A 57,671-nucleotide genomic window follows, 5' to 3' on the forward strand; every position below is an offset into this window, starting at 1 on the left:
TGTCTTCAAAAATTTAAGGAGACAAAACAGCAAAGTAATCAAGAGAATGGTCTGCCGACATTTGAATGGAAAAAACTACAAAAGGATTGTATGGATAAAACAGAAGAGAATATTATTGTGGTTGCACAGACCGGAATGGGAAAAACAGAAGCGGGGCTACATTGGATAGGTGATAATAAAGGTTTTTTTGTATTACCCGTTCGAACAGCAATCAATTCTATGTATGACCGGATTAATGAGGAAATCATATGTAAAAAGGATACAGTTCATCGATTGGCGTTATTACATTCTGATACAAGGGAATATTATTTGAAAAATGAAAATAATATTTGGGAAAAAAATGAGAATATCAATGAGCACGAGGACAGCGATTTAATCGAATACGCTAAACGAAGCAGAGAGCTTTCAATGCCTCTAACAGTATGCACAATGGATCAGATATTTGACTGTGCTTTTCGATATCCAGGATATGAAATGAAATTGGTTACCTTAGCATATTCTAAAATTGTTATAGATGAGATTCAAATGTATGAGCCAAGAGTATTAGCGTGCCTTATTTATGGACTACAGTTAATACATAAAATGGGAGGAAAATTTGCTATTATAACGGCTACCTTGCCACCTTATATACTAAACATGTTAGATTTCTTGCAAATCGAAGTGAAAGAATATATTGATGATGAGGTAAAAAGACATAAGGTGAAGCTTTTAGAAAAAGAAATAAATGCAGAAGACATATATAATCAGTTTCTTAAAAACAAAAGTGCAGGAAAAAGCAATAAAATTTTAGTGGTATGTAATACCATAATGAAAGCTCAGGAATTGTATAATGAGTTGAAGGATAGGATGGGAAATGATGAAAAAATAAATGTATTGCATTCCCGATTTATTAAGGGGGAAAGAATTGAACTGGAAGAAGCAATCAGGAAATTCGGAAAGAGTGTAGATGAAAAGGGAAATGTGCACGTAGGAGAGGGAATCTGGATCTCTACTTCATTGGTAGAAGCTAGTTTGGATATTGACTTTGACTATTTATTTACTGAATTGCAAGAATTGTCATCTCTGCTTCAAAGATTGGGAAGATGTAATCGCCAAGGGCTAAAACCGATTGAAGAAGTCAATTGCTTTATTTACTGCAAAAAGGGAAGGGGCATTTACGACGAGGATATGTTTGAGATATCTAAGAAGGCTTTACTTGGAATAGAGGATATCATGGAAGGTCGTTATTTGAGTGAAAGCGAAAAAATGGAGTTAATTAACAAGACATATACGGTAGAAACAGTTGATGAGACTGGATTTATAAAAAAATATAATGAGGTTTTTGATGAACTTAAAGTTATTGCAGCAGAAAGTAAAAGCGATGCAAAAATAAGGGATATTTTTTCCGTCGATATTATGCCAAGCCCTATTTACGAAAAGAACAAAGAGAAAATAGACGAAACGCTAACAGAGTTAAAGAACACTAAGTCAGGTAGTGTGGAACATGTGAGACTTATAAGTGAAATAAGAGACATGTGTGTCTCAATACCTTATGGTTACTACGCTGCGTATATAAAAGCAATAAAAGCTGGGAAGGCAGACAAATTAATAGATATTAAGTTAAATAAATATGAAGCCATACCTGTTATGGAATGCCATTATGGAGATGATAAAAAAGGATTTTATCAAAAAAAATTCGACACCCAAAATCTTTCAGCATATATGTTGTAGGAGGTGCTTATGGAGAAACAAATCACAGGTGTCATGGTATATTACTATGCAGTGTGTAAGAGAAAGCTCTGGTATTTTTACCATGAAGTCACAATGGAACACGATAACGAGAATGTGCAGATAGGTAAAATAATTGATGAGGGGACATACTTGCGTGATGATAAACATATCAATATTGACAATGTTATAAATATTGATTTTATTAGAAGCAAGAAAGTACTTCACGAAATAAAAAAGAGCAATAAAATAGAGGAGGCATCTATTTTACAGGTCAAATATTATTTGGATTATTTAAAGCAAAGAGGTGTTGAGGTAACAGCAAAAATTGATTATCCGTTATTGAAAAAAACAATAGAAGTTGTTTTAAACGATGATGATATTGTGGAACTTGAAGCAGTTCTCTTAGAAATTCAAAATGTTGTCAGCCATGAATGTCCGCCGACTATAAACAAAAAAAGTATCTGTAAAAAGTGCGCTTATCATGACTTGTGCTACATATAGAACGGAGGAGAATATGAAGAGAAGTTTATATGTCTTTAATAATGGAGCAATGAAACGAAAAGACAATACATTAAGATTTACAGACGAATCGGATAATAGCAGGGATATTCCGATTGAGAATATAGGCGAAGTGTATATTATGTCGGAAACAAATTTTAATACAAGTCTGATAAATATCTTTTCACAGTATGGAGTAGTAGTGCATTTTTTCAATTATTATAGCTTTTACATTGGAAGCTTCTATCCGCGGGAAAGATTGGTCTCAGGTGATCTTCTGGTAAAGCAGGTAGAGGCTTACTCGAATAATGAAGCAAGAATGATAATTGCAAAGAAGTTTATAGAAGGGGCAGCAGACAATATTTATCGAAATCTGAGATACTATAACGGGAGAGGAAAATCCCTTCAGGGAGTTATGAATGAGATTGATAATTTACGTTCCCAGATCTCTTCATGTACAAGCATACAAGAGTTGATGGGATATGAAGGAAATATTCGTAAAAAATATTATGCTGCATGGAATGAAATTGTCAATCAGGACATCGACTTTAAAAAGCGCGTAAAAAATCCACCTGATAATATGATTAATACATTAATATCTTATGTAAACACACTGATTTATACGAAAGTATTGGCAGAAATTTATCAGACTCAGTTAAATCCAACAATTAGTTATCTGCATGAGCCAGGAACAAGGAGATTTTCACTTTGTCTTGATATTGCGGAAATATTTAAGCCGATTATTGGAGACAGACTGATATTTTCATTGTTGAATAAAAATCAGATTAACGAAAAAAGTTTTACAAAAGAATTGAATTATTTGCACTTAACCAAGGAAGCCTCTAAGTTGATTGCGGCAGAGCTTGATGCAAGGCTTCAAACAACAATCAATCATAAGGATTTGAATAAACAGGTATCCTACCAATATTTAATGAGGCTTGAATGCTATAAAATAGTAAAGCATTTGGTAGGCGAAAAGGAGTATGAACCCTTTAAGATATGGTGGTAGACAGGAGGATTTATGTACGTTATACTTGTATATGATATATGCGGGGAAGGTAATGGGCAGAAGGTATTAAATAAAACTTTTAAGACTTGCAAGAAATATTTGAGTCATATCCAAAATTCCGTTTTTGAAGGGGAACTAACAGAGGCGCAAATTATGAAGTTGCATAAGGAACTAGATGCAATAATACGAAAAGAGATTGACTCGGTTATTTTGTTTCAGAGCAGGAATGAGAGATGGCTAGAAAAAAGTATGTGGGGAATGCAAGAGGATTTGACATCTAATTTTTTGTAATGATTGTCGACCTATAATAGTGTAAAAAGTATGGGGGGATGACAATCTGCATATTATCGGGCAAAAAGGTGATTTGGATTAAATAAAGAGCTTGTTTTTAGGAAAAAATTAAGGGTTAAGTAGAGGTCGACAAAATAGGTGCGTAGAAGTGCTGTGAATACAGGGCGTATGCAGGTACGGATAGAAGTAGAACCATAGTGGAATGTAAATTTATTCGCTTGCTTAAAGATGCCGAATGCAAACGGAAATAGAAGTAGAACCATAGTGGAATGTAAATAAGGATAATATGCCACTTGAGATGATTGCAGCTATTATAGAAGTAGAACCATAGTGGAATGTAAATCAAACATGGTTAACAAAAAGAATTATCAGGTTAAGATAGAAGTAGAACCATAGTGGAATGTAAATCAATAAACATTAGGCTAAGTATATGTCAATGAGGCAATAGAAGTAGAACCATAGTGGAATGTAAATATAGCACAAATGTAATTGAAGTAAATGCAGAATTACATAGAAGTAGAACCATAGTGGAATGTAAATCTCTTTATAGCATCTGATAGGATTTCTTTCAGTTTATAGAAGTAGAACCATAGTGGAATGTAAATTTGTAGCCTTGTATGTGCCTATTCTAGCACTATAACATAGAAGTAGAACCATAGTGGAATGTAAATGATATCCCCCTACATGGGTTACGCCATACATCGGCATATAGAAGTAGAACCATAGTGGAATGTAAATCGAAAAATCTATAAAGGAAGAACATGTATTGATTGATAGAAGTAGAACCATAGTGGAATGTAAATGATGTAGAGCAATATTCTATAGATGAAGCGTACGATAGAAGTAGAACCATAGTGGAATGTAAATGTGATTATTTTTGTCTGGATAACCACTCATTACATTATAGAAGTAGAACCATAGTGGAATGTAAATTTACTTCGGCAATTTTTTCATCGGTGTATGCGTTTGTATAGAAGTAGAACCATAGTGGAATGTAAATGTTAGACAGACTATTTGATGCCGGTATAGGTGCGGCAATAGAAGTAGAACCATAGTGGAATGTAAATAGCGAAAAAGACTTCCAGATTGCTAAGACGTTGGAATAGAAGTAGAACCATAGTGGAATGTAAATTAAAAACAGATGTTGATACCCTTAAGGGAAAATTTATAGAAGTAGAACCATAGTGGAATGTAAATTGTGCAGGAAGCGCATCAGCAGGCAGAGCTTGTATATAGAAGTAGAACCATAGTGGAATGTAAATAGGTGGATTTGCTTCTAACGCTTACAAGGACAAGTCATAGAAGTAGAACCATAGTGGAATGTAAATGACGGTGAAGTCTACGATGCAATCGAACAGAGCTCATAGAAGTAGAACCATAGTGGAATGTAAATATTGAAGATTTTGACTTAACACAAATTGATGAAGTATAGAAGTAGAACCATAGTGGAATGTAAATGTTACAGTTACCGAACAGCAGATTATGCAGTCATTCATAGAAGTAGAACCATAGTGGAATGTAAATATGGGAGCCAAAAACGCAGCTATCATGAGTGATAAATAGAAGTAGAACCATAGTGGAATGTAAATGTAATTGCTAAAAACATTAAAGTTTTAGCAGATGCATAGAAGTAGAACCATAGTGGAATGTAAATTAGCAACTAATATTGTTGCAGGCATAGGGCAATACCATAGAAGTAGAACCATAGTGGAATGTAAATTTATTAGAACAACGGTGGGACATGATAATAGCTTTCCATAGAAGTAGAACCATAGTGGAATGTAAATTACTAACTTTGAGTTAATGTCAGAAGCATTATTTATAGAAGTAGAACCATAGTGGAATGTAAATTTTAATTTTATTCAAATTACAAATGCGAGTGGAACGATAGAAGTAGAACCATAGTGGAATGTAAATCAAACTGAAATAGTAAGAAATAAAGTTATTGAATTAGATAGAAGTAGAACCATAGTGGAATGTAAATGTTTCATTAATTGACGAATTTCAAATTGAGTTTTAAAATAGAAGTAGAACCATAGTGGAATGTAAATAAGGTTATATATGTATTGATTACATAGGTTGTAAGCATAGAAGTAGAACCATAGTGGAATGTAAATCGTATAAGCCTCATACACGCAATTTACATCATATTCGATAGAAGTAGAACCATAGTGGAATGTAAATAAAGGTACGGTTGATAAGATTTTAAGCGGAGTAACAATAGAAGTAGAACCATAGTGGAATGTAAATGAAATATTAAGCAGCAAAAACAAGTCACAGAAAGCGATAGAAGTAGAACCATAGTGGAATGTAAATCCAATCAGCGTGCCCATATCTGCTATGGCATTTGTTAATAGAAGTAGAACCATAGTGGAATGTAAATAACTAATATCTGAAATGATATTCCACTCCTGAATATATAGAAGTAGAACCATAGTGGAATGTAAATTGGATTAGAATATCAGGCTTTAAATTCCATCCGACTATAGAAGTAGAACCATAGTGGAATGTAAATATAACTTCTCTGGTTTAGAAATCCTTGGAAACGACAATAGAAGTAGAACCATAGTGGAATGTAAATAGATAGCCATTGACTTTGCAATAGCAGAGTTGGTAATAGAAGTAGAACCATAGTGGAATGTAAATTTCATTGAATTCTATATTTTCATTTTTTTTATCATATAGAAGTAGAACCATAGTGGAATGTAAATATTTTTGTAGCTCGAGAAATCTTTAAAACTCCGTATAGAAGTAGAACCATAGTGGAATGTAAATGTATCTACTAAGTTTCTAACAAGTGACATATTTCATAGAAGTAGAACCATAGTGGAATGTAAATTCTGTTGTTAATTCAAAGTACAGCGGTTCATCCTGATAGAAGTAGAACCATAGTGGAATGTAAATTCTACTAATGTCAGTTGATTTTCTTCGCAATTTGCATAGAAGTAGAACCATAGTGGAATGTAAATAAATTTAGCTCAAGAACGGTAAACGGTGTCACATTAGATAGAAGTAGAACCATAGTGGAATGTAAATTCTATTGCTTGTTGCTCGTTCATACTCCACCTTCTTATAGAAGTAGAACCATAGTGGAATGTAAATCCAGTCGATACGATTTGTTTACCATTCCACATTCCGCCATAGAAGTAGAACCATAGTGGAATGTAAATCTAAAATTGAAGAGCTGTAATAAAAATATGCTTCCATAGAAGTAGAACCATAGTGGAATGTAAATTTCAAGAATTTTGTCTGGTCAAGAAGCCCTATTGATAGAAGTAGAACCATAGTGGAATGTAAATTTATCCACCTCCTGCGGCTTTCTTTGCCAATTTGAATAGAAGTAGAACCATAGTGGAATGTAAATATAAATATCTCCTCTTTTACACATAATATCTCTCCATAGAAGTAGAACCATAGTGGAATGTAAATTCAATGACTTCTACTATATTATCTTGATTTAACATTATAGAAGTAGAACCATAGTGGAATGTAAATTTTTCAAATGGTATCTTTTTAATCTCTTGTTTCATATAGAAGTAGAACCATAGTGGAATGTAAATTTTTATCAAAGGCCAAAATAATATTTTACTAACTAATAGAAGTAGAACCATAGTGGAATGTAAATAAAGCACTTGCCGTCCCTGTATCCATACCTATCGTTCATAGAAGTAGAACCATAGTGGAATGTAAATCTTATTGATGTTCGTGGATTTTATCAATATTACAAAAATAGAAGTAGAACCATAGTGGAATGTAAATTGATGTTGTGTCAAGGGCAATCACTTCCCTGATACTATAGAAGTAGAACCATAGTGGAATGTAAATAAATTCACTTATATACATGTCATTCCTCCTTCCGGGTATAGAAGTAGAACCATAGTGGAATGTAAATCCTTTCAAAATATCAATAAATTCTTGGTATTCAAACATAGAAGTAGAACCATAGTGGAATGTAAATTTATATGAGTTTTCATAATACCCATAATTCGCTTTTATAGAAGTAGAACCATAGTGGAATGTAAATGTACATTAAGGGGTACTTCAATGAGGTAGGCTTGCGTTATAGAAGTAGAACCATAGTGGAATGTAAATCAAAGTATGGAGTGGACATGTATTTGAAAGGAAAGCATAGAAGTAGAACCATAGTGGAATGTAAATAGATGAAATATCAAGTGATAATTTTGGCTTGTGTTCGATAGAAGTAGAACCATAGTGGAATGTAAATCTGAAAAAGTTTAGCGACTTGGCATACCGAGGATTTCATAGAAGTAGAACCATAGTGGAATGTAAATTGGACTGTACGGATTTTAACTCAAGCTCTGTGAAGCATAGAAGTAGAACCATAGTGGAATGTAAATATAGGTAGAGACAATTGGGTATATAGGCAATTCTTTATAGAAGTAGAACCATAGTGGAATGTAAATCTAACAATTCGGCGTCAACTGTAGAAGCGGAGCCAATAGAAGTAGAACCATAGTGGAATGTAAATGAGTATTCGGAATAGCGCGGCATCTTACAGACTGTATAGAAGTAGAACCATAGTGGAATGTAAATGTAACTTATATCCGCACAATTTGCATGCTTTGATATAATAGAAGTAGAACCATAGTGGAATGTAAATTGTTTTGTTATGTTTTATTTATTACTTATTATGAGTAATAGAAGTAGAACCATAGTGGAATGTAAATCAAGACGGGGTTGTTATAACATTCCTGCCAAGTACACATAGAAGTAGAACCATAGTGGAATGTAAATTCGGTTGAAAATGCTAAAGAGCGAGATAAAATAACAATAGAAGTAGAACCATAGTGGAATGTAAATTCTTGTATTTCGATTTGTTCTTTATTTTTTAGCTCTAATAGAAGTAGAACCATAGTGGAATGTAAATTTGTATTGTATGTCCTTAGACGCATTGGCTGTGGAATAGAAGTAGAACCATAGTGGAATGTAAATACGATTGGTTGGGGGCATACTGGTACAGTTGACGGAATAGAAGTAGAACCATAGTGGAATGTAAATTGACATATACTCACTTTCATTTCTAAATGATTGCATAATAGAAGTAGAACCATAGTGGAATGTAAATGAAGAGCCACCCGAGCCAGATCCAGAGCCAGACCCAGATAGAAGTAGAACCATAGTGGAATGTAAATAAACTTGTTATTGAAAACAACAAGACCGGACGGAAATAGAAGTAGAACCATAGTGGAATGTAAATTTCTTCGATGAAGAGGACTTGGAATACTACCTTAAATATAGAAGTAGAACCATAGTGGAATGTAAATTTTCTCCTCAAGAAATACAACTGAATTAATAATTCAGATAGAAGTAGAACCATAGTGGAATGTAAATTAACGATAGGCGATTACAATCAGACAAACGAACCAAATAGAAGTAGAACCATAGTGGAATGTAAATTGATTAGTAATTAAACTTGTAGCCATAAAAAAGCCATAGAAGTAGAACCATAGTGGAATGTAAATTAGCGTTCAACGCTTTCTCCTCGTTCGTAGTTCCATAGAAGTAGAACCATAGTGGAATGTAAATAGAACACATTTAATATCACTTTTATTTATGAGTGTTATAGAAGTAGAACCATAGTGGAATGTAAATTATGACCTTCCGCCAACTGGTGGTAGTGGTGAGGTATAGAAGTAGAACCATAGTGGAATGTAAATGTTGGATTCAAAAACTAAGTCATTTTGTATATTTTATAGAAGTAGAACCATAGTGGAATGTAAATTTATTTGATACCTAACACCTTTAGTCATTTATCATTATAGAAGTAGAACCATAGTGGAATGTAAATATTGTTATTGTTTTATATCCTCTTACACCAGTCTGTTATAGAAGTAGAACCATAGTGGAATGTAAATTCATATTTCCTACTAAATGAATAATTTCCTTCTGTAATAGAAGTAGAACCATAGTGGAATGTAAATCTGAATTCTATCGGAGCGACACAGAAATGGACTAACCATAGAAGTAGAACCATAGTGGAATGTAAATAAAAGTAGAGAAGAATTTAAATCTGGGATAAATTGTATAGAAGTAGAACCATAGTGGAATGTAAATTTTCTTATTTCAATTTTTTATAACCAATTTAGTGCATAGAAGTAGAACCATAGTGGAATGTAAATTTTATTGAAAAGATTTTAGAATATATGGAAAACCTTATAGAAGTAGAACCATAGTGGAATGTAAATGAAGCAGATAGGCGAGAAATCGAAAACACTTACAATAGAAGTAGAACCATAGTGGAATGTAAATCTTGCTCGTAGTAAGACGATTACTAAAATCGATTGGCATAGAAGTAGAACCATAGTGGAATGTAAATTTTTCAAAAGCGGAGCTAAAAGGCGAAGACATTTCATAGAAGTAGAACCATAGTGGAATGTAAATATATTTATTAAATTATAATCATTAGTTCTTAAAGTATAGAAGTAGAACCATAGTGGAATGTAAATCGTAATACAAGGGGTTTCATCACCGTTCTTTACATCATAGAAGTAGAACCATAGTGGAATGTAAATAACATAAATGCCGTCTTTTACAAACTGAGAAACAGTATAGAAGTAGAACCATAGTGGAATGTAAATTAAATAATAGTCAAGCAATAACGCTACATCAAAATTAATAGAAGTAGAACCATAGTGGAATGTAAATATTATTCTTATCATATTAAAATAATACTTCATAATAATAGAAGTAGAACCATAGTGGAATGTAAATTCATATGAACTAACCATACCACTCCGCAAGCCTCCATAGAAGTAGAACCATAGTGGAATGTAAATTTGAGTGCAAGATTTAACTTTGACATCGGTATTCCAGATAGAAGTAGAACCATAGTGGAATGTAAATCCTTTATGGTTTAACTCATTACTCTTCGTCATCCACATAGAAGTAGAACCATAGTGGAATGTAAATAGATAAGTTAAACTTCTTAGGAAAGAAAAAGGATAAGATAGAAGTAGAACCATAGTGGAATGTAAATGCAAAGGAATGTCAAATAAATATGGTGTACCAGAAGAATAGAAGTAGAACCATAGTGGAATGTAAATTGTACTCCGGTGATGGTTCAAAACCTTCAAGCTCTTATAGAAGTAGAACCATAGTGGAATGTAAATTAACATGTTTAGATAGCCATGTCCACGCATCAGTATTATAGAAGTAGAACCATAGTGGAATGTAAATATGGATTGCACAATTGCGGTTGATATGGCTAATAGAATAGAAGTAGAACCATAGTGGAATGTAAATGTGGATATGCCTTATGTTCGATTTTCAATTAATACTGATAGAAGTAGAACCATAGTGGAATGTAAATACAACAGGTGCCGTGGCAACTGTATCAAGTGACTCACATAGAAGTAGAACCATAGTGGAATGTAAATCTAGAAGGACAATTATTGCGTGCAGAAAGTAACTGATAGAAGTAGAACCATAGTGGAATGTAAATGTTCGAGAAGCTGGTATAAATATTTTTTCTTCCTGATAGAAGTAGAACCATAGTGGAATGTAAATCTTTGACATCTTCCCTTATATTCCTGAGATCGTTTTTATATAGAAGTAGAACCATAGTGGAATGTAAATTCGCTTATATCCGTATTTTTAAAATTTGCCGTAATCGATAGAAGTAGAACCATAGTGGAATGTAAATTATCATATTTTTTCGTCTCTCTATCCGCTCGGATATATAGAAGTAGAACCATAGTGGAATGTAAATGCGGGCACAATTAGAAGCTGGAAAAACCGGTATTCAATAGAAGTAGAACCATAGTGGAATGTAAATATTGAATTGCAGATTTGATTCATTGTGGAAACCCCCAATAGAAGTAGAACCATAGTGGAATGTAAATAAGTGTTAAAGGCTTCCCTGAGTGGTCAGACAATCGTATAGAAGTAGAACCATAGTGGAATGTAAATTCTCTTCCTTAATTCTTCTGTTAAGTCTTCAAATGTATAGAAGTAGAACCATAGTGGAATGTAAATACAGGAGATGACCAGTTCATCAAGTATTATAACAACATAGAAGTAGAACCATAGTGGAATGTAAATTTTTTAAACTCAATTCCTAATTTGTCGCACATTTCATAGAAGTAGAACCATAGTGGAATGTAAATGAAACGAAGAGGTGTATAGAAGAGAAGCACTTTTGGAGATAGAAGTAGAACCATAGTGGAATGTAAATAATATTACGGAGTAGGCTCTTCTTCGATTTTCTCAATAGAAGTAGAACCATAGTGGAATGTAAATCTTACAGAGACACTTATTGAAGCGTTAGAAGAATCATAGAAGTAGAACCATAGTGGAATGTAAATTAAATAGCGGCTCATACCATTCAACTGTGTCTCCATAGAAGTAGAACCATAGTGGAATGTAAATATATATTAAAGGTTATTTTAACGAAGTCGGCTTGCATAGAAGTAGAACCATAGTGGAATGTAAATCTTGATTTTGAAAAAGGTTTTAAAGTTGAAATTTCATAGAAGTAGAACCATAGTGGAATGTAAATATCGTCTTGGTCGGGTAATACTTCGTTCCATTCCAATAGAAGTAGAACCATAGTGGAATGTAAATAATTAATTGACACAGACAAAGAGAAAACAATATACTATAGAAGTAGAACCATAGTGGAATGTAAATCGGAATGATATCCTTTGCCCCGTTGGCTTGTAAACACATAGAAGTAGAACCATAGTGGAATGTAAATAAACAAAGATACGATGATTGGCTTTATAATGATGCTGATAGAAGTAGAACCATAGTGGAATGTAAATAAGTAAAATCCGTCCATATAATTTTCCTCCTTCAAACATAGAAGTAGAACCATAGTGGAATGTAAATTAAAGAGTTAGTATTTTCATTAAGCGTTTCACAAGCATAGAAGTAGAACCATAGTGGAATGTAAATGAAGAATATGAACCTGTGATATATAACGAACAGCAAATAGAAGTAGAACCATAGTGGAATGTAAATTATTTATGTCTAGATCCGAAATTGCTGATTATAAAAATAGAAGTAGAACCATAGTGGAATGTAAATGGATATGGAATAGGGTATGGAAAAAGCGCTGTCAATAGAAGTAGAACCATAGTGGAATGTAAATACGATTGTTGTTGTTGCTATGAAACCACCCGATAAGATAGAAGTAGAACCATAGTGGAATGTAAATAAGGATGATTGGCAAGTATGGTTTTATCGCTTATAACATAGAAGTAGAACCATAGTGGAATGTAAATAAGGTAAAAGGTCCNACAGTTTTGAAGGTATAAACCTTTATAATCCTTGATAGCTCAATGGTAGAGCACACGGCTGTTAACCGTGGTGTTGTAGGTTCGAGCCCTACTCAGGGAGTTAAAATGGCTCCATGGTCAAGCGGTTAAGACACCGCCCTTTCACGGCGGTAACAGGGGTTCAAATCCCCTTGGAGTCACTTTGTTCGTGTGCCGACGTGGCTCAATTGGCAGAGCAGCTGATTTGTAATCAGCAGGTTATCGGTTCGAGTCCGATCGTCGGCTTTGGAAGTGAATATTGTTATTAGAGAAATTTGGACCTTTAGCTCAGTTGGTTAGAGCAATCGGCTCATAACCGATCGGTCCTGGGTTCGAGTCCCCGAAGGTCCATTTATTAAAATTTTTCTGAATTATGTAAGGCCCGATGGCTCAGTTGGTTAGAGCGCCGCCCTGTCACGGCGGAGGTCGTGGGTTCGAGTCCCATTCGGGTCGTTTTTTAACTAAATATTGTTTTTTACCCATGGGATCTTAGCTCAGCTGGGAGAGCATCTGCCTTACAAGCAGAGGGTCACAGGTTCGAGCCCTGTAGGTCCCATTACTTATTAAATATACATTGTGTGTTTAATTAGTAGATAACCATATGCTTGATTGATATTGAGCGACGAATGGTTTTGCCGGCGTGGCGGAACTGGCAGACGCACAGGACTTAAAATCCTGCGGGACTTATACTCCCGTACCGGTTCGATTCCGGTTGCCGGCAGTAAGCAATAGAAATTCTATTGCTCTTATAATTATTGATATGCAAAAAGCAATATTGATAAACATTATATCATGTGCGATTAGCTCAGCTGGATAGAGCGTCTGGCTACGGACCAGAAGGTCGGGAGTTCGAATCTTCTATCGCACGCTATTTACCCTATACAAACTGTATAGGGTATTTTTGAATCATAGGTTTCTATTAGAAATGCAGGAGGAGATCACATGAATATATTAGTCAGTGCATGTCTGCTGGGAGTGGAATGCAGATACGACGGCACAGGAAAACTGGTGAAAGAGATAGAATGCCTGAAGGAAAAACATAATTTAATTCCAGTTTGTCCCGAGATATACGGAGGATTGTCGACACCCAGGGAACCGGCGGAGAAGTGTGGAAATGCTGTTTTGACAAGAACAGGCAAAGACGTCACGTATCATTATGAAAAAGGGGCAGAAGAGGTCTTGAAGCTTGCGAAAATGTTTGACTGCTCTGTGGCTATATTGAAGAAAAGGAGTCCTTCCTGCGGAAGCGGTGAAGTTTATGACGGTACTTTTGCAGGAAGGCTTGTAAAAGGCGATGGTATTTTGACGAAACGATTGAAGGAAAATAAAATTCAAGTGTTTGGTGAAGGAGATATTGAAATTCAAAATTTATAAATATTAAAAGCTTACAAAACAGATGTTTTGGGGCTATATAATGGCTAAATAGTTTAAAAAAACAGTTTTAAATTTGTTTTTAGAGGATAGCCGAGTGAGGTTAAAGTTTCGGAAAGTGCTTCCAGAGTAAGGGCAACGTCCTCTACATTGCAGTTTTCTCCCATATGTCCTATGCGGATCACTTTATCCTTCAAGGAGTCAAAGCTTCCCGCAAGCAGTATATGATAGCTTTCTTTTAAAGTGGAAAGAATATCCTGGCAATTTATAATGTCGGGGACCCGGATTACTGTAACGGTGTTAGAGTAGCCGTTTTCCAGATTAAGTTGTAGCCCGGAAAGCTCTACAGCGTAGCGCACGGCAGTTCCGATCTGACTGTGCCTTTTATAAATATCCGAGTCGTCTGCGATATTGTCAAGAGCAGCTTTTAAGCCATAGATATCGCTGATTGGCATCGTGTATGGGAACCATTTATTTTTATAATAATCTCTAAAATTCAAAATATTAGCATAATAAGAAGCGATAGGTGTCCGCCGGTTTTGCATAATGGAAAGTGCAGCCTCGCTTACGGCGAGTAAAGTAAGCCCCGGAGGAGCAGATATTACCTTCTGAGAACCACCGCATATGATATCGATATTGCTATCATCTACATATACGGGCTCACCGAACATTGCAGAGACAGAGTCGACAACGGTTAGGATGTTATATTGGTGGAGCAGAGGACATATTTTGCTGATATCGTTTAGCACACCGCTTGGCGTGTCGCAATGGACAAGTGTTGCATATTTAAAATTATGATTTTTTTCTAAAAAGTTTGCGAGTCTTTCTACATCAAGGGCAGTTTTATAATCGGCTGTGTAGTAGGTAGGAATACCGCCATACATCGTGACAAAATCCCCGAACCCTTTTCCGTAAACACCGTTGTCAATGACAAGCACCTTATCGCCTGGTTCCGTCAAAGAAGCACATGCAGCTTCCAGACCGAGGATTCCTTCCCCACCCATAATATATACAGGATTTTTGGTGTGAAGAAGTGTGCCGATAAGCTGGCATACCTCTTTATAATAGTCATAAAATTCCAAGTCAAAATCGGGACTTGAAGTTTCAAAGCTTCTGGCAAGGCGGACATTTTCTCTTACCTGAGTTGGACCGGGAGTCATTAATTTAATCATTTTTGTAACCCCTTTCTAAGTGGATTGATGAGTGGAAATACAACGACAGCAGCGATTGCCACTTGAAGGATATTGCCCGGAATAGAGGCGATGGGGGTAACTACGTTTTGGTATAAAATAACTTCTGCAATGTAGTAGCCTGCTACTTTAATTACACATGCGGCTCCCATTGCAATTGCCTGATAGAATGATTCGTTTTTCTTTTCTGTAATTGCACCGACGGTATAACCCATAAGTCCCACGATGACAAAGGTAAAAGGGGCCCATAAGGTCCAGCCTGAAAGTAAATCGAATAATCCCATACCAAAAGCTCCGGCTATGACACCGGTACGTTTTCCAAACAGTATTGCTGCTATAAATAACGGAACATTTCCAAGGTGTATAAGACCTCCATTGGCTGCGATAGGTAATTTAACATTAATGAACGAGGTGGCAACAAGTGTTAAGGCAATAAACATACCATTTAAAGCCAGTGAGTATAGGTTTACTTGTGGTTTTGCAGTTGTGTTAGTCTGATTCATAATAAATTCCTTTCTTTTCAGTTTAAAAGTTAAGCGTTTTTTGTGTTACAGATTAATTATGTAGTATCATACAAGAAAGATGGTATATTTAAAATAACCAGATTTGATAAAATTAACCATACCAGTTTTGTGTTAATGAATTAATTGTGAAAATGTAGTATTTTCCGAAACAATAGTATATAATAAAACGAAATAGGTAATAAAAGAATTTGGCTTCTGGTATTTAGGAGGAAAGATGGACAAGTACGATTTTTTAAATAAATTGAGGGAAGCTTTGGAGGGAGAAGTAAGCCAAAGCATAATAGAGGAAAACATTTCATACTACAGCACCTATATCGACAGTGAAATCCGAAAAGGAAAGAGTGAAGCGGAGGTGTTGCAGCTTTTGGGCGAGCCGAGACTGATTGCGAAGACAATTATTGACACGAATGGCAGCGCAAGCACAGGAAGAACATATACTTACAGCAATGAAGCGGCGGGGGAAAGTCAGGAAAATAATGCACAGGGCGGCTTTCATGCGTCGTATAATGAACAGGGCGGCGTAGACTTTAAATATGGGAAATTTAAGATTAATACATGGTATGTCAAGATGGCACTCATTATTTTAGTGATTGCGATTTTGTGCATAGTTGGTAGGATTGCTCTTGCTATTCTTCCGATTATATTTCCGATTGTTGTAATCTTTGCGTTAGTTTCTTATTTTACAGGGAATAGAAGATAGAAATATAGATGTGCATTCACGAAAAAGGACTAGGTCGGCTATGACCTAGTCCTTTTTTCATATCATGAAAATTCCTACAAAGTTTTTACTTTTCTTATCTGGAAATCCATTCACGTATTTCATCAATTTTCATAAGAATTGGAAGCAAGGCAAGGGCAATTACGATGCCGGCAACGCCCTGTGCTAAATTAAAAGGGATTCCCGCAGCGGAAGCAGTAACGGCAGCCGCTAACGACGAGGAAGAACTGCTTTGTGCTGCAATCATAGTAAGAAATATTTCATAAGCAAAATATCCAAAGACCATAAAAAGTTCAGCTGGTATGCCTGCAACCAAAGTTTTAGCAGAGAATTTCAGTTTGGAACGATGGAACAAAAATCCTGCGATCATCGCAGTAACTGCTTTAATTATCAGGGTTGCAGGGGCAAAGGAGGCGTACCCGGAAAAGATATCGGCAAACATCGAGCCGATACCGGCAGATAAGGCGCCGCCCAAAGGACCTAAAATAATTCCGCACAGGAGGACGAGACCATCACCCAGATGAATGTAGCCAAAGGTGGGGGTAGGAAATTTGATTGCCATGGTTGCTACAGTAGTAAAAGCGGCAAGCAAAGCGCCGATTACCAGTTTTTTTGTCTTATTATTCATAACATTCCTCCATATATATCATAATTCACTTATAAGCTTCCATCATTATACATAAGGAGTGGTATATGTAAAATAGCCAGTTTTATAAAATATAACAATGCCAGTTAGGGGTAAAGGAAGATACCATAGACTAAAAATACAAAGATCAAAGGCTTGGTAGGGGAGCTACCAAGCCTTCAATGAGGGGAGTATAAATAATTAATAAGGGGTTATATAATGTAAAAAAAATTCTTTGAAGGGTAAATTCTTTTTACATTTATGATTATAATATATCATGTCAAAAAAAGCAATATAAAATATAAAAAAAGTGAATTATGTAAGGAATGATAATTAATCTACATTTTGAGACATATGTTTTGTGCATAATAAATAGAAAAGAAGAGATAATAGAACATGTAAATAAAACATTCATTTATAGGAGGAATCAAAATGACAAAGTCAAATAGCAACAATTCCAGTAATTCAAACAGCACAAACGCTTCAAAATCATCCAATTCATCCAAGAATGCAAGTGACTATACTTCAAAAAGCACCAATAAGGGAAGTAGCAGCAAAACTTCATCCACGGATACAACACAGTCATCCTATTCAAGCAACAGAGAGTCTTCAAAAAACTCCAGCAATAAGATGAATTAATCAGAGCGGCTTTTGTCAAAGTAAAAACAGATAGGAGTGATGGAGAGACCATCGCTCCTATCTGTTTTTACATAAAAGGAAGGGTTGTATATAAGGTTGTAAGGATAATTTAATTAACATTTAAGAAACAAATGTAAGAAAATAGAATATAATAGGGTTAAGAAAATAAGGTAGTTTGAAAATGAAATTTGAAACCATATCAGCCAGAGAGCTTGATTATTTTGTAAATAAAAGTGAGTTTTTGATTGTAGATTTGCGTGAGCCTGAAGATTATAAAAAAGGACATATAGCCGGAGCTGTGTACATGGACTATGATGATATAGAAAACAACTGTGTTTCCCTGCCTCGTGATAAAATTATAGTGATGTATTGTGACAGAGGAGGATTGAGTTTGATGGCAGTGAGGAAATTAAGTGCAATGGGCTACCGGACAATCAGTGTTATCGGAGGATTAAGAGCGTACAAGGGAAAATATTTTATGTAAAGCAGAAAATGATTGACAGTGTATTTGCTGGGGGATAGTATAGAAGGAAAGAACGATTTTTAGATTATAATGAAGTACATCGGAGGATTTTAAAGTGAAATTAATGTTTGCGTCAGATATACATGGCTCTGCCTATTATTGTGAAAAGATGCTTCAGGCATACAAGGAGGAGGGAGCAGATAAGCTTATTCTTCTAGGGGATCTGCTCTATCACGGTCCAAGGAATGACCTGCCAAGAGAATATGAGCCCAAAAAAGTGCTTGCTCTCCTAAACTCCATCAAGGAAGAAATCTGTGCAGTGCGGGGAAACTGCGATGCGGAGGTTGACCAGATGGTATTGGAGTTCCCAATTATGGCAGATTATGCGATTATTTATTATGAGGGAAGAATGATTTATGCTTCCCATGGTCATATACACGGTTATGATAATTTACCGCCCCTAAAGGACGGCGATATTTTTATTCAGGGACACACCCATGTCTTTATGGCAAAGGAGGAAAACAATAAAATATTGTTGAATCCGGGATCTATTTCTTTGCCAAAGGAAAATAACGAGCCGACTTATGGTATAATAGAGCAAAGTGAATTTTTGATAAAAAATTTTGAAAAAAATGTCATAAAGAAGATTACACTCAAAGAACGAAATGGAGAAATATAGAAAATATGAAGAGATATCAACTTGTTGTACCTTGCCACTTTGGTTTGGAGGCAGTTTTAAAAAGAGAAATTATTGACTTAGGCTATGAGATAAGTCTGGTAGAAGACGGAAGAGTAACCTTTGAGGGAGATGCCGAGGCAATTTGCCGTGCAAATGTTTTCCTTCGAAGCGCGGAGCGTGTATTATTACAGGTTGCTAAATTCAAAGCAGTTACCTTTGAAGAACTGTTTCAAAATGTAAAAGCGATTGAGTGGGAGGAGTATATTCCGGCAGACGGAAAGTTCTGGGTAACCAAAGCTTCCAGTGTAAAGAGTAAACTTTTTAGTAGCTCGGATATACAGTCCATTGTAAAAAAAGCGATGGTTGAGCGGTTAAAACAAAAATATAATGTCACATGGTTTGAGGAGGACGGTGCATCCTACCCGCTTCGTGTGTTTATTATAAAGGATGAGGTGACAATCGCAATTGATACGACCGGTGACTCCTTACATAAAAGAGGATATCGGCAGCATTCAGCGATTGCACCGATATCGGAGACACTGGCGGCGGCTCTTATCATGCTGACACCGTGGAATAAGGATAGAATTTTGGTAGATCCATTCTGCGGCAGCGGTACATTTCCGATTGAGGCTGCTATGATTGGGGCGAATATTGCGCCGGGTATGAACCGTTCTTTCCTTGCGGAAAGCTGGACAAACCTGATTGACAAAAAAGAGTGGTATGAGGTGGTCAATGAAGCAAATGATTTAATCTGCCATGATGTGGAGATGGATATTCAGGGCTATGACATTGACGATGCCGTTGTCAAGAACGCGAGAGAGAATGCAAAGCTGGCAGGGGTTGACCAGCACATTCATTTCCAGAGAAGATCCGTCAGTGATTTGAACCATCCGAAAAAATACGGCTTCATCATCTCAAACCCGCCTTATGGTGAGAGACTGGAGGATAAAAAGGATTTACCCCTTCTCTATCAGGAAATCGGAGAGGGAATGAGACGATTGGATTCATGGTCGACCTATCTGATTACGAGCTATGAAGAGGCAGAAAAATACATCGGAAGAAAAGCGGACAAAAACCGCAAGCTGTACAATGGAATGATAAAAACATATTACTATCAGTTTATGGGACCAAAGCCTAAGAAAAAGTAGGGGATAATATTGAGATATTCGATTAAATATGTTGTTTTTGCCATGATAATCATGGTAATCGGCAATGTAAAAATAAATATGTTTACTTCGGATAATAGCCTTGTAAAAGGTGAACGCGAAGTCTATGGGCAAAGTTTGTGGAATTCTTATATTTCAGACAGCGTGAACGACAAAAAGATTACGCTGTTAATAGACGGAACGGAGGCAGATATCAGCCAAAGAGAAATATTCATGGATGAAAACCTGAATATTATGATTTCCTATAAAAAGCTGGGGCAAAATTTTAACTGCTCGGTGAATCTGTATGACAGTGACAGATTAGTACTGGAAAAATACAATACAACGATAGAGATGGTATTAAATTCGGGTACGGCATATGTAAATGACAGCGAAGTGGAGATGAGTTCCCCTGTATATACAGGGGAGGGCGATGTATATGTGCCGCTTGAACTGGTTGCAAAGGAACTGAATTATGATTACCAGTGGGATATTGTCAATAATCAGATTTTAACGATAAATAATGCCTCGAATATTCAGATTGTGCCCTATGCCTACGATATGAGAAATGTCTATCGAAACAGTACAGTCAAGAATCAGGGCAGATTTGGAACCTGTTGGGCATTTGCCTCTCTGACAGCAATTGAGAGTGCTCTTTTGCCGGAGGAAAGTCTGGAGCTTTCGCCTGACCATATGACGCTGAAGAACAGCTTCAGTGCTTCACAAAATGACGGCGGAGAATATACGATGGCAACCGCCTATCTGACAAGTTGGCAAGGACCCGTCTATGAAGCAGACGATCCCTACGGGGACGGAGTATCACCGGACAATCTGACTGCGGTAAAGCATGTGCAGGAAGTTCAGATTATTCCGGAAAAAAATTATGAGAAAATCAAGGAAGCCGTATATAAATATGGCGGAGTTCAATCCTCGTTGTATCTATCCCTGGCAAGCCCTACAAGCAGCTCAGTGTATTATAATCGTGACGATTATGCATATTGCTATAAGGGAGAGGCTAAGCCAAACCATGATGTTGTAATCATTGGCTGGGATGACAATTACCCGAAAGAAAATTTTAATATGGATCTGGAGGAGGACGGAGCCTTCATCTGCCAGAATAGCTGGGGTGAAAGTTTTGGTGACAACGGAGTTTTTTATATTTCGTATTATGATGTTAACATTGGAATACATAATGTAGTATATTCTTTGGTAGAGGATACAGATAATTATGATAATATTTACCAGTCAGACTTGTGCGGCTGGGTTGGCCAGCTTGGCTACGGCAGAGAAAGCGTGTACTTTGCGAATGTGTACACGGCAGGCGGAAAGGAAAGCATTGATGCGGCAGGTTTTTATGCGACGGGAGGAAATACCGAATATGAAATCTACTATATTAAGGATTTTACTGATACCACCTCGTTTGATGTGCCAAACCGGAAGTTTATAAAAAAGGGAAAGTTTGAAAATGCCGGCTTTTACACCGTAGAATTTCCTGAGCCGGAAGAGGTAGAAGAGGGAGAACGATTTGCAGTTATGATATACATTACAACGCCTAATTCCGTGCATCCTGCGGCAATTGAATACAATGCGGACGAGTCCACGAAAAATGTTGATTTAAGCGATGGAGAGGGCTACATTAGTAACCGGGGAAATGGTTGGGACAGCGTTGAGGAGACGCAGAGCTGCAATTTATGCTTAAAGGTTTACACAAAGGATATTGAATAGAACACAGCGGTAACGAGAGGAGTACTTTTACTGAATGACTTTAGAAGAAAAACTAATCAGAAAAACGGCTATCGGGAGTATATTATTTGCCATCGGGGTTTCTGTTATATTGTTTAAGCTGCCCGGACAGGCGGTAATTGAGACAATATTCGAACAAGAGCCTGTCTCAGAGGAAGAAACGTTGACGGAAACGGATTTGAATTCCTTTGGTGAGACCAAGATAACCGATGTAGAAAATAAGCGGGTAAGCTATTTAAAAATTCCTCTTCCAAGTGAGGTAAATGAAGCAGATATTAAAATTGAAAACAGTTATATTAATCAGACAATTATAATTTCAATCAGCAATATTGATAAAAATTTTTTTAGTGATAATCCTTTAAATGGGAGCAGCGATCACATCAGTGATATTGTTTATGATCAGGGTGAGGGAGTGGCGCAGGTGGAGCTGGTTATGGACGGCGTATATGAATACGACGCTGATTTTTCCGATGGCAGCCTGAATATGAGTTTTATAGAGCCAAAGAGCATATATGATAAAATAGTTGTGATAGATGCCGGTCATGGCAGTTATGACAATGGAGCGGAGTATTTTAACACAAAGGAGAAGGACATTAATCTGGCAGTTGTGTTAAAATTAAAGGAACTACTGGATGCATCGGATATCAAAGCATATTATACAAGATTGGACGACACCAAACCGACCAATCTGACACGTGTAAATTTTGCAAACGGCATGGAAGCGGATTTTTTTATCAGTGTACATAACAATGGAGACACAAAGGCATCAAGCTCGGCGGGCACGGAAGTGCTTTACAATGAAAAGGAAGCAGAGTCGGATTTTGGAAGCAAGCAGCTGGCACAGCTTTGTCAGGATGAGTTGGTGAGCCTGCTAGGTTCAAGGGACAGAGGAATTGTGGCAGGTACTGAGAGAGCAGCGGTAATCAATCATGCCGAAATAGCGGCAGCATTGGTGGAAATTGGATTTATTAGCAATCAGGCAGAGGTGGCAAAGCTGAACACGGAGAGCTATCAGGAAAAAGCGGCGCAAGCAATTTACAATGCGCTTGTGAAGGCTTTTGAAGAGAGAGACGGCGTGAGTGCAAGTGGCACAGAAGCAAGCGAGGAACAGGAGAATTAGTATGAAGCAGAAAATTATATTTGCGACGGGAAACGAGGGGAAAATGAAGGAGGTCAGGGAGATACTGGCGGACCTTGGAATGGAAGTGCTTTCTTTGAAGGAAGCCGGTATTGACATTGATATTGAGGAAAACGGGGCAACCTTTGAGGAAAATGCGTTAATCAAAGCAAATGAAATTAAAAAGCTTGTAGACTGCATTGTATTGGCGGATGATTCAGGACTTGAGGTAGATTATCTGAATAAGGAGCCGGGAATTTATTCTGCGCGTTATATGGGGGAAGATACTTCTTACACAGTAAAAAATAATAACATTTTGGAGCGGCTTGCCGGAGTGCCAGAGGAAATGCGGACGGCACGCTTTGTTTGTGCTATTGCGGCGGCTTTTCCGGATGGGGCGACGCATACGACAAGGGCAACGATAGAAGGCATTATCGGTGATAAAATAGAGGGAGAAAATGGTTTTGGATACGATCCTATCTTTTATTTGCCGGAGTACCATTGTACGACTGCACAGCTTAGTATGGAGCAAAAAAATGAATTGAGCCACAGAGGGAAGGCACTGCGTGCAATGAAAGAGTTTCTTGGAAAAGGGGAAAACAGATGAAGGTATTAATTGTGAGCGATACCCACCGGCAGAACAAAAATCTGTTTGAGGTAATGAAAAAGGTTGGACCCATTGATTTACTGATACATTTAGGCGACAGTGAAGGCAGCGAGCTGGAGATTGAGCTGGAGGCAGACTGCCCGGTTGAGATGGTCGCAGGAAACAATGACTTTTTTTGTGATTTGGAGAAGGAAAAAGCAATTCAAATTGGAAAATACAGGGTCCTTTTAACACACGGACATTTTTATTATGTGAGCGTGGGGACTGAAAATATCAAAACGGAAGCACGTGCAAGGCAGTATGATATCGTTATGTTTGGACATACGCACAGACCTCTTTTAGAGATAGAGGATGATATTATCGTGCTCAATCCGGGAAGTCTCTCCTATCCAAGGCAGGAAAGAAGAGTGCCGACCTATGCGATTATGGAGCTTGACAGCAAGGGCGAGGCACATTTTACAATCAATGAGTATAAGAGTAGTTGAAGAGCAGGCCCAACATATGGGTTAATGATAAAAGAGAAACTAAAAAATTGGAAAAAACGATTACTACCGAATGGTAGGTGGAGGTAGGCTTGAGTAATAAAATGGAGAAGGAAGTTCAAAATATTGTGGACTTAATCATAAAGGATTACACAAAGGAGAGCGCAATTAATAAAGGTGATCTCTGCAATCAGCCATATAAAGAGGAGATTATTTCTATCATTCAGAATTTACAGTATATTATTTTCCCGGGATACTTCGGCCATAAAGTGTTAAAATGCTACCATGTGGAGTATCAGCTTGGCGCTACGATTGAAGATGTAACCTACAAGCTGAATAGGCAGATAAGCTTTGCGCTGCGTTACAGCCCGGATTATATCGGCAAAGCGAAGGAGATTGTGGATGAGGCAGCAGAGGAGATTACGATTTCCTTTATGAAAAAAATTCCGGAGATAAGAGACTGTCTTGAAACTGATGTACAGGCGGCGTATGAGGGAGATCCCGCGGCATATAGCAAGGATGAGATTATATTTTCTTATCCGGGCATCTATGCGGTTATGATTAACCGTATCGCACATGAGCTTTATAAGCTTCAGGTGCCTCTTATTCCGCGAATTATGACGGAGCATGCTCACAGCGTTACCGGAATTGATATTCATCCGGGTGCGACAATCGGAAAATACTTTTTTATTGACCACGGAACGGGCATTGTAATTGGTGAGACAACCCAAATCGGTGAGCATGTGAAAATTTATCAGGGCGTTACGCTTGGTGCTGTTTCGACAAAGGGCGGTCAGACCTTAAAGGGACAAAAACGACATCCGACAATCGAGGACGGCGTTACAATCTATTCAGGAGCTTCCATTCTCGGCGGAAATACAATTATCGGGGAAGAGGTTGTAATCGGCAGTAATGCCTTTGTAACAGGCTCTGTGCCGAGTAAAACGAAGGTCAGCACAAAGAACCCTGAGCTGCAGTTTAAAACAAGCTCAAAGGCAGAATTTGAAGTGAAAGAACTGATACAAAATGGGTTCTTGGATTATATTATTTAAAGGTGAGTCATGAATGAGTGAAATTGAGAAAAATAAAGGTTGTATGTAACATAAAGTGAAACTTAATTCAGGTGTGGTTTTATCACAGCTGAATTTTAGTTGAACTTATCTGGGAACGTACCGTTATTGTTTAAATTGATTGAATTTTCTGAAATATAAAAATTTTTTAAATTAAACATGTAATTGTGGAGAACAAGGTAAAAATGGTACAGAAAAATAGCTGAAACAGGCATAAACACTAGAAAGTGGTGAAAATGAAAAAAGTTTTAAAAATGTGTTGACATTATTGGAACTGTAAGATATAATATATCTTGCGTCACCGGTGAGCGGTGAGAAATGCAGTAAATAGCGGGGTGTGGCTCAGCTTGGCTAGAGCACCTGGTTTGGGACCAGGGGGTCGCAGGTTCGAATCCTGTCACCCCGATTTACAACTTAATATTGATATGCGGGTGTAGTTCAATGGTAGAACACTAGCCTTCCAAGCTAGATACGTGGGTTCGATTCCCATCACCCGCTTAGTGATATGAATTTTCTTCGGACAAGTTTTATCACACAATAAAAATCTTGACATGTGTTTGTAGCTCAGCTGGATAGAGCAACGCCCTTCTAAGGCGTGGGTCGGGGGTTCGAATCCCTTCAAGCACATTTTTTTTCGTCATTTTGCATATGGTGGGTATAGCGCAGTTGGTTAGCGCGCCAGATTGTGGCTCTGGAGGCCGAGGGTTCGAATCCCTCTATCCACCTTGTTTTTTATTATAGGAAAACGAATAATGGGCTATCGCCAAGCGGTAAGGCACAGGATTTTGATTCCTGCATTCGCTGGTTCAAATCCAGCTAGCCCAGCTAGTTTAACAACGTAAAGGTTGTTTTTCTATTTACGGGATATTAGCTCAGTTGGTAGAGCACTTGACTTTTAATCAAGTTGTCCGGGGTTCGAATCCCCGATGTCTCATTTGTTGTCGAAGATAACATAAGCGGATGTGGCGGAACTGGCAGACGCGCTAGACTTAGGATCTAGTGGGAGACCGTGCAGGTTCGATTCCTGTCATCCGCAGGAAATAAGGAGTTTCAAGACTTTGAAAAAGGTTTTGGGGCTCTTTTTTTAGTGGTTAGTACTGCAACTACTACTGCAACGGGAAAAATAAAAGAAAAAGCTTGGAGAAACAAATAAATTTAGTAACAGTTTTTCTGTAAGTTATATATGGGGAGAGATAGACAAAACTATGTAGGATACCGTATAGAAAAAACATAGCATGATAAATATACATGTTAATTAACATGTATATTTATTGATTATCTATAAAATAGAGGGTATAATAGTAAAAAAGGAGTGATTCGATATGCCAAATATAAAGCCAGTATCCGATTTAAGAAATTATACGGAAGTATTAAAAGAGGTAAGTATAGACAATCCAGTATATCTTACAAGGAATGGAAGAGGAGAATATGCTATTGTAAAGATAGAAGAGCTGGATCGATTAAAAGCAGTTCAGAAGCTGTTTGGAGCGTTAGAGAAAGGAGAAGCATCTGCAAGAGAGGAAGGCTGGATTACGGCTGACCAAGTGGAAGCTGAACTGGGGTTGTAGAGAATGAGACAAATTCAATATTCTCCGGAAGCAAGACAAAAGTTAGTGAAAATAAAGAATGAGGTTAGCATTAAGTACGGAGAAGAAAAAGCAAAGAGTATTTTAAACCGAATTACAAAGAACATTAGAAATTTAGAGAGGTTAGTAAATAGAAAGTGGGCAGCCCACCTTTCACCAGCGAATTAAACAAACCAGAAACCGAAATTTATATTCGTTGTTTGTTAAGCATTGCATTATTACTATGGGTTATTCAATATGAACAATAGAGTTTTAGGAGGTAATAAAAATGATAGATGTTAAATATAAAAGAGATGAAAGTAGTAAAAACGAGATAGAAAGAGTAATAATAAATGGAATTTATGATAAAGAATCCTATCATTCAAAATTCTTAAATAATAGTGTTAGCATATATAATCAAGAAATTATTAATATTTTATTAGCCGAAAAAACAAAAGAACTTGTTAAATATTTTGGACAATTATCAATACCTATGGATGTAAAATATTATCCGACATCTATATCCGAGCATGATTGGAGCGACATTATTTTAGTCAAGGAAAGTGATGGAATAAAATTACAATTTAGCTTTCAATATGATACTGATGAATGGAAAAATACATATTCTCTTAATGATTTCGGCGAACATATGGAACTATTTTGTAATGATGATATATTAATAGAATATGAGCAAGAAGATGAAGAAATGATTGGTAATGGATTTAGGTTATTTAAAACTATAGAAAGTATAGATAATACTTATGGAGATGTTATTGATAAATTTAGCTTTGAAGTTAATGTTTTATTTGAAAAGGTTATAGATAGTCTAGTAAAAATCCATTTACAAAATTCCATTAATTTTGAGTTTTCAGTAAGTAATGATATCAAAATAGCCTGTGAACAATATTTAACATATTTTATTCAATTTTTGGAAGATCTCGGCGTGCAAGCGAATTCTAAAATATCCAGTGAATCACAAAAAATTTTATTTTCAGTATTACCAAATGACCCTGATATAGCCTTAGAAAATATTAAAGAAGCTCTTGATGTTTATTTACAATTGCCAATGTACATAGATGAAAGTAACACACTAAATAAAAATGATGTAGCAGTTCTTCAATTACAGTCAAACATTAGCCATTTGAATTCGCAATTAGCATTAGCCAAGGCTACAATGATTGCGCAAGAGAAAACAATAGCTGCTTTAGAATTAATAAGTACCGAAAAAATTAAAAATGCGGAAAATAAAAATGAAGAGAAAATACTTAATGGATTATTAACTATTACTGAATATGAAAAAAAATGTATTAAAATAAATATTCCTGAAATTCTAAGAACATTGAAAAGAAAATTTAAATAGTCATATAATTCTAATGTAATATATAGACCTAAGCCTATTTGCTTTTATAAGAGGGCATTGCTCTGTGGTTTTATGTATTTATCTATCCTTACTCATATCGATGGATATGAATAAAAATATGTTGATTGTACTAAAACGAGTGAATGAATATAGGAAACAAATAGTAATATTAGTATTGATAGTATTTAAAAATACTGTAAACACAATTATAGTATTAATTGAGTAACAAAGATATTAAGTAATTGATATATGCATATGTGATGTTTATACCACAATATTTTTGAGAACACTTTTGAGAACATTTGTTAGATGAAGTGCTGAATTCCCTTTCTTTATAGTGTTTTTGGACACATAGTAAGGTTCAATTCCTGTCATCCGCAGTACCAAGGGTTTAAACGATTTTTATGTGTAGTAAAAAAATGCGTGTAGCCCAAAATGTAGCCAGCTAAACAGCTGGCTATTTTTTTTCTTCATCATCATTTTTCTTGGGTTCAAATATTTTATTTATGTTATCTGCAGCCGTTCGGTTCATATCTTCGAGCACGCGTTGATATACATTTTTTAACGTTCCAACTTGACTGTGACCCAAACCCTCCGAATATGATTGAGGCATCCATCGCGTAATTACTTTTTGATTAATCGGCGGCAAATTAATGTTGTAATATTCCTCCAAGGTTTTTGTAACATAAGCAGGCGTAACAATTGTTCTTTTGCTTGTAATAGTCTTGGGTTTCTTTTCAATATTTTTATCGAAACGCACCGCTGTTGTTTCGATTGATATAGTATTGTTCTCAAAATCTATATTTTTCCATTTCAACCCAAACATTTCACCCCTTCTAAGTCCACATCCAGCACCTAGCACAATGGGGATTTCGTCATCAGTTCCCTTGACAGCATTTAATAGTTTTAAAAATTGCGCCTCGTTGTATACGTTTGGTTTATATATTTTTTTTCTAGCCCAAACAACGCTATTAGCTGGTTTTTTTCTTATATAATCGTTCTTAACTGCGTAAGTAAATACCGACTTAAGAAAACCGTTTAATTTTCTTACAGTATTAATGCTAACAGTATTTTTATCGTTACCCTCATTGTTCAGCTTGTATTTATAAAACCTGTCAAGGTCGATGGGTTTTATGTCTATTAGTTTTTTCATTAAAGTAAGGCTTAAAATGTTTATCTATATACATTTTGTATAAGGCTTGTGTGGTTTCCTTCCATTTTACGCTGCATACATCGCAATAGGTATTTAAAAAGCCAATCAAAGTATCTTTGCTTGGCTATATATTCGCTCAAGTCCATCTGACGAATAAATTCGTTTGATTTGTATTTAACTTCTTGTCATGCTTTTCCATAAAAACTTTTTTTTCTGAATGTTTGAAGTATATAAAGTCTTTTGGTAGATTTATGTAATATAATGTTTTATAATGTAATAAAAACATTGAAGGGGATGTATATATGGAATTAGGTATTAAAGATTTTAATGAAGAAACTATTCGTCAATTGTTTGGAAATGAAGCTGCAGAAGATGAAAATATTGATAGATTACTTCAATACTATGTTAAAGGCGACATTTATGAAAAAATGAGTAGTAGCATACCACTATATATTTTGGTGGGTCACAAAGGCGTAGGTAAATCGGCGTTATTAAAAATTTTACAAAAAGAAGATGTGGAAAAAGAAAACATATCTATTTCAATTCAGCCTGATGATATTATTGAACTAGATATACACACAGATAATTTTAATAAAAGAATTAGAGATTGGAAAGATGGACTTTCAAAAATAATTTTTCAAAAAATAATTGAATCAATTTCTACTTCCGATTATTTAAATAGAAATCCATGGGTAGAAAAATTTTCTACACTTTTATTTAGTATTGTAGGTAAAAAAGTTAATGAATTGCAAAAAGAAACAATAACAATGTCAAGTAAAGATTTTACTACTTTGTTTAAAAATATTATATTTACAGAGAAAATTATAACTGTATATATAGATGATTTGGATAGGGGATGGGAAAATACACAAAATGATATTAAAAATATATCAGCTTTGCTAAACTCAATAAGAGATTTAAGTCGAGAAATTCCAAATCTGAGATTTAGAGTAGCGTTGAGAAGTGATGTATACTATTCGGTAAGAACTTCTGATGAATCTACAGATAAGATTGAAGGTTGTGTTTTGTGGCAATACTGGAGTAACCATGAGATTATGGTTATGCTTATTAAAAGAATTGAAACATATTTTGGAAGGGATATTAACGAGAAAGAATTATTAGAAAAGAAGCAAAAAGATATAAAGCATTATCTCGATAGCGTTTTTGAAGAGCGCTTTAAAGGAAAAGGACATTGGGATAATGCGCCAATATATCAAGTTTTAATGTCGTTGATTAGAAAGAGACCTAGAGATTTAATCAAATTGTGTACTTTGGCAGCGAGAAATGCAAAAAAATTTTCACATAGCAAAATACAAACATCAGATTTGGAAGAATCATTTAATGAATATTCAGCTGGTAGATTGCAAGATACCATAAACGAGTATGCATCGGAATTAACTAAAATTGAGGATTTGTTATTAAAAATGCGTCCTACAAAAAAAGAATTAGAAAGCGGTTCTCCTTGTTTGTTCAGTAGAGATAAATTAATAAATAAATTAAATAATATATTATCTATGAGTAATTATACCTTTAACGGAAATAAAGTAGTTACTGCACAAAATTTAGCTGCTTTTCTTTACAAAATAAATTTTTTAACAGCTAGAAAAGATAAGGATGAAGAGATACAACGTAGTTACTATGATGAAAATAGATATTTAGCAAATGAATTTTCGGATTTTGGATATTCCTATGAAATACACCCAGCATATAGATGGGCACTACAACCATCAAACATAGAAGATTTATTTTATCAAATATCTTTGGAAGAATAATAATGCGCTTAACATATATATTTTTATGTTAGGTAGAACAGTCGCAATAAAAAACATATTACATAAGTGGCTTGGTAAAACGTATCAAAATTATTGAGAACACTTTTGAGAACATTTCATAGATGAAGTGCTGAATGCCCTCTCTTTATAGTGTTTTCAGACGCATGATAAGGTTCAATTCCTGTCATCCGCAGGAAATAAGGAGTTTCAAGACTTTGTAGAAGGTTTTGGGGCTCTTTTTTGTATCTATTACTTCAATAGAAAAAGTCTGAGTTCCATCTTTCAAACAAATCTTATTTTTTCCTCTGAAGATTATCCCCTACCCTCACTGTTGGGGAGCCATTTGAATGCGTTCCAACAGTACCCAGAATTGTTCCACCATATCCTCGGCGGGATAAGGCATGGAGTGGGTAATCCACCATTCCAGTACACCGACAGCCGCTGAAGCCAGAAACTGAACAAGAACCTCCTTATTCATATTCGGATTGATGTCGCTTACATCCATTTGTTCATTCGAGCTCTGCAAAGCCATTGTCAGCAAACGGTTTCTAAAAGCAGGGATACCCTTATTTGTCAGCATAGTGGAATAGAAAAAAGCATGCTGCTCCAAATATTCAAAGGTTCGGAGAATAGAATCTTTTGAAGAAAAATTGACAGTGTTTTCAGTGGAAGAACAGTATTGGAATAATTGGTTTAAATGAGTCTCGATGCATTGATCCAAAAGAGCATACTTATCGGTGTAATGCAAATAAATAGTGCCCCGATTTACATTGGCTCTGTTGGCAATTTCATTGATGGTTAATTGTTCAAAATCCTTTTCTGCCATTAATCCGACAAATGCCTCCATAATAGCGTCTTTGGTTTTTGTATGCGTTGATCCATGGGTTCCTCCTTCGCCTTATAAAGTTGTTATAAAACTAACGCCCGTGAGCTCTGTTAAAAATTGACTTTAAAGTAAATAAACAGGCAGCCTCATTTTGCTCAATAATCAACAAATTCAAACATTTTAGTTATTGAAGTCATGGAATGCCTTTGATAATATGATCATATAATACAAATGTTCATAAATCAACATTTGTTGATAAAATAAAAAGAGGTAGTTTTATAAGTAAAAAATGTAATAGAATTTTAATTTTCGGTGCAGGAGTAATAGGAAGCACATACGCGGTCAAACTTATAAAAGCAGGTGTTAAAGTGACACCATCAAATATGAAAGTGTTTTTAAAGTTACCTTTGTGGCTGATTGATTTTGCCATACGACATTTTTTAAGGACAAAAATTGCTTCTAATTTCTTGCTACAGAACAATGTTCCGCTTAGGACCTTGATGTAAGATTGCTATTTGATGGAGGAAATTATAATGATATTTTTTTTCTGGTTCCGGAAATTCATATGCTGCTGCAAAGCAAATTGCAGATCAGATTGAGGGTGAATATCTGATGCCGTTAACCCTGTTTAAGGATTTTGAGCAATGCATTCATGCTGAAAGAATTGGCTTTGTATTTCCCTGCCATTTTGGAAATGCACTTGATATTGTATTGGATTTTAAGAAACAAATTTTGAGCCTTATTGATAAAAAAGGCATATATGTATTTGTTGTTATAACCTATGCCAATTCTACAGGGGGATCATATCATGACTTCAAGGAAGATATAGATGCCTAGTTTGAAGTGAAAATGCCCGAAAATGATATATATAATTCAAAGGCTTCTGAAGAAGAAAAAGAGAGAAAACTGCTTTCTCAAGCTAAAACTAAAATTGATGGCTTTACAAAAGACATATTGAATAAAAAGACAATAATAATGTATCGTCCTATACCAGGAATACGTTTTGTTTCCAAACAAGCGTATAAGGTGCTTAAGCATATGTATAAAGATTTTGATAAAAAGTTGTATGCAGATGATAAATGTATAAAATGCAAGCAATGTACAAAATATTGAATTTGAAGATAAACCGGTCTGGGGCAGCAACTGTGTCCATTGTATTGGATGTGTAAACAGATGCCCTCAAAATGCCATCCAGGTGGAGGAAAAGACGCAGAATAAAAGAAGATATGTACACCCGAGTTTTAAAAATATTTACTATTAACTTATAAAATAAAATTATAACAGAAAAAAGATAGCAAGAGAATTAAAGTGCGTTTTGTATTTTGATTCTCTTGCCTTTTTGTTTTTATAAATTGCAACGAAGGTAAAAATGATATAATTTGTAAAATAATAGTGTCTGATTAAGTTGAAAATAAAAATAGTAAGGTGTACAATTTTAATAATAACGTTGTTTGGGAATAAAAGGTTAAATGTTAATAAATATAAAATGCGGAGGTAAATAAGTTGGAGAAAATAAAAGTTACTTGTGAAATGGAAATTACTTTGAAAGTAATCGGTGGGAAATGGAAGCCTCTTATTTTGCATTATTTACAGGAGGAAGGACCAAAACGTTACAATCAGATTTTGCATTTTCTGGAAAGGGCGCCTAAAAAAACGTTAACCAATCAGCTACGTGAACTGGAAAAAGAAGGGCTTCTAAAAAGAAAAGTATTTCCGACAGTTCCAATACAGGTAGAGTATTCTGTCACAAAGCATGGGGAGACACTATATCCCCTTTTGGAAATGATGTGTGACTGGGGAAGTCAAAACGCTGGCGATAAATATGAAATAACAAATAAACAATGCTGTGAGGAATAATAGGTATCTATTGGTGCATAGGGGAAAAAAAGGTGCCTCCTTGAATATGTTTCGATTTAGAAATAGAATATATTTATATTAAAAGAAAGAAGGTAATTTTATGGAGAATTTCACATTTTATGCGCCAACGTATTTTGCATTTGGAAAATATATGGAAAATGAGGCGGGAGAATATGTAAAACGATTTGGTGGTACTAAAGTTTTAATTCATTATGGCGGTGGATCAATTGCTCGTGTAGGTTTGCTGGATCGTGTAAAAGAATCTTTGAAAAAGGCAAATTTATCGTACGTAGAACTAGGTGGTGTAAAACCAAATCCGAGAAGCGGATTAGTATATGAAGGGATTGAGATTTGTAAGAAAGAAAAAATTGATTTTATTCTAGCAGTAGGAGGAGGAAGCACAATTGATTCTGCGAAAGCAATTGCCGCAGGAGCAGTTTATGATGGAGATTTTTGGGATTATTATCAAGGAAAAACGGTAGAGAGAGCATTGCCAATCGGAACAATCCTGACAATTTCTGCTGCTGGAAGTGAGGGGTCAGCAGATTCGGTTATTACACATGAAAACGGAATGCTGAAACGTGCAACAACAGGAGAAGGGTTGAGACCGAAATTCTCTATTCTCAATCCGGAATTGACTCAAACTTTATCAGAATATCAGACTGCGTGCGGAATTACAGATATATTGGCACATTTATATGAAAGATATTTTACCAATACGGAAGAAGTTGAAGTGACAGACCGTATGATAGAAGGATTGATGCTGACTATGATTCATGAAGGACCTAGAGTGATTGCGGAACCGGATAATTACCATGCACGTGCCAATATTATGTGGGCAGGAATGATGGCTCACAATAATTCGTGTGGGGTAGGAAGGACACAAGACTGGGCAAGTCATGACATAGAGCATGAGTTATCTGCTTTATACGATTGCGCACATGGTGCTGGTTTAGCAGTAACGATGCCGGCAGTTATGAGATATAACATGAAACATAATATCATGCGTTTTGCTCAGGTTGCATGCAGAGTATGGGGATGCAGCATGGACTTTAATCATCCGGAAGAGACGGCAAAAGCTGGTATCCAAGCATTTCAGCAATTTTTGATTTCTATTGGTATGCCAAAGAATTTTGAGGAATTGGGAGCGAAAGAAGAGGATATTTCAAAGTTAGCTCATACTGCATGCTATGGAGATGTAAAAACAGGTACATTGGGAGGATTTGTAACTTTAAGTGAAGAAGATGTTATCAATATATATCGTTTGATGTTATAGGGAGGTTATGTGATATGACCAGAGAAGATTATATTAAATTGAACGAGATTATATTGGAACAAGAAGAGATACTTAGATTTCTAAGGTTTTCGAATAGGGATGCTTGGGAGTTGGGAAATTATTTAGTAAATAAAGTTTATGAAACGAAACAGGAGTTAGCTATTGCTATTCGAAAATTAAATGGAAATATTCTCTTTCAACATTGTACAGAAGGAACGAATCTAAATAATCAAAACTGGATGAAAAGAAAATTTAATACGGTATCTTTAATGGAGAGAAGTTCATTAGGTGCATGGGCGGTTTCGTTTATTACGGATCAAGAGATTAAAACCCATGGATTGTCTGAGAAAGATTATATCCTTTGTGGAGGAGGATTTCCGATTAGATTGAAAACAGGAGAAATGGTTGCAGTTTTGACTGTATCTAATTTGCCACACGAGAGGGATCATGATTTTATTATAAAGGCTTTAACCGAGTGGTTAGGTGTTGATAAAGTACCTGAAATAGATTTAAAGATGTCATACTAACATTGAAAGAATTGAATAAAATAGACTTTAGAGGTAGCTCTGAGTCAGCGCATGGGAAAATCTCTATTTCTTTGATTAACGAAGGAATTAGGGATTTTCTTTCTTCATCGCCGATTTTGTCATACACCTTTTCAAAGTTTGCCAATAGGGTGTAGATGTTCTCTAAGGTAATGGCATCCTGCTCGACAGCCTTGAGCGGAGCTTTACATTCTCAATTTTTTCTTCCGCTTCAACAATAACATCATATAGTCCATCAAAGCGGAGGGTTATATCATGGAGCTTGCATCCTTAAAGCGGGTATCCTCCGGCAAACTATCAATCTCATTTTCAAGGCGAGTTTTATTTAGGTCTACTTCCCGAAGTTTGGCTTCATAGTTTTTCAGCTCCCGGTTTAAGGTAGTAGTGTCAATTTCTTTGCCTATTCTGGACTTGAGTTCTGCTGCACACATAATAGTAATCAACTGTTGGATTCAGTCGAAAACATTCGACGTGCAACAAAAGCGATAACAAGCATCAGCAAACTAACAGCCAAAATCGGAAAATATAGCACATCGCTAAACGATTCAAATACAACTCCATATATAACTTGACCTATCGGTGCGGCACATCCTGCGACAGCCATGATGATTGCCATAACTTTACCTAAATTATCATTTGAAGTTACTCGTTGCACTCTCGCAATAACATAGATTGAAATTATAGATGCAACCATAGCTATGGGAATCGCACCGAGCATAAACAATGTGAAAGCCGGATAGTATCCAAGTTCAAGGATAAACGGAAACACCGATACGGCAATAGGCACAGCCAATAAGGCAATGGCGGCAATAAATCGGTGCAGCGTTTTCACTTTAATTCTTTTGGCAAAAACACCAATAGTCAGTGTTCCTAAAATACTTGCAAAGCTGATAAGTCCGACACCTATGCCCTGCATTGTATCGCTGCTTTGCATAGTGACTCGTAAAATAATTGGACTGCCTACAATCAAAAGCGGCGATAAAACTAAATTGATTGCAGCGGCTACAATCATTGATTTTAGAATGAACGGTTGTTTTACCACATAGACAAAGCCTGCTTTCATGTCTTTTACAATAGTAACAATAATATGCCCATCCCATTCGCGTCTGGCAAACGGTATCTTAATGAATAGTTCCATTACAGCAGATAGGAAAAACGTAATACAGGTTATGATAACGAGAAAACGAATCTCTAACGTGCTGTATAGCATGCCGCCTAAAATTGGCGCGGCAACACCCGATAAAGCCTGTACTGCCTGTGCAATACCATTTGCACTCTCTAATTTTTCAGTTTTCACCAATAGAGGAATACTGGCAGTGACGGTGGGAGTTTCCATCGCACTGATAATGGACAGCAACACCATAATTACACCAATCGGCGTAACCGTAGCCAATCCCGCAGAAATAAGCAAAAACAGGAACATAACAACCAAGCTGCTTGTAAAATCGAAAAGCACCATAAGATTACGTCTGTTGAATCTGTCTGCGATTGCCCCACCTAAAGGTGAAAGCAGAATCGGAATGTTTGATACTGCGTACAATGCAGCGAACATATCAGCTCGCCCTGTAATGTCCAAAATATAAAGTGAAAGGGCAAAGCGTAAGAGTGCTGCACCAAATACGGAAATGATTTGCCCTACTATCATTAATTTAAAATCTTTTGAGTATGAATTAGCCTTTTCTCGCATAATATCACCTTTTCTTTGATCAATTGAAAAGCTGATAATTAATAACTGCGCTTATCAAGGCCATAATTCCAACAATGAGTGCCCACATTGCCCATTTACTTTTTTTTTGATTCTTTTTTGCATGAATAGCTGCTACGCAGCCACAAATAATAATGCAAACTGCAACAATTATACCAACTATATATCCAATAGGCATTACTCCACCTCCATTTTATTTACCTTATTTGATAGTTCGGTCATTACGATAATGGCAGCGATAAGACCAATACCACTAATTAACACACTCGATAGAATGTCATTTGTATTAATTGCGGCATTTCCGTAGATAGAACTTAGTAAAATGGCACTTATTAGCGTTGTTGGAACGGATTTCTGTATAAAACCAATTCGCAGGGACACTATTCCAATTCCCCCAAGTGCTATAACGGCAATACCTGATGTTTTCAATGCGTCTACAACCAAATCCATTGTCATAACATCTTGAACGACAATTGGTGAAACTGATTCGGTTATGCTGAAAATGATATAGGGTATCGCTGTACAAATCAGCATGGAAACTGACGTGAACACAAAAACCAATAATAATTTAGCCAAAAGTATTTTGCTTCTGCTGACAGGATAAGAAAACAATAGTGCAGCCCGCTTCCCTGTATATTCGCCGATAATCAGCCGTGAATACATGATAGCAGACATGGTGCTGAAAACAACTAAACTAATTATCCCAATTAAGCGGAATATGTTCGTGTAGCTTCTAAATACAATCTCACGGGAGCTACTGTCTTCAAGCTGTGCTGCATTGGCTATAAGATAAATAAATCCAAGAAGGACAAGACATAAAATGGCACTTGCAACCAAATAAGTACGGATGTTATTCCTTTTCAATTCCAGTCTGATTAACTTTATCATGATATAGTTCCTCCGCTCATAACATTAAAAAAGTATTCTTCTAACCGTATGTCACTTTGCTGTTTTATTTGGTCAAGCGAAATTTCCTGCACGACAGTGCCGTTTACAATCACGCCCACCAGATCAGCGATATGCTCAATTTCGCTTAGAATGTGGCTTGACAAAAGGATAGTCATGTCATGCTTTTGTGTCAGTGTGAGAAACAAATTCCGTATATCTCGTATTCCCATAGGATCGAGTCCGTTTATCGGTTCATCCAAAATTAGTATTTTCGGCTTGTGGATAAAAGCTCTCGCAATTCCCAACCGTTGTCGCATACCAAGCGAAAATTTGCTGACAGGCTTAGAACCTGTGTCGTTAAGCCCCACCATATCAAGAGCGGCTTCCGCTCCAAAGCCTTCCGTACCCATATATGCAAGATGAAGCGTTAGGTTTTCGGCCGCTGACAAATGCTCATAGAATATGGGAGCCTCAATCAGACTGCCAATACTCCGTAAGACTTTTTCCCTGTCCTTTGTCACATCATCTCCCAAAACTTCAACCGTTCCGCTTGTTGGGGATATTAGGCCCGTAAGCATTTTGAAAATAGTGGTTTTTCCTGCACCGTTCGCACCCAAAAAACCATAAACACAACCCTTTGGAACAGTCATATTGCTGTCTTTGACAACAAAAGTGTTATCAAATTTTTTGGAAAGGTTTTGAATTACTATCATTGCTTCGTTTTCCATTTTGGCCTCCAATTTATTTATAAATTTTTAATCATATATTTCATCAATGACGCTGTCTAGCAATGTACAGAACACATCAAAATGGTCATTGTAGTAAAGTACATCTTTGCTCGTTAAGATAGCGAGTAATGCGTTGATTATTCCGATTGATTTTTCCTTACTCATTTTCAATTTAAGATTAGAGTTGAAAATATTATCTTCAATAAAAGTTTCACTAATTTTCTGGCTTTTTTCTATCCAATCTTTGGGTGCTCTGTTTAGAAAACTAATAAAATCGGGGCTATTGCGTTGCGATAGTATATGGGTTTTGTCGTACTCAAGATATAATTGTTTTAGCAAACGGCATATATCTTCTTTGGTTGGAGCTGGGGGAAGTGTTTCTTCAAGAGCTTTGTGCCGTTCTTGGAAAATATCAAATACCCTGCAAAACAAATGCTCCTTTGAATCAAAGAATACATAGAAAGCCCCCTTTGATATTCCAACTTTTGAGCAGAGTTCATCAATTTTCGTTTTTTTATAACCAATTGTCGTCCAACTTATCTCGCATTCCTTAATTAGTTTTTCACGAATATTGACTTTTTCTGCTTCTGAAAAACTTCTTGCCATTTTTATTTCCTCCTTATTATAAACCTATGACTAAAAATAAAATTAAGTCATAGGTTTATAATAGAGGAACACTTCTGTTTTGTCAATAGTTATTGTGGCACAATGCCCTTTGCAGGGAGCTATTGAGTTTGCACCGGGGTAATTACGCTGTCTGGAGCTTTGTGGATATTTAGTAATACCGTGGAAAGTGTGGTATTGATGACGAGGAAGGATGGCTGAAAGGCTTAGATACTGGGGAATTTTAGAAGATTAATAAAACGGCAAGGTTGGTTAAACCACCCAATTCTTTCATGTTATGCATCAGATGCATTCCAGTATTGCCGTCTGTGCTGTGCTGATTATACTGCGTTCTTTTAATGGCTTGTTAAAAAAAGTAGGTTTGTAAGGCTAAACGGGGAGTGTAAGCTAGAAAGTGTGGTTTTTTTGGTTCACATACTCCAGCTTATACTCCCTTGGTAGAATCAAGAATATGGTATTACTGACCGATCATTCCATACAAAATCAAGTGATACAATTCTCCCGCATTTGCTTTATACTCCTCTTGTGTTTTCCATGCAGCCTGCACTTCAGAAGCCGCAAGCAAAAAATGAAGAATGGTATCCGTTGCAATAGAAGGATTAATGACACCCTCTGATTTGCCAGATTCAATAAATGCAGAAATAACATCCATCCGTATTTTACTCATTTCTCTACCCAGCAATTCAACAAAAACTTTATCATCTAATGCTTCTTTTGAAAAATACTCAGCTAAAAGTTCGTGGGGTTTCTCGGCACAAAGGGTTACTGCACGCAACAGTCTATCCTTAAAACTCATTTTTGCATACAACAAGGAGAATACCATTTCTTGCGCTTCTCCTAGAAGTACAGCAGCACATTCTTTGACCAGATTTTCTTTATTCTGAAAGTAATTATAAATGGAAACAGCAGATACCTCGGCACATGCCGCTATTTCATTGATGCTGGTATTGGTATATCCTTTTGTGCGGAACAGCTCTAAAGACGCTTTTATAATAGCATCTTTTTTCTTTTGTGTACGAATCTCATATTTATTCATCCTGTCACCTCTATCAAATAAGATATTTTTAGTATATCACATTTTTGATAGTTTTGAAATATGTTATAAGTAATTTCAAAACTTATTGACAAGGTGAAGTTATTGCCATATAATAAGTTTTGTAATATGGAATGAAATATTTCAAAACTATGCAAGGAAAGGATGTAAGAAAAATGAAAATATTGGTATATGGTGCCGGAGTTTTGGGAAGTTATCTCGCTCATACATTAATGCAGGCGGGAAATGAGGTTTTTATGTTAGCACGTGGTGAACGCTATAAGCAATTGGCTCAAGACGGACTGGTGATTCAACATTTCTTTCAGAGGAAAAAAACTGTTGATAAAATAAATCTTGTCCGTTCCTTAGAGGCATTTGACTATTATGACATCATATTTGTTGTGATGCAGTATCATCAGTTTCAATCTGTTCTTCCCGTGTTAGCCGCTAATGTCAGCGAAAACATTGCCCTTGTCGGGAACAATGCGGACGCAGAAACAATGCGCGACTTTTTAATCAAAAACAGCACAACAAAGAAGAAGGTTGCATTTGGCTTTCAAACAAGTGCCGGTATGCGAACAGACACAGGGACTGTCATTTCTATCCATGGGGGAGGTAATGTTATGGCCGGTGAGTTAGGAGACACGATGAAGGTCTTTCCTGCCATTAAAAAAGCATTTGGTGAAAAATATAAGGTTACTTATCAAAGGAATATAGATGCTTGGTTAAAATCCCATTATGTAATGATTTTACCTATGAATTCAACCTACTATTTATTTAATAATGATTTTAAAAAAGTGTCAAAAGACAAATATGCTTTGAAGCGTATGATAGAGGCCACAGATGAAGGTTTCTCTGCCCTGGAGAGATTGGGTTATACAATCACTCCGGCTACCCAAGCCAAGCTGTTTCGGCAATACAAGGGTGTCTATTATTTGGCAATGAAAATTTATCACAAATTGCCAATGAGCAGGGTTGTGCAGGGAACATTTGACGAAATGAACGGTCTATATGAAGCGTTTGATAAAATGAAAACACAGACCAATTATGTGGGACCGGTTTGGGATGCATTGCAGAAAGAAGCAATGGATAAGTATCATTCGCAAAGCCTACTGCCACGCGATTCGAAAAAAAGTGCTGGGTTATTATGAAAAGGTTTTAAGCTATTTTGACTATAGTATGTGCTTTCTTTGCAATATACGACGCTGTGATTTGGTCTGTTAATGATTCAAATGCAGTGTGGATTACAGTATTAATTTTTTTAGGTAGCATACTTTTGCTTTTAAATAATGCAAGAAAAATCAAAAACAGAACAATGTTAACAATCCTTGCATTATTATTAATATGCGCTTCATTCTTTTTAAAGAGTTTCAAGACTTTGTAAAAGGTTTTGGGCTCTTTTTTATTATGCCCAACATAGTACGCCAACGAAAAGAATTAGTTATTCCCACCCAAATACCATCATAAGCAGCTATTTCTACCATATATTTTAGGGGAGGGATTTATGTTGCACCTGATTCATATCAATAAAAAGAATACTGAAATATTGTTTCTGCTATGTTTGGCTATCCTATCTTTAACCTATTACCTTTTCATTAAAGATAATTCGATTAAGGCGCAGATGACAACAACCATGCACAGCTATGAGACAGAATCTGAATATGATAAATTGCTGATTAATACCTATCTAAATGCCATACAACAAGCCACGAATGTATTTTACAGCCAATATTATACGATAAATCCTACTGTTGCTTATTATGTAGTAACGGTAAAAGAAATCAAGTCGGAAAGTAAACCGGGAACAGAAAATACAATCAGTATGATTACCTTTGTCTCAGAGCCTTATATTGGACCGCATGATACCATAGGAAGGGATGAAATCACTTTTTCGGCAAGTTACACAGGAGATGTCGAAATAGAGAAATTTGAGCATATTTTAAGCTATCATTTACCGGAGAACTTAAAAGATTTAGAAAGAAAAACAGTACCGGGTGAATATGCAGATTGATAAAAAGGACAGAATATTTTTAAAAATCGGAAAATCATAAAAATTTACAGCTAAATCTATAAAATTTACATTCCAATGCCATAGCGGATGCCGATATAATAAAACTAGAAATCTTTGCCCAAAGGGCAAAAGATAATTTGAAAGAATTGAGGTTGATAAGCTTATGGCAACATTATGTTTAAAGGTTTTGGACAAGGGCGGTAATACACTCTCTGTCAACCGCGGAGAAAATGAAGTGAATCTGGTTCACATGAGAGAGTATGAGGAGGGCGATTATATCGTATTGGAATCCTCTGAAAAAAATATAAATCTATGGCTTCAATTTGATGATGCGATGGGAAAATCAATGGTTTACATAACAGATAACGTGGAATACAAAATTCCCTTTGGTGAGAGACGAATCAACTTATCTCCGAAAGTATTCTGGGGCGATAAGCATTTATTAGGTGCTAAGGTGGCAAAGAGCTATGAGGTAAAGGCATACCGAAACCTCTGTGTAAACGTCAACGACCAGCATGGCGAGGTAAAATGCTATCCGCATGCCTCAGCTAACGTAGAGACGAGAAATGAGGCGGTTTTTGCAGCTAAAAATGCGATAGACGGTATTAACGTTAACAACAGCCACGGCGAATGGCCATATCAGTCGTGGGGCATTAACAGGCGCGATGATGCGGCGATTAAGGTAGAATTTGGAAGAAAAGTGGCAGCGGACCGCATTGTGCTTTACACAAGGGCAGACTTCCCCCATGATAACTGGTGGAAACAGGCGACGATTACCTTTTCTGATGGCAGCAGCATGGAAGTGGAGATGGAGAAGAGCAGTCTGCCCCATGAATTTAGCTTTGAGGAGAAGGAGATTGAATGGGTGGAATTGAGCCATCTGATTAAATCACCGGAGGAATCTCCGTTTCCTGCACTTACGCAGATTGAAGTATATGGTTATGATAAGTGATAGTTTACTGAGTTTATGATGTTGGAATACAAAGAGACAGCCGTTATCTTGTTATTACAAGAACGGCTGTCTCTTTGTATCATAGAAAATATTATGCGCACCTCGCCGAGTGGAAGTATTGGCTGCGCAGCCCGCTCGAGCAAGGAGAATGTGCCTTGCACATTCTTTGTTTTTTATATAGAAGTAATGTAAAGGATTTTATTGAGTGGATTTCTATAAAAACTGCAAACTAAGCTGCAAGGAAATATCTTCCTCATCAAGCCTATATTGCTCTAACAAAGCAGGTCCGCAGGCATTGGAGCCGACACCGCTCATTTTGTAATCCAAGCATAAAACAGTGCTGTCTGATTTTTCAAGCTCATAGTTATGTGCTTTTTGCTCCAATTCCTCCTGTGTATAACGTCCTGCATTGAAAGAAATCGGTTTATTTGCGCTGGCACGAAGTGTCTTTCCGTAGTCGGAGCTTAAGAGTACCTCGCTGCAATGGTAATGGCTGGAGTTTTCCTGCGGCATAATATAGTCCACATACATATCGTCAACCTTTGATTGGAATCTGCCAAGCCATGAGGAGCGGTGCTTGTCAATATAGCTCTCATTTGGACCGTAGCCGAAGTATTCTGTCTTGCTGTAATCCTTTGGCAGGAAGAGACGAATACCAAGCCTTGGAAGGAAAGGAAGCTCGGTGTTTCTCTTGCCGTTCAGCTCAAGTGTAATGGTGCCGTCGCCTCCGACATACCAAACCACGTCACAATCGACAATATGCTGAATCTGAATTGCGCTGATGGCAAGGCGGCATCGGATGGTCGCTACATTGTTCTCGACGGAAACGTTTGTCTCATAAACTCGCACAAGCGCTCTATCGTAGCCAGCGGCTTTCCAGTCTCTGCTGATATTGATATCATTGTCAGCCGGGGCACGCCAGATATTGTATTCTAGCGGCTTATCCAAAATACTGCAATTGTCAATGATAAGGCTGTCGAAGCTTCCTCTTAGCTTGTTGAATACATAGGTAAAGTTTTTACCGGTCAGTAAAACCTTGACAGCGTCTTCTTCTGCGTTTATGTGGGAGGAACTGTCAGCGCTTGCATGTACAAACGGCAATGCTCCTTCTCTTAGGATAAGCTGGTCAAAGCCAAGTGAATGTCCGGCTTTGGTCAGGTGGCTGTCCGTTGCCTGTGTGTAGAGAAGTCTTACACTTAACGGTCTTGTATCGCTTTCTGTAAGATAGTCTGAACTAACTGACAAATCTACGATGATTTTTGCATGAGGTGCAAGGTCAACAGAGCCTAAATCATAGCTTTCCACTGCAATTCCGTCACAGAGAAGCTCTGCCGTTATCGTCAGATAATCCTTTAAATTTGTGAAATCCAGCTTGTTTTCAAGCTCAATTTTGCACGATTTACTGTCTAAAAGGGTAGCGCGGACCGGGCGAATTGCATTTTTGTACTCTGCCAGAGCAGGATGCGGAATGCGATCAGGGCTTACCATTCCGTCAACACAGAAGTTGCCATCATGCGGATATTCAAAAGAATCACCGCCGTAATGAAACACTTTTCTGCCGTCCGTTGTCACACCGCGGTCAATGGCATGATCACACCATTCCCATACAAAGCCGCCGACAAAGCGGTCATGCTTGTAAATACATTCCATATAGTCCTCGATGTCTCCGGGGCCATTTCCCATTGCGTGGATGAATTCACAGAGCATATATGGTTTTGGATTGGATGCCAGATAGTCTTCAATGCCCGCAGGGGATGTGTACATGTTACTGTAAACGTCTAGCATGGAGGTATCGTTTTTGTGTTCGCCGGTCTCGTAGATGCTGCTCTCATAGTGAAGAAGTCGGGTCGGGTCGTAGGACTTGATAAAACGGCCGGTATCCTCGAATGCCTTGCTGTAGCCTGCCTCATTTCCCATTGACCACATGATGATGCAAGGGTTGTTTTTATCGCGTATCACATTTCGCTCGTTGCGGTCTAAGATGGCAGCGGCAAATATTTCCCTCTGAACCAAATCACCATAGGTTACGTCTTGACTGCCACCGTAAAATTTGGAAGCGCCGTGTGCTTCTAAATCACTCTCACCTACCACATAAAAGCCGTATTCATTGCAAAGCTGGGTAAACCAAGGTGCATTCGGATAATGGCTTGTACGGATGGCGTTGATGTTTGCTTCCTTCATCATCCTCAAATCCTTTAAAGCCTGCTCTTTGCTGATGGTATAGCCGGTAACCGGATCGCTGTCGTGGCGGTTTACGCCTTTGAATTTTATCTTGACGCCGTTTATATAGATAATATCATACTTTATTTCGATGCAGCGGATTCCGACCTGCTGATAAATAACCTCTCCACTTACCTCAATTTTTAAAGTATAGAGATAAGGAGCTTCCGCATTCCACAGAATAGGGTTATCCAGCTTTATGGAAAGGATATTGCCTTCTACGGTCTGGGTTACAAATGTATTTCCGTCCGCATCAAGCAGGGTGCAGGTGGTTGGGAGAGAGGCGTCGCGGTAAGAAAAATCAACGGTAATCTCTGCCTTTGTATATGCATCGGTCAGTAAGGTTTTGACAAAGAAGTCGCGAAGATGGTTTTCAGGACGGCTTAACAGATAGACATCTCTGAAAATTCCGGTCATTCGAAACTTATCCTGATCCTCCAAATAGCTTCCGTCGCACCATTTTAACACGACAACAGTAAGATCGTTTGAGCCTTCTTTTATATATGGAGTAATGTCAAATTCGCTCGTAGAGTGAGAAACCTGGCTATATCCGACAAAGGTCTTGTTCACATAGACATAAAAGCAAGAATCCACACCCTCAAAGTTCAGATACTGCTTAAAACCAAGTGCGTTACTGCTTAATTCAAATGTTCTGTGATACACACTGGTCGGGTTTTCAAGCGGTACATAAGGTGGATCATAGGCAAACGGAAAGGTCACGTTTGTATACATATGTCTGTCATAGCCGTGCATCTGGATACAGCTTGGAACAGGAATTGTGTCGTAGTTTTCATAGGAATAATCGTTTGCTGTAAAGTCATCAACCTCAAACGGATTCTCATAATAGCGAAAATCCCATTCTCCGTTTAACAGAGTCTTTCGGGAACTCTCATCCTTATCCTCCAAGGCGCGAGGGATGTAATAGCTTCGGTTTTCCTCGCAGCCGACATGGAGCGTGGAAGGGTCCTCATAAAATTTTGGTAACTGCAATTTTTGAAGCAGCATGGCAATCTCCTTTCATAATAAGCATAAAGTTTATAAAAGCTGCTTTGCACGTATTCAAAGGACAGCTTTGGTAAAATATAAATTAAAATGTTAATTCTAAGTAGAATATACCAAAAAATAAATCATTATTCCATACATAAAATTGATTTGTATATGCACAAAGTTTTCAAAATCTTTGACAAGAGAGAAAAAATATTTTAAGATGTTTTTATAGAACGAAACGATTACGGATAAGGAAAGGCAGGGAATGGTATGCAGACGGTAGTTGGTTATTATGATTGGCAATCGGGAGAACAATCCGTTTCGGATAAGGACTTTTTTGTGCATTGCAGCGGCAGATATAAGCTGCTTCACAAGGAGAGTTTTAAGACGGAACGTCCCGGCGGGGCAAATAATTATCAGCTTTTATATATTGCAAACGGAAAGGCGAGATTTCGAATTCAGGGAGAGATGCATCTGTTAGAGAAGGGGCACTGCGTCTTGTACCGTCCGTTGGAGGATCAGTACTATTATTATTTTTTGGAGGAGACACCGGATATTTACTGGGTACATTTTTCCTGCAAGGAGGGAAATGAGTTCTTTGAGAAAAGTGGATTTGGGAAGGAAAACATTTTTTATGTGGGAACGCATAACAGCTATGTGCAGCTTTTTGACACGATGATTTGGGAATTACAGATGCAGCAGCCATTTTTCGAGGAGCAGCTCCAGCTCCAGATGCAGGAGCTTTTGCTCAAGATGGGGAGAAACCGGCTGAGGGAAACAACTATTTTTGAAAATTATAACAAGGAAGTGGAGGAGGCAATCCGCCTGTTCCATTCTGCGCCGGAGCGAGATTTTACAATCAAGGAATACACGAAGGAAAGAGGGCTTAACTACTATCGTTTTATTGATAATTTTACTCATTACACCGGAACGTCCCCGCGGCAGTATATCATCAACATTCGCATGACAATTGCAAAGGACTTGCTTGTAAATTCGCTGTTTCAGATAGCGGAGATTGCGCTGCTTACCGGATATGAGAATCCCCTTTATTTCAGCAGGCTGTTTAAAAAAACATGGGGGCTGTCGCCGACTGAGTTTCGAAAACAGGCAAAGGTTTCTAATTTTGTTGTATAATTTTCTGAAAAAGGTTATGATATTAAGGGTGGTTTTAACACCGAAACGGAACGAAAAAAGAAAGCTATGGAGCAATTACATAGATAGAGGATACAATGAAAAAACAGAAAGAAACAAGATGGCATAAGTTGGACAATACAGCTAAGATTTTTCCGGTGATTGCAAGTGAAAATCTGAGTAATGTATATCGGATATCGATTGAACTGAAAGAAGAGATAAAGCCGGAGCTTTTGCAGGAGGCGCTGAATACAGTAATTGAGTGGTTTGAGGTGTTTCATGTGAGGCTTCGAAGAGGCATGTTCTGGTATTATTTTGAAACAAACCGGAATAAGCCCGTTGTGGAGCCGGAAAATAATTATCCGTGCAGATATATCAGCCCGAATGAAAACCACAAATTTTTATTCCGGGTATCCTACTACCAAAACCGAATTAATTTGGAAGTTTTTCATGTACTGACAGATGGTATGGGTGCGCTCACCTTTTTGAAGGAGCTGACCTACCAATACCTGCGTCTTTATGATGAAAAGCTTGGAGAGCGTGTGGAGGCGAAACCGAGCAGAGAATGTTCGCTGAATATCGAGGACAGCTATTTAAAATATTATAAAAAGAGCGATGCAAAGGGCTACAAGACGCGAAAGGCATATCAGTTGACCGGAAAATTTTTGCCGCCGACCGTGATGTCTGTTATACATGGACATATTGACATAGCTGATTTAAAAAGGGCATGCAAGGAAAAGAATGTGAGCATCAACCAGTATTTGGTCGCTAACCTGGTTTGGAGCATTTATACGGAATATTTAAACAGACAGCCAAGCAAGGAGCCAATTTGTGTCAACGTACCTGTGAATCTACGAAATTATTTTGAGTCGACGACGACAAAGAATTTTTTTGCCGTGCTGCTGGCGGAGTTTGAGGCGGATAAGGAAAATCTTACGTTTGACGATGTGTTGGAAAAGATTTCGGATAACTTAAAGAAACAGATGACAAAGGAACATATGGAGGAATTGATTTCCTACAATGTATCAAATGAAAAAAATCGATATATAAGGGCAATCCCTCTTTTTCTGAAAAACATTGCGATAAAGTTTATCTACCACAATTCCTCAAAAGCGTTTACAACGACAGTGACAAACATTGGAAGCCTCACCGTGCTTGAGGAATTTGAAGACTATATTGAACGGTTTTACCTTGTCCTTTCTGTGGCAAAAAAGCAGAATGTAAAGTGCAGTGTCTGTTCTTATAAGAACGAGTTGGTGTTTACCTTTGCGTCGGTGCTGGCGGACAGCAATCTGGAAAGGGCGTTTTTCAGGAATCTGGCGAGGGCAGGAATCAGAACGGTGATAGAAAGTAATGGTGTTTACAATGAAGAGATGTAATGAATGCAAAGTTGAAATTATAGAAGATACAAGTGTCTGCCCTCTCTGCCAGCATGGATTGGAGACAATATCGGAGGAAAAACAGAGAAAAATTTATCCGGCGGTAGAATTTGACAATCAAAAATTTAAGCTGCTTATAAGGATTTTTGTTTTTATTTCCATCATACTTGGAGCGGGTCTGCTTACGGTTAATATTGTGACTTATCACGGTGTGTGGTGGTCGCTTATCTGCCATGGTGCGATTATATATTTCTGGATTACAGTCCGCTACTCCATTCAAAACAATACAAACTATGCAGCAAAAATACTTGTGCAGACTATAGGCGGAATGGCGCTTTGTTTTTTGATTGACATGGTAGTCGGCTATCAGGGATGGTCCATTAATTATGCAATACCGACTATCATTTTAGCCGCTTATCTTGGGATTGTCATGTTGATGATTGTGAATTTTATGAGCTGGCAAAGCTATATTTTATTTCAGATTACACTTGTTATTTTCAGCATGATTTTGCTGGGACTGAATTTCTTGAACATTATAACGCATCCGGTTTTATCCTATGTGACAGCAGGTATCACGCTTGTCATTTTTATCGGGACAATCGTGTTCGGGGATAAAAAGGCAAAAACGGAACTGATCAGAAGATTTCATATTTAGGTGCAAGATGGGAAGAACAGACAAAACGAAGCAGAAATAAAAGTAGGCGCGGTATACCTTTACCGCTCCTACTTTTTTAGGTGCTATAACAAATTAGCTGATACTAATCGCGCTTTTATCCTTGGACCTGCAATGACAGCAATTGCAATTTTGGCTCCGTCGCCAATCAAATAAGGAATGACCCCTGCCATAAGTGCCTGATAAAGACTCAAATCCATTTGATGGGCGAGCCATAATGTTCCGGGTAAATAGGCAGCAGCGGTGGCAAGAATAAGTCCTGCTACGTACATAGGAATATTTCGATAAAATTTTTCAACAAAATAGCCGCCGATAAATGCCATTAAAATAAATCCCAACAGATATCCGCCCGTTGGTCCGAACAGTTTTCCGGGACCGCCCGAAAAGCCTGAAAAAACAGGTAAGCCTACAAGACCAAGCAACAGATAGATGAGGCAGCTTAATGTCCCGCGTTTTGAGCCTAACAAAAAAGCGCCAAGATAAATAACAAGGTTTGTAAACGAGAAAGGCACCGGACTAAAGGGAAGCGGAATGGACATGGGGCCTAGAATGCAGGCGATACCGGCCATAATGCCTATCAGGGTAAGCTGGTAGGCAGAGCCTTTTGTGATTGTGTGCCGGTTATCAGATGAAGTGAATTTTTCCATAATAATCTCCTTTGGGAATGTGTTGTCATGATATGTACCAATGAGATGATTATAAAAAAAGAAAACCTAATTGTCAACCTTTAAAAATAAAAAGTTAACAATTAGGTTTATTCTTCCGAGATATTTTTCTTCTTTTTCTTTTCCATATTTTTATATTTACAGGATACGAAGAGGCGAATATCTTCCTGGTCGGAAGGGCTTAAATTTTTATAATTGCTTAGAAAATTAATATCATTTTGAGTGATTGAATCAGGACTTAGGAACGGTGTGCTGTTTAGCAATAAAATACCTAAATCTTTTAGCATCTTCACATCAATCTTGTTGGTGGAAGGATACTCTCCCGATGAATCTGCAAGGAGGCTGTCGGATACGGAAATAATTTGAGGATTAATCAACTGATTAACGCTGATGTTGTAAAGTTCTGCCAGCTTCAGAAGAGCTTCCGTGCTGGGAACCCGTTTTCCAGTCTCATATTGTGAATAACCGCCACGAGATATATGTATGTAGGAACTTACATATTCTTGCGTGTAGTCATGTTGTTTGCGTAGTTCGATTAGTTTAAGCGGTAATAATGATATAGACATACATGTAATCCTCTCTTATCCTTTCTGAAATTTGAACAAAATCATTATAGCAATTTTTGACTTTAATTACTGAAAAGGAAACAAATCGATTCAAATACTGAAAAACGATAAAAGCAACGAAACGTTGCAAAGGTTTCGTTGCTTTCATATATAAGATGATTATATGTAGTTATATTTGCTTTTATGCGAAATTAAGCGGATTGCTCTAGTAGCTTATCTATACTGACTAATTTTACACAAAGTGTAAAGAGAAGAGCCGCTTTCTTGATTTCCTCATAGCTTGGAAGGGATGGTGCAATACGGATAGTAGAATCGTGAGGATCTTTTCCGTAAGGATAGGTAGCACCTGCATCCGTCATGATAACACCGGCTTCCTTGCATTTGGCAATAATATTTTTAGCACAGCCATCCAAGGCTTCAAAGGATATAAAATAACCGCCCTTTGGCTTTAACCAGCTTCCGATTTCAAGCCCGCCAAGCTCGTGCTCCAGTATTTCAAGCACCGCCTCAAATCTAGGTCTTAGAATAGCAGCATGCTTTTTCATATGCTCCTCAATACCCTTGCCATCTTTAAAAAATCTTGCGTGTCTTAGTTGATTTATTTTATCATATCCGATTGTCTGGACTATCATATGCTTTTTGATAAAGTCAAGGTTTGCGGTAGAGGAAGCAATCGCTGAAATACCACTGCCGGCAAAGCTTATTTTGGAGGTTGAGGAAAATTCATACACCATATCCGGGTTACCCGCTTTCTCGCATTCGCCTAATATTTCAAGCAAAGAGGCATGGGAATCATCATATAAATGATGGACGGCATAAGCGTTATCCCAAAAGATACGAAAATCCTTTGCAGCAGGCTTTAATCCGGCAAAACGTCTCACAGTTTCATCCGAATAGCAAATTCCCTGCGGGTTTGAGTATTTCGGCGTACACCAGATACCTTTTATGGAGGCATCGGCAGAAACCAGTTTTTCCACGATATCCATGTCAGGACCTTCCTCTGTCATAGGAACCGTAATCATTTCAATTCCAAAGGATTCTGTGATAGTAAAGTGGCGGTCATAGCCGGGAGACGGGCATAAGAATTTAACTTTGTCCAATTTGGCCCAAGGAGTACTGCCCATAACACCGTGAAGCATAGAACGGGAAATTGTATCATACATAATATTGATGCTGGCATTGCCGCACACAATAATATTTTCAGAAGGCACGTCCATGATGAAGGACATTAGCCTTTTTGCTTCCGGGATTCCGTCCAAAACGCCGTAATTTCTGCAATCAACACCATTTTCCGCAATGAGATTGGAAGAACTGTTTAAGACATCCATCATATCCATGACGATATCAAGCTGTTCAGCAGATGGCTTTCCCCTTGACATGTCAAGCATCAGCCCTTGGTTCTTAACATCTTGAAAGCTTTTTTCCAGCTCTGCCTTTAGCTGCAATAATTCATTCCGATTCAATTGTTTCAATGGTTTCATAATAGCCTCCTACTTTATCTACGTTCTAAACATTCTAATTCTATTTGATTCAGGGTAGTGTGTCAAGCGTAAAATATCAATTTTTGTAACTATTCGGTACCCATGGAATTCGAGGTGTTTTGCGCACTGAGATAGCTGTTGTGGTATTCGGGGGAGTAGGTTACATCTTCGCCAAACCAATCCGGCGGTATAAAGTGGTTTGCCTGTTCAACAGACAGAAACTCAACCTCGGCAAGCACGAGTGTTTCAAAGGGTGGATTGAAAATATCAAGTTCGATTGTAAGGTTATCTGCAAGCGGAAGCAGATAACGTGTTTTACTGATGATATTGCCGTCTGCCTTTTCTCGCAAATGATAGTAGGCTTCCTTGGTAAGCGGCATATTGTACTCTTCCCGCGCTAAAAACCCTTTTGATTTATAGGTTAAAATGTAATCTTCATCACTTTTTCTGATTCGGACAACCGGTTCGGTGGATAAATATGCCTGCTCAATCACTTTATGGGGATAATGCTCTAAATCATTCGGAAGGCTTTTAATTAAAAACTTTTTTTCTATTTCCATAAGAACTCCTTTCGTGTTAAAGCGCCTCGCAAAATGGAAGCAGTTGCTATGCAACCCGCTCGGGCGCAGCGAATGGCTTTGCACATTCTTTTTATATATTTGGTTATAATTTATTTAGTGGAATGAATACATCATAGTATAGTGGTTAGATTTTGTAAAGAAGAGAGAGAAAAAAACAAGATCAGATAAGGAAGGTGTTATATGAAAAAAGAGGTACTGCAAGTAGGCGAGGAGGGCGGCAATATAAGGGGCATTTCCAGAGAGGAAATAAAAGAAAAAATGCAGGAAGAGATTGAACCTCTGCTAAAGAGTGTTAGAAAACACGGTTTTTTTTCGAGAGAAGGGGATAACCATCTCTACTATGAAAAATATGTGTCATCGGCGGCGGTGAGAACTGTAGTAATTTGCCACGGTTTCAATGAGCATTCAGAAAAATATAAAGAGATGATTTATTATTTTTATAGAGAATATTCTAATGTGTATGTTTTGGATCATCAGGGGCACGGAAAATCGTATCGGAAGGTGGAGGACCATCTGGTGACCCATGTGGAAAATTTTAATGACTACGTTGAGGATTTGAGAATGTTTATGAAAATAATGGTGGAGAGAGAAAGCGGTAAGCTGCCGATTATTTTGTTCGGACATTCAATGGGGGCAACAATCGGAGCGACCTATCTGGAAAAATACCCTGGTGATTTTCGGCGTGCTGTTTTTTCTTCCCCCATGTTTGAGATGAATATGACGCAGACACCTAAGTGGCTTGGGAGAATGATTGTAGATTTTAAAGTTATGACAGGGCGCAAAAAGAATAAAAAATATCTGGATTATGATGTATCCTACTCGTGGTTTAAGCAGTCGGTTCTGGCGACACGAAGACTCCTGCGGCCGGAAAATATGGCGAGAATCCAAGTGCCTGTTATCGTGTTTGAGGCGGAGAAGGACACAATTGTAAAGACTGAGGGGCATATTAGATTTGTAAAGGGTGTAAGAAATGCCAAACTGGTTGTTGTGCCCGGAGGCAGGCATGAATTGTTCCGGGAGAAAGATGAGATTTTAACACCCTATTTAAATAAAATATTTGAATTTATCGGTTAAACAGCCTCGTGCATTTTCCGATACTGAAGGGGGGAGACTCCCTTCAATTTTTTGAATACGTCACCAAAATAATTGCTGTCGGTAAAGCCGCAGGCAAAAGCAATTTCTGTAATAGAATCGTTTGTCTCCAAAAGGCGGGAGCAAGCTTCGGTAAGGCGGATTTTGCACAGATATTCCTTAAAGCCGAAGCCTGTCACCAATTTAAACTTTTTCGAAAAATAGGTTGAACTCATATTGGCAAAACTTGCCGCCATCTCCAGTGTAATTGGCTGATTGTAGTTGCTGCGTATATATCTGGCAGTATTTTGAATCACCTCATCGGTAAGGTTGGCAGGAATTTGGGATTGCGCCTCGTTTTTCTGGCAACGGATTAAAAATATGACAAGCTCTTGCAGATAGCCGTGAATCAAATGTTCCGAAAAATGGTCGAGATGTCCGGATTCGAAGGTAAGCTTTTGAAACAGCTCGTCTACATATTCCCTGCGGTTTAATGGCACCGTAAAAAAAGGCTTCTGAAAACAGCTTAAAATAAGCTCCTTCGAGTATGTTTCGAATAGTGGAGCAAGATATTTGTCCGTAAAATTGAGGACAAAACGCTCATGTGTCTCATCTGAAACATAGGTGGTGCGGTGAAGCACATTTTTTTGAATCAGAATCATATCTCCTCGTCTTAAATCATAGATTGTGTCGTCCACAAATATTCTGCGTTTCCCGGAGTACAGATAATAAATTTCATAGTAAGGATGAAAGTGCGAATGTTTCATCTTAAAATATTGTTCGCGTTTTCTTTTTTCTGCAATAAAATCCAATTTCCTGTCTTTTAGCATAGGTGCATCCTTTCACGTTCTTTGTTTCATCAAGTTTAACACAAAAATAACAAAAAAACAGTAGTTTTTGAAAAAGTAAAGGAAAAACTAGTGGAAAATACATAAAAATTGTTATACTATGATTTTTACATAAGTTATAGAAAGAGGAATTTGTCATGGCAAAAGCGGTACTATCAAAAAAAGATGAGGAATTTCGGGATTTTTCTCTGAACGGAAATATGTGGAAGGTCGTTGTGCAGGTAGGATTCCCACTGGCACTCTATCAGGAATTACTTCAGTTGTTTAAAATATTGGATTCCATGATGGCATCACACATCAGTGCGACCTCGGTATCAGCTGTGGCATATCTGTCTCAGATTAATATGATGCTTGCGGCAGTCGGAGGCGGACTTGCGGTCGGCGGCAGTTTGAAAATCAGCCAGGCATACGGCGAGGGCGACTATGAGATGGTGAAGCGCCGCGTGAACAGCTTGTTTGCACTCTGCGCACTGCTCGGCTTTGGAGTGCTTGCTATTTTACCTTTTACAGGGCAGCTTTTAAGACTTGCGAATACACCCAAGGAGCTGATTGAGATTGGAAGCCGTTATTTCGCGGTTGAGTTGATTGGACTGGTTATCACGTTTTTTAATATGGTATACATTTGTGTGGAGCGAGCGAGAGGGAATTCCAAGCGGATTCTGGTATTAAATATGGTTGTAATCGGTATCAAGCTGTCGCTGACGGCAATTTTTGTTTATGTGCTGCAATGGGGAATCACGATGATAGCAGTGGCGACGATTATTTCCCAGTCAGTTCTTCTTGTAGCAGGTATGAAGAATTTAAACCAAAAGGGAAATGCTTTTGGACTTTCCATAAAATATATGACGTTGAAAAGCGAGATAACAAAACCGATGATATCCCTGTCCTTTCCGGTTATTGTGGAGAAGGTGGCGTTTGCCTTCGGAAAGGTGATTATCAATTCAATGAGCGGTGTCTATGGTGCATTGACCGTAGGAGCGCTTGGGATTTCAAACAGCATCGGAGGGCTGACCACCAATCCGCAAAATGGGTTTGAGGAGGGGGCAGCGGCAATCATAAGCCAGAACTTGGGAGCAGGAAAGCCGGAGCGTGCCTTGGATGCATTTAAGAAGGTTCTCGTTGTAAACGTCATTGTCGGTGTGATCGGATTTGTTCTGACAAGGATTTTCCTAAACCAGATTTCCATTCTGTTTTCCAGTTCTGCCAGCGGTGTGGACTATCAGTTTCGGGAAATGATTTACAGCATTTACCGCCTTGAGTCTTTGGGAGGATGTATTCCGCTTGGCATCAATGCTTCGGTTATTGCTCTGATGCTTGGGTTTGGATATACGAAATGTACACTGCTGATTAACTTCTGCCGTATCTTTGTTTTCCGCATACCGGTGCTCTGGGGATTACAGCTTTTTACCTCACTTGGAAGTGAGAGCGTAGGTATCGTTATGTTGGTAAGCAATGTTTTGGTTACAATATTTTCCTGTCTCGTTGCAGTTGTTGTGATTAGAAAGATTTGCAGGGAGCACCAGATAAGCTTTTGGAATAAAAAAGGGGAAGCCACAGCAGAAAATGCAGGAGTCAGTCAGTAGACTGATTCCTTTTTGCTTGTTCCACTAATCTCTGGAACAGTGGAAGCATAACATCGGAAATCTCAATAAAATTTTCAGGGTGCCACTGAACGCCTATCTGAAATGGATTTTCCGTATGCTCAATACTTTCAATAATGCCGTCATCAGAAAAACCGGTCGCAATTAAATTGCGTCCTAAGGAATTGACAGACTGATGATGGTAGCTGTTTGTAAAAAGTGAGGAACCAAATAAATCCTGCATAACTGAGTTATCCGTAAATTTAACTTCATGGGTGACAAAGTAACGTTTTGCTTCCGACTGCATATGCTTCATAGGAGTACCCTCCATAAGAGAGAGGTCTTGATAAACGGTGCCGCCGCAGGCGACATTTAGAACCTGAATTCCGCGGCATATACCGAGTACGGGTTTTTGGACGGTCAGTATTTTTTTCATAAGAGAAAGGTGAAAGCGGTCAAGATCTAAATTACCGGAGCCCAGCGAGGGATGGGGATTTTCACCAAAGAGCAGAGGGTTGATATCAGCACCTCCGCAGAACAAAAAGCCGTCGCAGAGCCGGACATAGGCGGCAAGGTCTGCCTGGCTTCTTGTAAAGGGTATAAGAAGGGGAAGTCCGCCCCCCCGGACAACAGATTCGACATAATGAGAACCGACAACATTTTGGTCCAGATGAAAGCTTTGCTCCACAATCATGTTGGCGGCGATACCAATCAGTGTTTTCATAAAAGAAACCTTTCTATATTATTTATAATCAGATTGTTATATTTATATGAAAAGGGACAAAGAGATATTGAAAAATAATTGAAATTTTGGTAACATTTGTGAGAAGACATTAGAAGAATGGGAGGATAAGAATGGTTAAGGTTGGTATATTTTTAGCAGATGGCTTTGAAGAGATAGAAGGTCTTACAGTTGTGGATTTACTTAGACGTGCAGGAATTGACACAGACACTGTTTCCATTTCGAAGACGAAAGAGGTGACAGGTGCACATAATATCGTTGTTATGGCGGATAAACTGTATGAAGAGACGGCG

General features: G+C 37.5%; 52 protein-coding genes, 15 tRNA genes and 1 CRISPR repeat array (2 of these 68 only partly in view). Of the genes, 47 read left to right on the forward strand and 20 right to left on the reverse strand.

Annotated elements, in window-relative coordinates:
* From CTY48_RS18670 to CTY48_RS18730, 13 genes are all read left to right on the forward strand, one after another.
* Positions 1 to 1,710, forward strand: the 3' portion of a protein-coding gene (locus CTY48_RS18670; RefSeq protein WP_099469954.1) for a CRISPR-associated helicase/endonuclease Cas3. Its footprint begins 570 nt before the window's first position; only the last 1,710 of its 2,280 coding nucleotides appear in the window; its start codon lies off the left edge, out of view; it ends in the stop codon at positions 1,708 to 1,710.
* 9 nt (positions 1,711 to 1,719) lie between these two features.
* Positions 1,720 to 2,211, forward strand: a complete 492-nt coding sequence (gene cas4, locus CTY48_RS18675; RefSeq protein ID WP_099469955.1) for a CRISPR-associated protein Cas4 — start codon at positions 1,720 to 1,722, stop codon at positions 2,209 to 2,211.
* 13 nt (positions 2,212 to 2,224) lie between these two features.
* Positions 2,225 to 3,217 carry a type I-B CRISPR-associated endonuclease Cas1b gene (cas1b, locus tag CTY48_RS18680; RefSeq protein WP_099469956.1) on the forward strand — a complete coding sequence of 331 codons (993 nt, stop codon included), beginning with the start codon at positions 2,225 to 2,227 and terminating at the stop codon, positions 3,215 to 3,217.
* 12 nt (positions 3,218 to 3,229) lie between these two features.
* Positions 3,230 to 3,508 carry a CRISPR-associated endonuclease Cas2 gene (gene cas2 / locus CTY48_RS18685; protein ID WP_099469957.1) on the forward strand — a complete coding sequence of 93 codons (279 nt, stop codon included), beginning with the start codon at positions 3,230 to 3,232 and terminating at the stop codon, positions 3,506 to 3,508.
* Between the two features lie 180 nt (positions 3,509 to 3,688).
* A CRISPR array of direct repeats spans positions 3,689 to 12,753; the repeat unit is 30 nt; unit sequence ATAGAAGTAGAACCATAGTGGAATGTAAAT.
* Between the two features lie 43 nt (positions 12,754 to 12,796).
* Positions 12,797 to 12,868, forward strand: a tRNA-Asn gene (locus CTY48_RS18690).
* A 7-nt stretch (positions 12,869 to 12,875) separates the two neighbouring features.
* A tRNA-Glu gene (locus CTY48_RS18695) sits at positions 12,876 to 12,947 on the forward strand.
* Positions 12,948 to 12,959: 12 nt separating this feature from the next.
* Positions 12,960 to 13,032 (forward strand) — tRNA-Thr (locus CTY48_RS18700).
* A 31-nt stretch (positions 13,033 to 13,063) separates the two neighbouring features.
* Positions 13,064 to 13,137: transfer RNA gene (locus CTY48_RS18705), tRNA-Ile, on the forward strand.
* A 28-nt stretch (positions 13,138 to 13,165) separates the two neighbouring features.
* Positions 13,166 to 13,239, forward strand: a tRNA-Asp gene (locus CTY48_RS18710).
* Positions 13,240 to 13,269: 30 nt separating this feature from the next.
* Positions 13,270 to 13,342: transfer RNA gene (locus tag CTY48_RS18715), tRNA-Val, on the forward strand.
* 78 nt (positions 13,343 to 13,420) lie between these two features.
* Positions 13,421 to 13,507: transfer RNA gene (locus CTY48_RS18720), tRNA-Leu, on the forward strand.
* Positions 13,508 to 13,580: 73 nt separating this feature from the next.
* Positions 13,581 to 13,654, forward strand: a tRNA-Arg gene (locus CTY48_RS18725).
* A gap of 74 nt (positions 13,655 to 13,728) precedes the next feature.
* Positions 13,729 to 14,160 (forward strand): DUF523 domain-containing protein, encoded by a 432-nt coding sequence (locus CTY48_RS18730; protein ID WP_099469958.1) that lies wholly within the window; start codon positions 13,729 to 13,731, stop codon positions 14,158 to 14,160.
* A 53-nt stretch (positions 14,161 to 14,213) separates the two neighbouring features.
* Here CTY48_RS18730 and CTY48_RS18735 read toward each other — a convergent pair whose 3' ends face one another.
* Together CTY48_RS18735 and CTY48_RS18740 are read right to left on the reverse strand one after the other, a co-directional pair.
* Positions 14,214 to 15,329 carry a pyridoxal-phosphate-dependent aminotransferase family protein gene (locus tag CTY48_RS18735; protein ID WP_099469959.1) on the reverse strand — a complete coding sequence of 372 codons (1,116 nt, stop codon included), beginning with the start codon at positions 15,327 to 15,329 and terminating at the stop codon, positions 14,214 to 14,216.
* A complete protein-coding gene (locus tag CTY48_RS18740; protein WP_099469960.1) occupies positions 15,326 to 15,850 on the reverse strand; it encodes an ECF transporter S component in 525 nt (174 codons plus the stop codon). The genes CTY48_RS18735 and CTY48_RS18740 overlap by 4 nt, the downstream gene beginning before the upstream one ends.
* Positions 15,851 to 16,085: 235 nt before the next feature.
* On the opposite strand from CTY48_RS18740, the gene CTY48_RS18745 reads away from it, so the two are divergent.
* Entirely contained in the window at positions 16,086 to 16,571 is a 486-nt protein-coding gene (locus CTY48_RS18745) for a DUF1700 domain-containing protein (RefSeq protein ID WP_099469961.1), read from the forward strand.
* A gap of 94 nt (positions 16,572 to 16,665) precedes the next feature.
* On the opposite strand, the gene CTY48_RS18750 is transcribed toward CTY48_RS18745, so the two are convergent.
* Positions 16,666 to 17,217 carry an ECF transporter S component gene (locus CTY48_RS18750; RefSeq protein WP_099469962.1) on the reverse strand — a complete coding sequence of 184 codons (552 nt, stop codon included), beginning with the start codon at positions 17,215 to 17,217 and terminating at the stop codon, positions 16,666 to 16,668.
* 429 nt (positions 17,218 to 17,646) lie between these two features.
* Here CTY48_RS18750 and CTY48_RS18755 point away from each other — a divergent pair, with 429 nt between their 5' ends.
* From CTY48_RS18755 to CTY48_RS18845, 18 genes are all read left to right on the forward strand, one after another.
* Positions 17,647 to 17,853 carry a hypothetical protein gene (locus CTY48_RS18755; protein WP_099469963.1) on the forward strand — a complete coding sequence of 69 codons (207 nt, stop codon included), beginning with the start codon at positions 17,647 to 17,649 and terminating at the stop codon, positions 17,851 to 17,853.
* Positions 17,854 to 18,034: 181 nt separating this feature from the next.
* Positions 18,035 to 18,337 (forward strand): rhodanese-like domain-containing protein, encoded by a 303-nt coding sequence (locus CTY48_RS18760; protein ID WP_099469964.1) that lies wholly within the window; start codon positions 18,035 to 18,037, stop codon positions 18,335 to 18,337.
* 94 nt (positions 18,338 to 18,431) lie between these two features.
* Positions 18,432 to 18,995, forward strand: a complete 564-nt coding sequence (gene yfcE / locus CTY48_RS18765) for a phosphodiesterase (protein ID WP_099469965.1) — start codon at positions 18,432 to 18,434, stop codon at positions 18,993 to 18,995.
* Between the two features lie 5 nt (positions 18,996 to 19,000).
* Positions 19,001 to 20,143 (forward strand): THUMP domain-containing class I SAM-dependent RNA methyltransferase, encoded by a 1,143-nt coding sequence (locus tag CTY48_RS18770; RefSeq protein ID WP_099469966.1) that lies wholly within the window; start codon positions 19,001 to 19,003, stop codon positions 20,141 to 20,143.
* A 9-nt stretch (positions 20,144 to 20,152) separates the two neighbouring features.
* A complete protein-coding gene (locus CTY48_RS18775; RefSeq protein WP_099469967.1) occupies positions 20,153 to 21,865 on the forward strand; it encodes a lectin like domain-containing protein in 1,713 nt (570 codons plus the stop codon).
* 34 nt (positions 21,866 to 21,899) lie between these two features.
* Positions 21,900 to 23,003 carry an N-acetylmuramoyl-L-alanine amidase family protein gene (locus CTY48_RS18780; protein WP_099469968.1) on the forward strand — a complete coding sequence of 368 codons (1,104 nt, stop codon included), beginning with the start codon at positions 21,900 to 21,902 and terminating at the stop codon, positions 23,001 to 23,003.
* A gap of 1 nt (position 23,004) precedes the next feature.
* Positions 23,005 to 23,607 (forward strand): XTP/dITP diphosphatase, encoded by a 603-nt coding sequence (locus CTY48_RS18785; protein WP_099469969.1) that lies wholly within the window; start codon positions 23,005 to 23,007, stop codon positions 23,605 to 23,607.
* Positions 23,604 to 24,092, forward strand: a complete 489-nt coding sequence (locus CTY48_RS18790) for a YfcE family phosphodiesterase (protein ID WP_099469970.1) — start codon at positions 23,604 to 23,606, stop codon at positions 24,090 to 24,092. The genes CTY48_RS18785 and CTY48_RS18790 overlap by 4 nt, the downstream gene beginning before the upstream one ends.
* An 89-nt stretch (positions 24,093 to 24,181) precedes the next feature.
* A complete protein-coding gene (epsC, locus tag CTY48_RS18795) occupies positions 24,182 to 25,141 on the forward strand; it encodes a serine O-acetyltransferase EpsC (protein ID WP_236355028.1) in 960 nt (319 codons plus the stop codon).
* A 349-nt stretch (positions 25,142 to 25,490) separates the two neighbouring features.
* A tRNA-Pro gene (locus tag CTY48_RS18800) sits at positions 25,491 to 25,565 on the forward strand.
* Positions 25,566 to 25,586: 21 nt separating this feature from the next.
* Positions 25,587 to 25,657 (forward strand) — tRNA-Gly (locus CTY48_RS18805).
* A 55-nt stretch (positions 25,658 to 25,712) separates the two neighbouring features.
* Positions 25,713 to 25,786: transfer RNA gene (locus tag CTY48_RS18810), tRNA-Arg, on the forward strand.
* Positions 25,787 to 25,810: 24 nt separating this feature from the next.
* Positions 25,811 to 25,884 (forward strand) — tRNA-His (locus CTY48_RS18815).
* A gap of 28 nt (positions 25,885 to 25,912) precedes the next feature.
* Positions 25,913 to 25,984 (forward strand) — tRNA-Gln (locus CTY48_RS18820).
* Between the two features lie 36 nt (positions 25,985 to 26,020).
* A tRNA-Lys gene (locus tag CTY48_RS18825) sits at positions 26,021 to 26,093 on the forward strand.
* A 22-nt stretch (positions 26,094 to 26,115) separates the two neighbouring features.
* Positions 26,116 to 26,195, forward strand: a tRNA-Leu gene (locus CTY48_RS18830).
* A 286-nt stretch (positions 26,196 to 26,481) separates the two neighbouring features.
* Positions 26,482 to 26,727: a type II toxin-antitoxin system prevent-host-death family antitoxin gene (locus CTY48_RS18835; protein WP_099469972.1), complete on the forward strand. Its 246-nt coding sequence runs from the start codon at positions 26,482 to 26,484 to the stop codon at positions 26,725 to 26,727.
* 286 nt (positions 26,728 to 27,013) lie between these two features.
* The gene (locus CTY48_RS18845) at positions 27,014 to 28,084 is read left to right on the forward strand and encodes a hypothetical protein (RefSeq protein ID WP_099469974.1); all 1,071 of its coding nucleotides are present in this window, start codon (positions 27,014 to 27,016) and stop codon (positions 28,082 to 28,084) included.
* A 457-nt stretch (positions 28,085 to 28,541) separates the two neighbouring features.
* On the opposite strand, the gene CTY48_RS18850 is transcribed toward CTY48_RS18845, so the two are convergent.
* Positions 28,542 to 29,237, reverse strand: coding sequence for a site-specific integrase (locus CTY48_RS18850; RefSeq protein WP_099469975.1), 696 nt, complete (start codon positions 29,235 to 29,237; stop codon positions 28,542 to 28,544).
* Positions 29,200 to 29,346 carry a tyrosine-type recombinase/integrase gene (locus CTY48_RS20110; RefSeq protein ID WP_099469976.1) on the reverse strand — a complete coding sequence of 49 codons (147 nt, stop codon included), beginning with the start codon at positions 29,344 to 29,346 and terminating at the stop codon, positions 29,200 to 29,202. The genes CTY48_RS18850 and CTY48_RS20110 overlap by 38 nt, the downstream gene beginning before the upstream one ends.
* A gap of 193 nt (positions 29,347 to 29,539) precedes the next feature.
* Here CTY48_RS20110 and CTY48_RS18860 point away from each other — a divergent pair, with 193 nt between their 5' ends.
* The gene (locus CTY48_RS18860; protein WP_099469977.1) at positions 29,540 to 31,009 is read left to right on the forward strand and encodes an ATP-binding protein; all 1,470 of its coding nucleotides are present in this window, start codon (positions 29,540 to 29,542) and stop codon (positions 31,007 to 31,009) included.
* A 325-nt stretch (positions 31,010 to 31,334) separates the two neighbouring features.
* Here CTY48_RS18860 and CTY48_RS18865 read toward each other — a convergent pair whose 3' ends face one another.
* Positions 31,335 to 31,856 carry a TetR/AcrR family transcriptional regulator gene (locus CTY48_RS18865; protein WP_099469978.1) on the reverse strand — a complete coding sequence of 174 codons (522 nt, stop codon included), beginning with the start codon at positions 31,854 to 31,856 and terminating at the stop codon, positions 31,335 to 31,337.
* A 591-nt stretch (positions 31,857 to 32,447) separates the two neighbouring features.
* On the opposite strand from CTY48_RS18865, the gene CTY48_RS18875 reads away from it, so the two are divergent.
* From CTY48_RS18875 to CTY48_RS18895, 5 genes are all read left to right on the forward strand, one after another.
* Entirely contained in the window at positions 32,448 to 32,672 is a 225-nt protein-coding gene (locus CTY48_RS18875; protein ID WP_099469979.1) for a hypothetical protein, read from the forward strand.
* A gap of 12 nt (positions 32,673 to 32,684) precedes the next feature.
* Entirely contained in the window at positions 32,685 to 32,948 is a 264-nt protein-coding gene (locus CTY48_RS18880) for a hypothetical protein (RefSeq protein WP_099469980.1), read from the forward strand.
* Between the two features lie 390 nt (positions 32,949 to 33,338).
* Complete coding sequence (locus tag CTY48_RS18885; RefSeq protein WP_180272784.1) at positions 33,339 to 33,692, forward strand: winged helix-turn-helix transcriptional regulator; 354 nt, start codon at positions 33,339 to 33,341, stop codon at positions 33,690 to 33,692.
* Positions 33,693 to 33,792: 100 nt separating this feature from the next.
* Entirely contained in the window at positions 33,793 to 34,968 is a 1,176-nt protein-coding gene (locus CTY48_RS18890) for an iron-containing alcohol dehydrogenase (protein WP_099469981.1), read from the forward strand.
* 14 nt (positions 34,969 to 34,982) lie between these two features.
* Complete coding sequence (locus tag CTY48_RS18895; RefSeq protein ID WP_099469982.1) at positions 34,983 to 35,495, forward strand: heme-degrading domain-containing protein; 513 nt, start codon at positions 34,983 to 34,985, stop codon at positions 35,493 to 35,495.
* Between the two features lie 266 nt (positions 35,496 to 35,761).
* On the opposite strand, the gene CTY48_RS19930 is transcribed toward CTY48_RS18895, so the two are convergent.
* The 7 genes from CTY48_RS19930 to CTY48_RS18925 form a co-directional block, all read right to left on the reverse strand.
* Positions 35,762 to 35,944 (reverse strand): hypothetical protein, encoded by a 183-nt coding sequence (locus CTY48_RS19930; RefSeq protein WP_236355030.1) that lies wholly within the window; start codon positions 35,942 to 35,944, stop codon positions 35,762 to 35,764.
* Positions 35,945 to 35,952: 8 nt separating this feature from the next.
* A complete protein-coding gene (locus tag CTY48_RS18905) occupies positions 35,953 to 37,200 on the reverse strand; it encodes an MFS transporter (RefSeq protein WP_099469983.1) in 1,248 nt (415 codons plus the stop codon).
* 19 nt (positions 37,201 to 37,219) lie between these two features.
* Positions 37,220 to 37,396, reverse strand: coding sequence for a DUF308 domain-containing protein (locus CTY48_RS19780; protein WP_180272785.1), 177 nt, complete (start codon positions 37,394 to 37,396; stop codon positions 37,220 to 37,222).
* Positions 37,396 to 38,106, reverse strand: a complete 711-nt coding sequence (locus tag CTY48_RS18910) for an ABC transporter permease (RefSeq protein ID WP_099469984.1) — start codon at positions 38,104 to 38,106, stop codon at positions 37,396 to 37,398. Before CTY48_RS18910 ends, CTY48_RS19780 begins: the two co-directional genes overlap by 1 nt.
* Positions 38,103 to 38,834: an ABC transporter ATP-binding protein gene (locus tag CTY48_RS18915; RefSeq protein WP_099469985.1), complete on the reverse strand. Its 732-nt coding sequence runs from the start codon at positions 38,832 to 38,834 to the stop codon at positions 38,103 to 38,105. Before CTY48_RS18915 ends, CTY48_RS18910 begins: the two co-directional genes overlap by 4 nt.
* A gap of 27 nt (positions 38,835 to 38,861) precedes the next feature.
* Entirely contained in the window at positions 38,862 to 39,440 is a 579-nt protein-coding gene (locus CTY48_RS18920; RefSeq protein WP_099469986.1) for a TetR/AcrR family transcriptional regulator, read from the reverse strand.
* A 475-nt stretch (positions 39,441 to 39,915) separates the two neighbouring features.
* The gene (locus CTY48_RS18925; protein WP_099469987.1) at positions 39,916 to 40,494 is read right to left on the reverse strand and encodes a TetR/AcrR family transcriptional regulator; all 579 of its coding nucleotides are present in this window, start codon (positions 40,492 to 40,494) and stop codon (positions 39,916 to 39,918) included.
* A 173-nt stretch (positions 40,495 to 40,667) separates the two neighbouring features.
* On the opposite strand from CTY48_RS18925, the gene CTY48_RS18930 reads away from it, so the two are divergent.
* From CTY48_RS18930 to CTY48_RS18945, 3 genes are all read left to right on the forward strand, one after another.
* Entirely contained in the window at positions 40,668 to 41,642 is a 975-nt protein-coding gene (locus CTY48_RS18930; protein WP_180272786.1) for a ketopantoate reductase family protein, read from the forward strand.
* Positions 41,643 to 41,995: 353 nt separating this feature from the next.
* Complete coding sequence (locus CTY48_RS18940; RefSeq protein ID WP_099469990.1) at positions 41,996 to 42,502, forward strand: DUF3888 domain-containing protein; 507 nt, start codon at positions 41,996 to 41,998, stop codon at positions 42,500 to 42,502.
* 163 nt (positions 42,503 to 42,665) lie between these two features.
* Positions 42,666 to 43,454, forward strand: coding sequence for a DUF7402 domain-containing protein (locus CTY48_RS18945; RefSeq protein WP_099469991.1), 789 nt, complete (start codon positions 42,666 to 42,668; stop codon positions 43,452 to 43,454).
* Between the two features lie 213 nt (positions 43,455 to 43,667).
* On the opposite strand, the gene CTY48_RS18950 is transcribed toward CTY48_RS18945, so the two are convergent.
* The gene (locus tag CTY48_RS18950) at positions 43,668 to 46,679 is read right to left on the reverse strand and encodes a glycoside hydrolase family 2 TIM barrel-domain containing protein (protein ID WP_236355031.1); all 3,012 of its coding nucleotides are present in this window, start codon (positions 46,677 to 46,679) and stop codon (positions 43,668 to 43,670) included.
* Between the two features lie 252 nt (positions 46,680 to 46,931).
* Between CTY48_RS18950 and CTY48_RS18955 the strand changes: the two genes are divergently transcribed.
* From CTY48_RS18955 to CTY48_RS18965, 3 genes are all read left to right on the forward strand, one after another.
* Positions 46,932 to 47,795, forward strand: coding sequence for a helix-turn-helix domain-containing protein (locus tag CTY48_RS18955; RefSeq protein WP_099469992.1), 864 nt, complete (start codon positions 46,932 to 46,934; stop codon positions 47,793 to 47,795).
* Positions 47,796 to 47,890: 95 nt separating this feature from the next.
* Positions 47,891 to 49,171, forward strand: a complete 1,281-nt coding sequence (locus CTY48_RS18960) for a WS/DGAT domain-containing protein (protein ID WP_099469993.1) — start codon at positions 47,891 to 47,893, stop codon at positions 49,169 to 49,171.
* Positions 49,158 to 49,826, forward strand: a complete 669-nt coding sequence (locus tag CTY48_RS18965) for a DUF6320 domain-containing protein (protein WP_143452740.1) — start codon at positions 49,158 to 49,160, stop codon at positions 49,824 to 49,826. Before CTY48_RS18960 ends, CTY48_RS18965 begins: the two co-directional genes overlap by 14 nt.
* Before the next feature lie 83 nt (positions 49,827 to 49,909).
* On the opposite strand, the gene CTY48_RS18970 is transcribed toward CTY48_RS18965, so the two are convergent.
* The 4 genes from CTY48_RS18970 to CTY48_RS18985 form a co-directional block, all read right to left on the reverse strand.
* Positions 49,910 to 50,491: a biotin transporter BioY gene (locus CTY48_RS18970; protein ID WP_099469995.1), complete on the reverse strand. Its 582-nt coding sequence runs from the start codon at positions 50,489 to 50,491 to the stop codon at positions 49,910 to 49,912.
* A gap of 107 nt (positions 50,492 to 50,598) precedes the next feature.
* Complete coding sequence (locus tag CTY48_RS18975; protein WP_099469996.1) at positions 50,599 to 51,075, reverse strand: helix-turn-helix transcriptional regulator; 477 nt, start codon at positions 51,073 to 51,075, stop codon at positions 50,599 to 50,601.
* Between the two features lie 191 nt (positions 51,076 to 51,266).
* Positions 51,267 to 52,556, reverse strand: coding sequence for an aminotransferase class I/II-fold pyridoxal phosphate-dependent enzyme (locus tag CTY48_RS18980; RefSeq protein ID WP_099469997.1), 1,290 nt, complete (start codon positions 52,554 to 52,556; stop codon positions 51,267 to 51,269).
* Between the two features lie 89 nt (positions 52,557 to 52,645).
* Positions 52,646 to 53,116, reverse strand: coding sequence for a CYTH domain-containing protein (locus CTY48_RS18985; protein WP_099469998.1), 471 nt, complete (start codon positions 53,114 to 53,116; stop codon positions 52,646 to 52,648).
* Between the two features lie 201 nt (positions 53,117 to 53,317).
* Between CTY48_RS18985 and CTY48_RS18990 the strand changes: the two genes are divergently transcribed.
* Positions 53,318 to 54,211 (forward strand): alpha/beta fold hydrolase, encoded by an 894-nt coding sequence (locus CTY48_RS18990; protein WP_099469999.1) that lies wholly within the window; start codon positions 53,318 to 53,320, stop codon positions 54,209 to 54,211.
* Here CTY48_RS18990 and CTY48_RS18995 read toward each other — a convergent pair.
* Entirely contained in the window at positions 54,208 to 55,038 is an 831-nt protein-coding gene (locus CTY48_RS18995) for a helix-turn-helix transcriptional regulator (RefSeq protein WP_099470000.1), read from the reverse strand. The two genes, CTY48_RS18990 and CTY48_RS18995, sit on opposite strands and share 4 nt — an antisense overlap.
* Positions 55,039 to 55,193: 155 nt before the next feature.
* On the opposite strand from CTY48_RS18995, the gene CTY48_RS19000 reads away from it, so the two are divergent.
* Positions 55,194 to 56,639, forward strand: a complete 1,446-nt coding sequence (locus CTY48_RS19000) for an MATE family efflux transporter (RefSeq protein WP_099470001.1) — start codon at positions 55,194 to 55,196, stop codon at positions 56,637 to 56,639.
* Here the strand turns inward: CTY48_RS19000 and CTY48_RS19005 are convergent.
* On the reverse strand, positions 56,629 to 57,360 hold the full coding sequence (locus tag CTY48_RS19005) for a gamma-glutamyl-gamma-aminobutyrate hydrolase family protein (protein ID WP_099470002.1): 732 nt from the start codon (positions 57,358 to 57,360) through the stop codon (positions 56,629 to 56,631). The genes CTY48_RS19000 and CTY48_RS19005 overlap by 11 nt on opposite strands.
* Before the next feature lie 131 nt (positions 57,361 to 57,491).
* Here CTY48_RS19005 and CTY48_RS19010 point away from each other — a divergent pair, with 131 nt between their 5' ends.
* Positions 57,492 to 57,671, forward strand: the beginning of a protein-coding gene (locus CTY48_RS19010) for a DJ-1 family glyoxalase III (protein WP_099470003.1). It continues 372 nt past the right edge of the window; 180 of the gene's 552 nt are visible here — the first part of the coding sequence; its start codon is at positions 57,492 to 57,494; the stop codon falls past the right edge of the window.

Origin of the sequence: Konateibacter massiliensis, from assembly GCF_900184995.1 — a bacterium.
GTDB classification, from domain to species: domain Bacteria; phylum Bacillota; class Clostridia; order Lachnospirales; family Lachnospiraceae; genus Lachnotalea; species Lachnotalea massiliensis.

Coding starts and splice junctions, on each gene's coding strand:
- cas4 (WP_099469955.1), top strand. CDS start 1,720: ATGGAGAAACAAATCACAGGTGTCATGGTATATTACTATGCAGTGTGT.
- cas1b (WP_099469956.1), top strand. CDS start 2,225: ATGAAGAGAAGTTTATATGTCTTTAATAATGGAGCAATGAAACGAAAA.
- cas2 (WP_099469957.1), top strand. CDS start 3,230: ATGTACGTTATACTTGTATATGATATATGCGGGGAAGGTAATGGGCAG.
- CTY48_RS18730 (WP_099469958.1), top strand. CDS start 13,729: ATGAATATATTAGTCAGTGCATGTCTGCTGGGAGTGGAATGCAGATAC.
- CTY48_RS18735 (WP_099469959.1), bottom strand. CDS start 15,329: ATGATTAAATTAATGACTCCCGGTCCAACTCAGGTAAGAGAAAATGTC.
- CTY48_RS18740 (WP_099469960.1), bottom strand. CDS start 15,850: ATGAATCAGACTAACACAACTGCAAAACCACAAGTAAACCTATACTCA.
- CTY48_RS18745 (WP_099469961.1), top strand. CDS start 16,086: ATGGACAAGTACGATTTTTTAAATAAATTGAGGGAAGCTTTGGAGGGA.
- CTY48_RS18750 (WP_099469962.1), bottom strand. CDS start 17,217: ATGAATAATAAGACAAAAAAACTGGTAATCGGCGCTTTGCTTGCCGCT.
- CTY48_RS18755 (WP_099469963.1), top strand. CDS start 17,647: ATGACAAAGTCAAATAGCAACAATTCCAGTAATTCAAACAGCACAAAC.
- CTY48_RS18760 (WP_099469964.1), top strand. CDS start 18,035: ATGAAATTTGAAACCATATCAGCCAGAGAGCTTGATTATTTTGTAAAT.
- CTY48_RS18770 (WP_099469966.1), top strand. CDS start 19,001: ATGAAGAGATATCAACTTGTTGTACCTTGCCACTTTGGTTTGGAGGCA.
- CTY48_RS18780 (WP_099469968.1), top strand. CDS start 21,900: ATGACTTTAGAAGAAAAACTAATCAGAAAAACGGCTATCGGGAGTATA.
- CTY48_RS18785 (WP_099469969.1), top strand. CDS start 23,005: ATGAAGCAGAAAATTATATTTGCGACGGGAAACGAGGGGAAAATGAAG.
- CTY48_RS18790 (WP_099469970.1), top strand. CDS start 23,604: ATGAAGGTATTAATTGTGAGCGATACCCACCGGCAGAACAAAAATCTG.
- CTY48_RS18835 (WP_099469972.1), top strand. CDS start 26,482: ATGCCAAATATAAAGCCAGTATCCGATTTAAGAAATTATACGGAAGTA.
- CTY48_RS18845 (WP_099469974.1), top strand. CDS start 27,014: ATGATAGATGTTAAATATAAAAGAGATGAAAGTAGTAAAAACGAGATA.
- CTY48_RS18850 (WP_099469975.1), bottom strand. CDS start 29,237: ATGAAAAAACTAATAGACATAAAACCCATCGACCTTGACAGGTTTTAT.
- CTY48_RS18860 (WP_099469977.1), top strand. CDS start 29,540: ATGGAATTAGGTATTAAAGATTTTAATGAAGAAACTATTCGTCAATTG.
- CTY48_RS18865 (WP_099469978.1), bottom strand. CDS start 31,856: ATGGAGGCATTTGTCGGATTAATGGCAGAAAAGGATTTTGAACAATTA.
- CTY48_RS18875 (WP_099469979.1), top strand. CDS start 32,448: ATGCCGTTAACCCTGTTTAAGGATTTTGAGCAATGCATTCATGCTGAA.
- CTY48_RS18880 (WP_099469980.1), top strand. CDS start 32,685: ATGCCCGAAAATGATATATATAATTCAAAGGCTTCTGAAGAAGAAAAA.
- CTY48_RS18890 (WP_099469981.1), top strand. CDS start 33,793: ATGGAGAATTTCACATTTTATGCGCCAACGTATTTTGCATTTGGAAAA.
- CTY48_RS18895 (WP_099469982.1), top strand. CDS start 34,983: ATGACCAGAGAAGATTATATTAAATTGAACGAGATTATATTGGAACAA.
- CTY48_RS19930 (WP_236355030.1), bottom strand. CDS start 35,944: ATGTGTGCAGCAGAACTCAAGTCCAGAATAGGCAAAGAAATTGACACT.
- CTY48_RS18905 (WP_099469983.1), bottom strand. CDS start 37,200: ATGCGAGAAAAGGCTAATTCATACTCAAAAGATTTTAAATTAATGATA.
- CTY48_RS19780 (WP_180272785.1), bottom strand. CDS start 37,396: ATGCCTATTGGATATATAGTTGGTATAATTGTTGCAGTTTGCATTATT.
- CTY48_RS18910 (WP_099469984.1), bottom strand. CDS start 38,106: ATGATAAAGTTAATCAGACTGGAATTGAAAAGGAATAACATCCGTACT.
- CTY48_RS18915 (WP_099469985.1), bottom strand. CDS start 38,834: ATGGAAAACGAAGCAATGATAGTAATTCAAAACCTTTCCAAAAAATTT.
- CTY48_RS18920 (WP_099469986.1), bottom strand. CDS start 39,440: ATGGCAAGAAGTTTTTCAGAAGCAGAAAAAGTCAATATTCGTGAAAAA.
- CTY48_RS18925 (WP_099469987.1), bottom strand. CDS start 40,494: ATGAATAAATATGAGATTCGTACACAAAAGAAAAAAGATGCTATTATA.
- CTY48_RS18930 (WP_180272786.1), top strand. CDS start 40,668: ATGAAAATATTGGTATATGGTGCCGGAGTTTTGGGAAGTTATCTCGCT.
- CTY48_RS18940 (WP_099469990.1), top strand. CDS start 41,996: ATGTTGCACCTGATTCATATCAATAAAAAGAATACTGAAATATTGTTT.
- CTY48_RS18945 (WP_099469991.1), top strand. CDS start 42,666: ATGGCAACATTATGTTTAAAGGTTTTGGACAAGGGCGGTAATACACTC.
- CTY48_RS18950 (WP_236355031.1), bottom strand. CDS start 46,679: ATGCTGCTTCAAAAATTGCAGTTACCAAAATTTTATGAGGACCCTTCC.
- CTY48_RS18955 (WP_099469992.1), top strand. CDS start 46,932: ATGCAGACGGTAGTTGGTTATTATGATTGGCAATCGGGAGAACAATCC.
- CTY48_RS18960 (WP_099469993.1), top strand. CDS start 47,891: ATGAAAAAACAGAAAGAAACAAGATGGCATAAGTTGGACAATACAGCT.
- CTY48_RS18965 (WP_143452740.1), top strand. CDS start 49,158: ATGAAGAGATGTAATGAATGCAAAGTTGAAATTATAGAAGATACAAGT.
- CTY48_RS18970 (WP_099469995.1), bottom strand. CDS start 50,491: ATGGAAAAATTCACTTCATCTGATAACCGGCACACAATCACAAAAGGC.
- CTY48_RS18975 (WP_099469996.1), bottom strand. CDS start 51,075: ATGTCTATATCATTATTACCGCTTAAACTAATCGAACTACGCAAACAA.
- CTY48_RS18980 (WP_099469997.1), bottom strand. CDS start 52,556: ATGAAACCATTGAAACAATTGAATCGGAATGAATTATTGCAGCTAAAG.
- CTY48_RS18985 (WP_099469998.1), bottom strand. CDS start 53,116: ATGGAAATAGAAAAAAAGTTTTTAATTAAAAGCCTTCCGAATGATTTA.
- CTY48_RS18990 (WP_099469999.1), top strand. CDS start 53,318: ATGAAAAAAGAGGTACTGCAAGTAGGCGAGGAGGGCGGCAATATAAGG.
- CTY48_RS18995 (WP_099470000.1), bottom strand. CDS start 55,038: ATGCTAAAAGACAGGAAATTGGATTTTATTGCAGAAAAAAGAAAACGC.
- CTY48_RS19000 (WP_099470001.1), top strand. CDS start 55,194: ATGGCAAAAGCGGTACTATCAAAAAAAGATGAGGAATTTCGGGATTTT.
- CTY48_RS19005 (WP_099470002.1), bottom strand. CDS start 57,360: ATGAAAACACTGATTGGTATCGCCGCCAACATGATTGTGGAGCAAAGC.